Origin of the sequence: Streptomyces sp. AC512_CC834 (assembly GCF_019049325.1) — a bacterium.
Lineage (GTDB): Bacteria > Actinomycetota > Actinomycetes > Streptomycetales > Streptomycetaceae > Streptomyces.
In genome coordinates this window covers 99469-155309 of the sequence record NZ_JAGMUO010000130.1, presented here as the reverse complement: position 1 = coordinate 155309, position 55841 = coordinate 99469, and the positions used below count along the sequence as shown (strand labels likewise).

The 55841-nt window shown below is 71.9% G+C and carries 49 protein-coding genes and 4 pseudogenes (1 of these 53 running past the window's edge); 22 read left to right on the top strand and 31 right to left on the bottom strand.

Translation table 11 applies throughout. The features are described from left to right. The first annotated feature begins 80 nt into the window (after positions 1-80). Positions 81-1415, top strand: a complete 1335-nt coding sequence (locus tag KUM40_RS40385; RefSeq protein WP_217171374.1) for an ABC transporter substrate-binding protein — start codon at positions 81-83, stop codon at positions 1413-1415. 36 nt (positions 1416-1451) lie between these two features. Here the strand turns inward: KUM40_RS40385 and KUM40_RS40380 are convergent, their stop codons facing one another. Together KUM40_RS40380 and KUM40_RS40375 are read right to left on the bottom strand one after the other, a co-directional pair. Next, positions 1452-3275, bottom strand: a complete 1824-nt coding sequence (locus KUM40_RS40380) for a hypothetical protein (protein ID WP_217171373.1) — start codon at positions 3273-3275, stop codon at positions 1452-1454. A 201-nt stretch (positions 3276-3476) separates the two neighbouring features. Continuing rightward, positions 3477-4862: a transcriptional regulator gene (locus tag KUM40_RS40375; RefSeq protein ID WP_217171372.1), complete on the bottom strand. Its 1386-nt coding sequence runs from the start codon at positions 4860-4862 to the stop codon at positions 3477-3479. Between the two features lie 347 nt (positions 4863-5209). On the opposite strand from KUM40_RS40375, the gene KUM40_RS40370 reads away from it, so the two are divergent. The 3 genes from KUM40_RS40370 (at position 5210) to KUM40_RS40360 (ending at position 8427) form a co-directional block, all read left to right on the top strand. Beyond that, positions 5210-5863, top strand: coding sequence for a bifunctional DNA primase/polymerase (locus tag KUM40_RS40370; RefSeq protein ID WP_217171371.1), 654 nt, complete (start codon positions 5210-5212; stop codon positions 5861-5863). A gap of 156 nt (positions 5864-6019) precedes the next feature. Then, positions 6020-6796 carry an ABC transporter ATP-binding protein gene (locus tag KUM40_RS40365; RefSeq protein WP_217171370.1) on the top strand — a complete coding sequence of 259 codons (777 nt, stop codon included), beginning with the start codon at positions 6020-6022 and terminating at the stop codon, positions 6794-6796. Further along, the gene (locus KUM40_RS40360) at positions 6793-8427 is read left to right on the top strand and encodes a transporter (protein WP_217171369.1); all 1635 of its coding nucleotides are present in this window, start codon (positions 6793-6795) and stop codon (positions 8425-8427) included. Before KUM40_RS40365 ends, KUM40_RS40360 begins: the two co-directional genes overlap by 4 nt. A 327-nt stretch (positions 8428-8754) precedes the next feature. On the opposite strand, the gene KUM40_RS40355 is transcribed toward KUM40_RS40360, so the two are convergent. Further along, on the bottom strand, positions 8755-9657 hold the full coding sequence (locus KUM40_RS40355) for an alpha/beta fold hydrolase (RefSeq protein WP_217171368.1): 903 nt from the start codon (positions 9655-9657) through the stop codon (positions 8755-8757). 664 nt (positions 9658-10321) lie between these two features. Then, positions 10322-11014: a metal-dependent transcriptional regulator gene (locus KUM40_RS40350; protein WP_217171367.1), complete on the bottom strand. Its 693-nt coding sequence runs from the start codon at positions 11012-11014 to the stop codon at positions 10322-10324. Positions 11015-11214: 200 nt separating this feature from the next. On the opposite strand from KUM40_RS40350, the gene KUM40_RS40345 reads away from it, so the two are divergent. After that, on the top strand, positions 11215-11970 hold the full coding sequence (locus KUM40_RS40345; RefSeq protein WP_217171366.1) for an SIS domain-containing protein: 756 nt from the start codon (positions 11215-11217) through the stop codon (positions 11968-11970). Positions 11971-12079: 109 nt separating this feature from the next. Here KUM40_RS40345 and KUM40_RS40340 read toward each other — a convergent pair whose 3' ends face one another. Beyond that, entirely contained in the window at positions 12080-13483 is a 1404-nt protein-coding gene (locus tag KUM40_RS40340; protein ID WP_308401345.1) for a PAS domain-containing protein, read from the bottom strand. 145 nt (positions 13484-13628) lie between these two features. Next, positions 13629-14501: a GNAT family N-acetyltransferase gene (locus KUM40_RS40335; protein WP_217171364.1), complete on the bottom strand. Its 873-nt coding sequence runs from the start codon at positions 14499-14501 to the stop codon at positions 13629-13631. 106 nt (positions 14502-14607) lie between these two features. Here KUM40_RS40335 and KUM40_RS40330 point away from each other — a divergent pair, with 106 nt between their 5' ends. Beyond that, positions 14608-15381: a glycosyltransferase family 2 protein gene (locus KUM40_RS40330; protein WP_217171363.1), complete on the top strand. Its 774-nt coding sequence runs from the start codon at positions 14608-14610 to the stop codon at positions 15379-15381. Positions 15382-15390: 9 nt separating this feature from the next. Here KUM40_RS40330 and KUM40_RS40325 read toward each other — a convergent pair whose 3' ends face one another. From KUM40_RS40325 to KUM40_RS40315, 3 genes and pseudogenes are all read right to left on the bottom strand, one after another. Then, the gene (locus KUM40_RS40325; RefSeq protein ID WP_217171362.1) at positions 15391-16437 is read right to left on the bottom strand and encodes a hypothetical protein; all 1047 of its coding nucleotides are present in this window, start codon (positions 16435-16437) and stop codon (positions 15391-15393) included. A gap of 120 nt (positions 16438-16557) precedes the next feature. After that, positions 16558-16911: pseudogene (locus KUM40_RS40320) on the bottom strand (transposase); the annotation flags it as partial. A gap of 25 nt (positions 16912-16936) precedes the next feature. Beyond that, positions 16937-17386, bottom strand: coding sequence for an ATP-binding protein (locus KUM40_RS40315; protein WP_217171361.1), 450 nt, complete (start codon positions 17384-17386; stop codon positions 16937-16939). 224 nt (positions 17387-17610) lie between these two features. Here KUM40_RS40315 and KUM40_RS40310 point away from each other — a divergent pair, with 224 nt between their 5' ends. From KUM40_RS40310 to KUM40_RS40290, 5 genes and pseudogenes are all read left to right on the top strand, one after another. Further along, on the top strand, positions 17611-18462 hold the full coding sequence (locus tag KUM40_RS40310) for a helix-turn-helix transcriptional regulator (RefSeq protein WP_217171360.1): 852 nt from the start codon (positions 17611-17613) through the stop codon (positions 18460-18462). A gap of 11 nt (positions 18463-18473) precedes the next feature. Continuing rightward, the gene (locus KUM40_RS40305) at positions 18474-18683 is read left to right on the top strand and encodes a DUF397 domain-containing protein (RefSeq protein ID WP_217171359.1); all 210 of its coding nucleotides are present in this window, start codon (positions 18474-18476) and stop codon (positions 18681-18683) included. A gap of 159 nt (positions 18684-18842) precedes the next feature. Beyond that, a pseudogene (locus KUM40_RS40300) lies at positions 18843-19557 on the top strand (transposase); the annotation flags it as partial. A 211-nt stretch (positions 19558-19768) separates the two neighbouring features. Continuing rightward, positions 19769-20317 (top strand): DUF1062 domain-containing protein, encoded by a 549-nt coding sequence (locus KUM40_RS40295; RefSeq protein ID WP_217171358.1) that lies wholly within the window; start codon positions 19769-19771, stop codon positions 20315-20317. Between the two features lie 110 nt (positions 20318-20427). Next, positions 20428-20699: pseudogene (locus KUM40_RS40290) on the top strand (DUF664 domain-containing protein); the annotation flags it as partial. Positions 20700-20726: 27 nt separating this feature from the next. Here the strand turns inward: KUM40_RS40290 and KUM40_RS40285 are convergent. The 3 genes and pseudogenes from KUM40_RS40285 to KUM40_RS40275 form a co-directional block, all read right to left on the bottom strand. Next, positions 20727-21008: pseudogene (locus KUM40_RS40285) on the bottom strand (transposase); the annotation flags it as partial. An 89-nt stretch (positions 21009-21097) separates the two neighbouring features. Continuing rightward, complete coding sequence (locus KUM40_RS40280) at positions 21098-22306, bottom strand: MATE family efflux transporter (protein ID WP_254396404.1); 1209 nt, start codon at positions 22304-22306, stop codon at positions 21098-21100. A 380-nt stretch (positions 22307-22686) separates the two neighbouring features. Next, complete coding sequence (locus KUM40_RS40275) at positions 22687-23787, bottom strand: citrate synthase 2 (RefSeq protein WP_217171357.1); 1101 nt, start codon at positions 23785-23787, stop codon at positions 22687-22689. Positions 23788-24045: 258 nt separating this feature from the next. Here KUM40_RS40275 and pdxH point away from each other — a divergent pair, with 258 nt between their 5' ends. Continuing rightward, positions 24046-24744, top strand: coding sequence for a pyridoxamine 5'-phosphate oxidase (gene pdxH, locus KUM40_RS40270; RefSeq protein ID WP_217171438.1), 699 nt, complete (start codon positions 24046-24048; stop codon positions 24742-24744). Positions 24745-24795: 51 nt separating this feature from the next. Here pdxH and KUM40_RS40265 read toward each other — a convergent pair whose 3' ends face one another. The 12 genes from KUM40_RS40265 to KUM40_RS40210 all read right to left on the bottom strand — a co-directional run bounded on the left by KUM40_RS40265 (position 24796) and on the right by KUM40_RS40210 (position 39289). Further along, a complete protein-coding gene (locus KUM40_RS40265; RefSeq protein ID WP_217171356.1) occupies positions 24796-25449 on the bottom strand; it encodes a TetR/AcrR family transcriptional regulator in 654 nt (217 codons plus the stop codon). After that, positions 25437-26180: an enoyl-CoA hydratase family protein gene (locus tag KUM40_RS40260; protein ID WP_217171355.1), complete on the bottom strand. Its 744-nt coding sequence runs from the start codon at positions 26178-26180 to the stop codon at positions 25437-25439. Before KUM40_RS40260 ends, KUM40_RS40265 begins: the two co-directional genes overlap by 13 nt. Next, complete coding sequence (locus KUM40_RS40255; protein ID WP_217171354.1) at positions 26177-27745, bottom strand: 4-coumarate--CoA ligase family protein; 1569 nt, start codon at positions 27743-27745, stop codon at positions 26177-26179. Before KUM40_RS40255 ends, KUM40_RS40260 begins: the two co-directional genes overlap by 4 nt. A 27-nt stretch (positions 27746-27772) precedes the next feature. Next, positions 27773-28930, bottom strand: a complete 1158-nt coding sequence (locus KUM40_RS40250) for an acyl-CoA dehydrogenase family protein (RefSeq protein WP_217171353.1) — start codon at positions 28928-28930, stop codon at positions 27773-27775. 58 nt (positions 28931-28988) lie between these two features. Then, positions 28989-30839, bottom strand: coding sequence for a biotin carboxylase N-terminal domain-containing protein (locus tag KUM40_RS40245; protein WP_217171352.1), 1851 nt, complete (start codon positions 30837-30839; stop codon positions 28989-28991). A gap of 13 nt (positions 30840-30852) precedes the next feature. Continuing rightward, the gene (locus KUM40_RS40240; RefSeq protein ID WP_217171351.1) at positions 30853-32451 is read right to left on the bottom strand and encodes an acyl-CoA carboxylase subunit beta; all 1599 of its coding nucleotides are present in this window, start codon (positions 32449-32451) and stop codon (positions 30853-30855) included. 123 nt (positions 32452-32574) lie between these two features. Then, positions 32575-34245, bottom strand: coding sequence for an acyclic terpene utilization AtuA family protein (locus tag KUM40_RS40235; protein WP_217171350.1), 1671 nt, complete (start codon positions 34243-34245; stop codon positions 32575-32577). Next, positions 34242-35144 (bottom strand): TIGR03084 family metal-binding protein, encoded by a 903-nt coding sequence (locus KUM40_RS40230; protein WP_217171349.1) that lies wholly within the window; start codon positions 35142-35144, stop codon positions 34242-34244. Before KUM40_RS40230 ends, KUM40_RS40235 begins: the two co-directional genes overlap by 4 nt. A gap of 173 nt (positions 35145-35317) precedes the next feature. Next, positions 35318-37075: a serine/threonine-protein kinase gene (locus tag KUM40_RS40225; protein WP_217171348.1), complete on the bottom strand. Its 1758-nt coding sequence runs from the start codon at positions 37073-37075 to the stop codon at positions 35318-35320. A gap of 101 nt (positions 37076-37176) precedes the next feature. Then, positions 37177-37725 carry a hypothetical protein gene (locus tag KUM40_RS40220; protein WP_254396403.1) on the bottom strand — a complete coding sequence of 183 codons (549 nt, stop codon included), beginning with the start codon at positions 37723-37725 and terminating at the stop codon, positions 37177-37179. Further along, positions 37722-38216 (bottom strand): MarR family winged helix-turn-helix transcriptional regulator, encoded by a 495-nt coding sequence (locus KUM40_RS40215; RefSeq protein ID WP_217171347.1) that lies wholly within the window; start codon positions 38214-38216, stop codon positions 37722-37724. Before KUM40_RS40215 ends, KUM40_RS40220 begins: the two co-directional genes overlap by 4 nt. Before the next feature lie 89 nt (positions 38217-38305). Continuing rightward, positions 38306-39289, bottom strand: a complete 984-nt coding sequence (locus KUM40_RS40210) for a DMT family transporter (RefSeq protein WP_217171346.1) — start codon at positions 39287-39289, stop codon at positions 38306-38308. A 199-nt stretch (positions 39290-39488) separates the two neighbouring features. On the opposite strand from KUM40_RS40210, the gene KUM40_RS40205 reads away from it, so the two are divergent. Further along, the gene (locus KUM40_RS40205; RefSeq protein WP_217171345.1) at positions 39489-39941 is read left to right on the top strand and encodes an NUDIX hydrolase; all 453 of its coding nucleotides are present in this window, start codon (positions 39489-39491) and stop codon (positions 39939-39941) included. Between the two features lie 36 nt (positions 39942-39977). On the opposite strand, the gene KUM40_RS40200 is transcribed toward KUM40_RS40205, so the two are convergent. Then, the gene (locus KUM40_RS40200) at positions 39978-40535 is read right to left on the bottom strand and encodes a DinB family protein (RefSeq protein ID WP_217171344.1); all 558 of its coding nucleotides are present in this window, start codon (positions 40533-40535) and stop codon (positions 39978-39980) included. A gap of 215 nt (positions 40536-40750) precedes the next feature. On the opposite strand from KUM40_RS40200, the gene KUM40_RS40195 reads away from it, so the two are divergent. Beyond that, positions 40751-41392, top strand: coding sequence for a dihydrofolate reductase family protein (locus KUM40_RS40195; protein WP_217171343.1), 642 nt, complete (start codon positions 40751-40753; stop codon positions 41390-41392). A 117-nt stretch (positions 41393-41509) separates the two neighbouring features. Here the strand turns inward: KUM40_RS40195 and KUM40_RS40190 are convergent, their stop codons facing one another. From KUM40_RS40190 to KUM40_RS40180, 3 genes are all read right to left on the bottom strand, one after another. Further along, positions 41510-43027, bottom strand: coding sequence for an FG-GAP-like repeat-containing protein (locus tag KUM40_RS40190; RefSeq protein WP_217171342.1), 1518 nt, complete (start codon positions 43025-43027; stop codon positions 41510-41512). Between the two features lie 102 nt (positions 43028-43129). After that, entirely contained in the window at positions 43130-43945 is an 816-nt protein-coding gene (locus KUM40_RS40185; protein WP_217171341.1) for a class I SAM-dependent methyltransferase, read from the bottom strand. A gap of 67 nt (positions 43946-44012) precedes the next feature. Beyond that, on the bottom strand, positions 44013-44258 hold the full coding sequence (locus KUM40_RS40180) for a GntR family transcriptional regulator (protein ID WP_217171340.1): 246 nt from the start codon (positions 44256-44258) through the stop codon (positions 44013-44015). Positions 44259-44403: 145 nt separating this feature from the next. On the opposite strand from KUM40_RS40180, the gene KUM40_RS40175 reads away from it, so the two are divergent. The 4 genes from KUM40_RS40175 (at position 44404) to KUM40_RS40160 (ending at position 47015) form a co-directional block, all read left to right on the top strand. After that, the gene (locus KUM40_RS40175) at positions 44404-44655 is read left to right on the top strand and encodes a hypothetical protein (RefSeq protein WP_217171339.1); all 252 of its coding nucleotides are present in this window, start codon (positions 44404-44406) and stop codon (positions 44653-44655) included. Further along, a complete protein-coding gene (locus tag KUM40_RS40170; RefSeq protein WP_217171338.1) occupies positions 44652-44945 on the top strand; it encodes a hypothetical protein in 294 nt (97 codons plus the stop codon). The genes KUM40_RS40175 and KUM40_RS40170 overlap by 4 nt, the downstream gene beginning before the upstream one ends. 10 nt (positions 44946-44955) lie before the next feature. Continuing rightward, entirely contained in the window at positions 44956-45723 is a 768-nt protein-coding gene (locus KUM40_RS40165; protein WP_217171337.1) for a hypothetical protein, read from the top strand. 131 nt (positions 45724-45854) lie between these two features. Continuing rightward, positions 45855-47015 (top strand): alpha/beta hydrolase, encoded by a 1161-nt coding sequence (locus tag KUM40_RS40160; protein WP_217171336.1) that lies wholly within the window; start codon positions 45855-45857, stop codon positions 47013-47015. A 21-nt stretch (positions 47016-47036) separates the two neighbouring features. Here the strand turns inward: KUM40_RS40160 and KUM40_RS40155 are convergent, their stop codons facing one another. Then, on the bottom strand, positions 47037-49904 hold the full coding sequence (locus KUM40_RS40155) for an FAD-binding and (Fe-S)-binding domain-containing protein (RefSeq protein ID WP_217171335.1): 2868 nt from the start codon (positions 49902-49904) through the stop codon (positions 47037-47039). Between the two features lie 111 nt (positions 49905-50015). On the opposite strand from KUM40_RS40155, the gene serC reads away from it, so the two are divergent. After that, a complete protein-coding gene (gene serC, locus KUM40_RS40150; protein WP_217171334.1) occupies positions 50016-51134 on the top strand; it encodes a phosphoserine transaminase in 1119 nt (372 codons plus the stop codon). Between the two features lie 75 nt (positions 51135-51209). Here serC and KUM40_RS42305 read toward each other — a convergent pair whose 3' ends face one another. Further along, on the bottom strand, positions 51210-51341 hold the full coding sequence (locus KUM40_RS42305) for a hypothetical protein (protein WP_302180955.1): 132 nt from the start codon (positions 51339-51341) through the stop codon (positions 51210-51212). A gap of 197 nt (positions 51342-51538) precedes the next feature. Further along, positions 51539-52438: a hypothetical protein gene (locus tag KUM40_RS40140; RefSeq protein ID WP_217171332.1), complete on the bottom strand. Its 900-nt coding sequence runs from the start codon at positions 52436-52438 to the stop codon at positions 51539-51541. A gap of 265 nt (positions 52439-52703) precedes the next feature. Between KUM40_RS40140 and KUM40_RS40135 the strand changes: the two genes are divergently transcribed. The 3 genes in view from KUM40_RS40135 to KUM40_RS40125 are tightly spaced (each overlapping or abutting the next) and all read left to right on the top strand, a layout consistent with a single transcriptional unit that may run on beyond the window. Beyond that, entirely contained in the window at positions 52704-53510 is an 807-nt protein-coding gene (locus tag KUM40_RS40135; RefSeq protein WP_217171331.1) for a hypothetical protein, read from the top strand. Then, complete coding sequence (locus tag KUM40_RS40130; protein ID WP_217171330.1) at positions 53507-55780, top strand: hypothetical protein; 2274 nt, start codon at positions 53507-53509, stop codon at positions 55778-55780. The genes KUM40_RS40135 and KUM40_RS40130 overlap by 4 nt, the downstream gene beginning before the upstream one ends. Then, positions 55777-55841, top strand: partial view of an ABC transporter substrate-binding protein gene (locus KUM40_RS40125; protein WP_217171329.1) — the beginning only. It continues 1582 nt past the right edge of the window; 65 of the gene's 1647 nt are visible here — the first part of the coding sequence; it begins with the start codon at positions 55777-55779; its stop codon lies off the right edge, out of view. Before KUM40_RS40130 ends, KUM40_RS40125 begins: the two co-directional genes overlap by 4 nt.

The window sequence follows — 55841 nt, the reverse complement described above, 5'->3', positions numbered from 1 at the left end:
CCCGCAATTCACCTCCGCGTCACCGCGTGTTGACCGCGGGTCACTCCCAGGTTGGCCGCGTGACGGAATCGTGCGGGTACATGACCGGCAGGCGACCCATCCGCAGCGCTCTCCCAGGCGGCCTCCGCGGCCGTTCCCGGGCCACTCGGGCCACCGGGGCCACCCGCACCGGCGTCCTGTCCGCGGGCGCGCTGGTGGCGTGCGCGTCGTTCGCCGCCGGCTGCGGGGTCGTCCCCGGTGCCACGGGGGGCTCCGGGGACGATCCGATCACCGTCATGACCTGGGCGCCGCAGGACACCGGCGCGACCAACAAACCCGGCATGCCCGCCCTCGCCCAGGCCTACGCCCGCTGGATCAACGCCAAGGGCGGCCTCGGCGGTCGCGAGCTCAACGTCCTGACCTGCAACGACCACAACGACAGCGTGGCCGCCGCGAAGTGCGCCCGCCGTGCCGTCAAGGAGGACGCGGTCGCCGTGGTCGGCTCCTACAGCCAGTACGCCGCCTCCTTCTTCCCCGTGCTGGAGGGCGCCGGCATCCCGTACATCGGCGGCTACGGCATCACCAACACGGAGTTCACCAGCCCGCTGTCCTACCCGGTCAACGGGGGCCAGCCCGCGCTCCTCGCGGGCCTCGGCAGCACGCTCGCGGAATCCTGCGGTCCGGTCACGCTGGTCCGCCCCGACACGATCGCGGGAGACCAGTTGCCGGTGCTGCTGGACTCGGGGCTGACCTCGGGCGGGCACGAGCGGGCCCACGACCAGCGGGCGGCGGAGGACGCCACCGAGTACGACGGCCAGTCCGAGCAGGCGCTGGCGCGGACGAGCGCCGACCCGGACAGGCCGGGGTGCGTGGTGCCCGTCCTCGGGGACCGCACCGGCACCTTCATGGACTCCTTCCGGCGGGCCCGCGAGGACCATCCCGGCGTACGGACCGCGACCGTGCTCGGCAGCGTCGACCAGACGACGATCAACGCGAGCGGCGGGGCGTCCGGCCCCTACGAGGGGGCGTACGTCACCGGCTGGTACCCGTCGGCCGACGACCCGGCCTGGGCCGGGATGAAGCAGTTGATCAAGGAGCAGGCGTTCGGCGACAACAACGTCGACGCGGCGGACGCCGGGGTGCAGACGACCTGGATCGCGTACACCGTCCTCAAGGCGGTCGTCGAGTCGCTCGGCGACGGCGAGGTGAGCGCCGGCACCGTCAGGCGGGCCCTCGACGACGGGCTGAAGATCGGCACGGGCGGGCTCACGCCGACCCTTCAGTGGACGTTCGCCGACAAGCTGGCCTCGGTGGGCTTCCCGCGCCTGGTCAACGCCGACGTCACCCTCCAGGTCGTCCGGCAGGGCCGCCTGGTCTCGGCCCGCGAAGGCGCCGTGGACACCACCCGCACCCTGCAGAACGCGGACGTCGCCTGAGCGGACCTCCTCCAACGGACCACCCGCCCGGGGCGGTCACAACTGGGTCGGCTGCCGTTCGGTCAGGCCGTACTGCTTGGCGATGACGTTCCAGTATTTCGCGGCCTTGGCCTTCTCCTTGCTGGCCGTGCCGCTCGCCCGGTTACCGGCCTGCGTCTGGCCGGTGGTGCGGGCCTTGCCCTTCTTGCAGCCCTTCTTGCCGGCCGCCTGGTCGGCCCAGGCCGCGTAGTGGTTGTCGGCCGACGCCGAGGCCTGCCACGCCTTGGTGAGGGCGGTGGTCAGCTCGGTGTGCTGGGGCAGCTTGTCCACGGACAGCTTGGAGAGGCTGTCGACCAGCCCGCTGCGCTGCTTGGCGGCCTCGCGCAGGTCCTTGGCCGCCTGGGGCAGCTTGTCGCAGGTCTTCACGTGGCCGACGGCGTTGATCACCGTGGTCCGGCCGGTGCCGCTCTCGGCGAGCAGCTTGTCCAGCTCGACGGCCTGCTGCCGGACCGGATCGACGGACGCCGAGGCCGAGGCGGAGGCGGACTCGGAGGCGGGGGCCGTGGCGGACACCGTCTGGTTGTCGCCCTTGTCCTCGTCGTCTCCCCCGCCGGCCATCATCGCGCCGGCGCCGACCCCGACGACGGCGATGCCCACGCCCACGGCCGCGATGAGCGGCAGGCGCGAGCCGGTACCACCGCCGCGGCCGCCCCGGCCACCGCCGTCGTTCCCGCGCCGTCTGCCGCCACCGCCACCGCCACCGCCACCGCCACCGTCGCCCGGGCCCTGCGGGGCGTACATGGGCTGGTCGGCGGGGTACTGCGGCTGTGACGCGTCGAAGCGGGGCATCTGCTGGGTGGCCGAGGCCGGACTGTCGGCGCCGGGCGCGCCGCGGAAGAGGTTGTCGAACTCGGCGGGCGGCTGACGCCCCTCGTCACCACCGGGAGCGGCACCGTACGGGGCGCCGACGGGGCCGGGGCCGCCGGGCACGGGCGCGATGAACTGCGTGGCCTCGGCGTCGGGGTTGTGCACGGGTGCGGGTGCGGCGGGGGCGGGCTGGTGCCCGGCCGCGGGCTGCGCGGGGTACCGCGGCGCCTGGCCGAGGAACTGCGTCGACTCGGCGGGCGGCTGCGCGGGGCTCTCCGGCGGCAGCGCCCCGGGGCCCACGGGCGGTATGTACTGGGTCGCGCCCTCGTCCGCGGGCACCCCGACCGGCGGCAGGAACTGGGTGGCGCCCTCGTCGGCCGGCGGCAGCGGCGCGGCCGCCCGGCCCTGCTGCTGGAACTGCTGTGGCTGCTGGTGCGGCTGCTGTGGCTGTGGCTGTGGCTGTGGCTGTGGCTGTTGTGGCTGCTGCCCGTACGGCGGCTGGGCGCCATAGGACCCGCCGCCGTAGGACTGGTCGCCGTAGGACTGGTCGCCGTGGGACTGGTTGCCGTAGGACCCGCCGCCGTAGGACTGGCCGCCGGCGGGTGCACCGTACGACGGGGCCTGCGCGCCCTCGGGCGGCAGCGGGCCGGGGCCGGCCTGGGGCGGCAGGGCGGCGGGGCCCGGCGCCGGGTCACCCTGCGCGGGCGGCCAGGCGTGCGACGCGGGCGGCGGGGTGGACGGCTGGGCGGTCTCCGGAGCCCCCCACGGCTGGGCGTCGGGCGGGGCGGGCCAGCCCTGGCCGGGGGTCGGGCTCTGCTGCTGCTCGGGGCCCCAGGGCCGGTCCCAGGCCTGGCCGCCTGGCGGTGCCGAGGCGGGCACGGGGCCACCGGTCTGGGGGCCGACGGGAGTGCCGGCCAGGCCGGGCAGCAAAGGCTCGCCACCGTCCGAGGGCAGCACGATGCCTTCGTGCGCTTGCCGCGCCGAGGGCTCCTCGCCCTGTCCACTCTGCGTCACCGGGACTCCTACGAATGGGGGACCTTCGGAATCGTCGGCTCACGCTACCGGGTCCCCCGAGCCCACTGCCACGCCGCATGGGGCGTCAGCTCTTTCCCTGTGACGGCAGTAACAAAACCGGGCCGCGGCACGCTGTTGATGTTCCTTTCCGCTCACCACACCGAAACTTCACGCGTGTTCACGCATCCGCGACCCGTCCGTTCACGCGGCGGCCTGCAGATCGAGCCGGGCGCCGAACTCTCTGACCACGGCTTCTTCCCGGTACGGCTCGAGCCGGGCCTGGAAGTCGTCGAGGTATTCGGCGCCCCGGTTCGAGCGCAGCGTCTCCAGGAGTTCCACGGCCTTCGTCGCCGTGTTGCAGGCCTGTTCGATCTCGCGCTGCTGCACCTGGGCCGTGGCCAAGAGCACATGTCCGATGGCCCGTCGGCGCGCCCTCGACCCGGGATGGCCGTCCAGGGACTGCCGCGCGTACCGCGCCGCCGCGTCGGCCTGGCCGAGGTCCCGGTGGCAGTGCGCCAACTCGTCGGCGAGATAGGCCTCGTCGAAGTGGGCGATCCACACCGGGTCGTCCCCGGCGGCCGGATCGGCCGCCTCCATCGCGCCGACCGCCCGTCCGGCCGCCTCGTGCGCCGCCCGTACGTCGCCGAGGAGCGCGTGGCCGCGGGCCTCGGCCGCGTGGAACATCGCCTCCGCGCGCGGCGTCACCCGCCCGCGTGCGCCCTCCTGCGCCGCCCGCGCCAACTGGGCGATCTCGCGCGGGTTTCCGAGCTGCGCGGCCAGGTGGCTCATGGACGCGGCGAGGACGTAGCCGCCGTAGCCGCGGTCACCGGCGGCCTGCGCGAGGCGCAGGGACTGGATGTAGTACCGCTGGGCGAGGCCCGGTTGGCCGGTGTCCACCGCCATGTATCCGGCCAGTTCGGTCAGCCGGGCGACCGTGGCGAACAACTCCCGTCCGACCGCCTCCCGGTAGGAGCCGGCCAGCAGTCCGGAGACGACGCTGTTCAGATAGTGCACGAGGACCGGGCGCACGTGCCCGCTGCCGTACTGGTGGTCCAGGTCCACCAGTGCCTGTGTCATCGCCTTCACGGCCGCCACGTCGGACTGGCCCACCCGCGACCCCGCCGAGCGCGACACCTGTGGGTCGGGGGCGGAAATCAGCCAGTCCCGGCTCGGCTCGACGAGCGCGGAGGCGGCGACCGAGGAACCGGACAGGAAGTCCCGGCGCCCCACGTCGCTGCGCCACAACTCGCAGACCTGCTCGATGGCCCCCAGTACCGTCGGCGAGAACTGGAGGCCGACGCCCGACGCGAGGTTCTTGCCGTTGGCCATGCCGATCTCGTCGATCGTGACCGTGCGGCCGAGCTTGCGTCCGAGCGCCTCGGCGATGATCGCCGGTGCCCGGCCCCGCGGTTGCTGACCGCGCAGCCAGCGGGCCACGGAGGTCTTGTCGTACCGCAGGTCGAGACCGTGCTCGACCCCGCACACGTTGACCCGGCGGGCGAGGCCCGCGTTCGAGCAGCCCGCTTCCTGAATGAGCGCCTGCAGTCGTTCGTTCGGCTGCCGCGCGACGAGAGGCCTTGCGGCCATGGCGTAACCCCCATGCGGTCTCATGCGGTCTCGATGCTGTCCCGGCGGAAGAGAAGATCCGGCCGTGAAGATCAATGCCCCGTCGATGTGCCGACAATGCGAGACTTGCGAAGCTTGCGAGGATTGCCGGGGCGACGGCAGGCGCGGCAGGCGTCGGTGGGTGGTTCAGCCCGTCGGCCCGTCAGCCCGTCGGCCCGTCGGCCCCAGACGTGGCTACCCAGCTCCCGCGGTGAATCCTCCTGCGCGCCCCCACGTATGCACCCATGCGCCCCGAATGCGGTGTCGATGCACCTCCCCCGCGCACACAACCCCCGTAACCCCCGGTGAGCCCGGGAGTTGAGTTCCTCGTGGAAGAGACCATCCCGGGCACCGAAGCCGCTCAGATCCCGCAGCAGCGCGGCACATCGCTGCTGGAGACCGCCGTACGCTACGCAGAGGAGCGTCACTGGGACGTGTTTCCCGGCACCTGGCTGGTAGCCGCCGACGGGGTGCAGCACTGCTCCTGCGCGGACCCGGAGTGCGCCGACCCGGGCGCGCACCCGGCGCGCGAGGACTGGGCGACGCAGGCGACGGGCAGCGCGACCGTCGCCCGGCGGATGTGGCAGAAGCAGCCGACGGCGTCGATCCTGCTGCCCACGGGGCGGACGTTCGACGCGATCGACGTGCCCGAGACCGCGGGGTTCCTGGCGCTGGCCCGGATGCAGCGGATGGAGCTGACGCTGGGTCCTGTGACGCTGACACCGGACCGGCGGATGCGGTTCTTCGTTCTTCCCGGGGCCACGGTGAAGGTGCCCGATCTGGTGCGGCGGTTGGGGTGGTCGCCGTCGGTCCTTGACCTCGCCGCGCTGGGGGAGGGCGCGTATGTGGCCGCGCCGCCCACGCGGTACGGGACTCGGGGGGCCGTGCAGTGGGCCTGCCGGCCGACCGCGGTGAATCGGTGGCTGCCGGACGTGGAGGAGTTGATCTCGCCGTTGACGTACGCGTGCGGCAGGGATCGTTAAGGGCGCCTGTTCGTCTGCCGGGTTGCTGTGTTCCGGCGGCTGCCGACCGTATGCGGTTGATCGCGTCCACGCGGCGGAGCCGCATATCGACGCAGCCCCGCGCCCCTTTCGGGGCGCTCCTCCCCCGTAGGGTGCGAAGTCGACGGAGGGAGAGACGTGGTGAGTATCAGCGCTGTGCGTGTGCAGGGGCTCTGGAAGCGGTTCGGGCAGCAGGTTGCCGTGGGCGGGATCGATCTGGAGTTGCCCGCGGGCAAGTTCATCGGGCTCGTCGGGCCGAACGGGGCCGGGAAGACCACCACGCTCTCCATGGTGACCGGGCTGCTGCGGCCCGATCAGGGGTCGGTGGAGGTCGTCGGGCACGACGTGTGGCGTGATCCGGTCGAGGTGAAGGCCAGGATCGGGGTGCTGCCCGAGGGACTGCGGCTGTTCGAGCGGTTGTCGGGGCGGGAACTGCTCGGCTACACGGGCCGGTTGCGCGGGCTGCCCGGCGCCGAGGTCGACAAGCGGGCCTCGCAGCTTCTGGACGTGCTGGACCTGTCCGGCGCCCAGCACAAGCTGGTCGTCGACTACTCGACCGGCATGCGCAAGAAGATCGGGCTGGCGGCGGCGCTGCTGCACAACCCGGAAGTGCTGTTCCTGGACGAGCCGTTCGAGGGCGTCGACCCGGTCTCCGCGCAGACCATCCGGGGCGTCCTGGAGCGCTACACCGCCTCCGGTGCCACCGTCGTCTTCTCCTCCCACGTGATGGAGCTGGTGGAGTCGCTGTGCGACTGGGTGGCGGTGATGGCAGCCGGCCGCATCCGGGCCACCGGCACGCTCACCGAGGTGCGCGGCGAGGCGGCCTCGTTGCAGGAGGCGTTCCTCGAACTCGTCGGCGCCGGGGCCCGGGACGCCGGGTCCGACCTGGACTGGCTGGGCGGCGGGTCCCGATGAGCGCACAGTCCGCTCCCCTCACGCCGGGCACGCCTGTTTCATCCCCTTCGTCCCTCACGTCCGTCTTCGTGCGGCTGAAGCTGTCCCTGCTGCGCAACGGGCTGCGGCAGTCCGGCGGGCGGCGGGCCGCCTACATCGCCTCGGCCGTCGTCGTGCTGCTCTTCGCCGCGCTCCAACTGATCGGCCTGATCGCGCTGCGCGGGTACGCGCACGTGGACTCGCTGGTCGTGCTGCTCACGGCGGTGCTCGCCCTCGGCTGGGCGGTGATGCCGCTGTTCTTCCCCGGCGGCGACGAGACGCTCGACCCCACCCGGCTGGTGATGCTGCCGCTGCGGCCGGGCCCGCTGGTCCGGGCCCTGCTCACGTCCTCGCTGGTGGGCATCGGGCCGCTGTTCACGCTGTGCATGTTCGCCGGTTCCGTGGTCGCGGTCGCGCACGGCGGGGCGGCGTACGCCGTCGGTGTCGTGGGCGCCGCCCTCGCGCTGCTGGTGTGCGTGACCCTGGCGCGGGCCGTCGCCGCCGCCAACGTACGGCTGCTGACCAGCCGCAAGGGGCGCGATCTGGCGGTGCTGAGCGGACTGGTCATCGCGGTCGGCGCGCAGCTCGTCAACTTCGGCGCGCAGCGGCTGGGCTCGTCGGGGCTCGGGGAGCTCGATCCGGTGGCCGACGTGGTCCGCTGGATTCCGCCCGCCTCCGCGATCGGCGCGATGGACGCGGCGAGCGAGGGGTCGTACGGCGTGGCGCTGGTCCTGCTGGCGCTGACCGCGGCGGCGCTGGTGCTGCTGCTGTGGGTGTGGGCGCGTCATCTGACGCGGCTGATGACCACGCCCGACGGCTCCACGATCCAGAGTGACACCCGGCCGGTGCGTGAGCGCGGCTCGGCCGGGGCCGCCCGGTGGCTGCCGGCGGGCCGCACCGGCACCACCATGGAACGCACGCTGCGCTATGTGTGGCGCGACCCGAAGACCAAGGCGGCGTGGGTGACCTCGCTGGCCATCGGGCTGATCGTGCCGGTGTTCAACGCCTGGCAGGGCACCGGCTCGGTCTACTTCGCCTGCTTCGCCGCGGGGATGCTCGGCATCCAGATGTACAACCAGTTCGGGCAGGACACGTCCGCGTTCTGGATGGTCGCGATGACGATCTCGTCGACCCGGGACGCCTACGTCGAGCTGCGCGCCCGGGCGCTGGCACTGCTGCTGGTCACGCTGCCGTACGCCACCCTCGTCACCGTCCTGACCACCGCGATGCTCGACGACTGGCGGACCCTGCCCGAGGCGCTCGGCCTGTCCTTCGCGCTGCTCGGCGCGATGCTGGCGACCGGCGCGTGGACCTCGGCACGCTTCCCGTACTCCATCCCGCAGGACGGGTACAAGAACGTCGCCCCCGGTCAGGTCGGGCTGGCCTGGATCTCGATCTTCGGCGGCATGATCGGCGCGGCCCTGCTGTGCGCGCCGGTGATCGCGCTGACGATCTGGCTGAACGTGAGCGAGGGCGCCGACGATCTCGGCTGGCTGCTGCTGCCGGTCGGCGCGGTGTACGGCGCGGCGCTGACACTGGCCGGCCTGCGACTGGCGGCGCCCCGCACGGCGGGACGGCTGCCGGAGATCCTGTCGGCGGTCAGCAAGGGGTGACGCCCGGCCTCCCGGGGCGGACGGCACGGGCCGCGGGCGCGGGCGACACGGGGACGAGCGACACGGGCACGAGCGACACGGGGTCCCGGGCGCGGGCAGCGGGCGGCACGGGCCCCCGGGGCACGGGCGGGGCAGCGTAGGCGCGGGCGGCACAGCGCTCAGCAAGCAGTGCCGGGCAGCCTCCCAAGGCGTCAGGCGCGGGACCGGGCACGAGCGTCGCTCAGGCCGGACACGAGCGGCGCGGGACCGGGCACAGGCGGCGGTCGGCCGGGCGCGGTCGGCGGATCAGCCTGGCACAGCCGGCGGTCGGCCGGGCACAGGCGGCGGTCAGAGGTCTCTGAGGGTGTTCAGGAACGGCTCGATGGCCGCCCGCCAGGCCTCCGGCTGGTCGTAGTGGACGAGGTGACCGGCGTCGGCGACCTCCGCGTACTGGCCGCGGGGCAGGACGCGGACCATCTCCTGGGCCTCGGCACGGCCCAGCTCGCCGTCGAGGCCGCGGACGACCAGGGTGGGGCAGCGCACCTGCGCCAGCTCCTCCCAGTGGGCGTCGTAGACCCAGGTCTCGCGGGACCTGAGCATCTGCTCCGGTTCGAAGACGGGCCGCCAGCCGTCCGGGGACTCGGCCATCACCTCGGCGTAGAACTCGCCGCGGGCCGGGTTCGGCCGCTCCACCCACGGGTCGTCCTCGCCGAACCACTTGCGGACGTCGGCGAGCGTGGCGAAGGGGGCCGGCCAGGCGCGGAACCACTCGGTCCAGGTGTGCTGCGAGGCGCTGCCGAGGGCGGAGGCCCGCATGTCGCAGATGATCAGACCGCGGACCAGGTCGGGGCGTTTGGCGGCGAGCTGCCAGGCGGTCAGCGCGCCCATGGCGTGCCCGATCAGTACGGCGGGGCCGAGGCCGAGCTGTTCCAGGGCGGCCTCGACGTCCTCGACGTAGGCCTCCCGGGTGTAGGAGGCCCGCGGGGGCTTGTCGCTGCGACCGTGGCCGCGCTGGTCGAGGGCGACGGCCCGGTGGCGGGCGGAGAGCCAGCGGGCCGTGGGGGCCCAGTGCGAGGCGCGGCCCATCAGGCCGTGCAGTAACAGCACGCCCGGCGGGTCCCCGGCCCCGGTCGCGGGGGGTGTGCCCGCCGGGGGTGTGCCGTGCGTCCGGTCGGTCTTGGGAGGGTCGCCGAACTCCCAGGCCGCGAGGCGTACGCCGCCCGCGCCGGTCACGTCGATGCGCCGCGCCATAGGTCCTGGCACCCCCAAGCTCCGCTCGGACCCGCCCGCCCCTTGCGGGCCGGCCGGTCCTGTGAACCGTTTCCTGCCTGCCGTACCTGCCGTACTTGCGGTACCTGCCGTACTTGCCGTACTGGCTGTACTTGCCGTACTGGCTGTACTTGCCGTTCCCGCCGTCCCGCCATGGTGTCCACAGCCGTTCGACGTCCGCAGAGTATCGAATGCCTATTCGAAAATGCGGTCCCGGTGAGCAACACCCCTCATTCGAGTGACACCACTCAGGGATTGATCGCCGCCGCCCAGGGGAGATCTTCAACGGGAGGCGGACCGCTCGGGGAAAACGGTCCGAGGGGATTGACCTTGAGAGCTCGGGGCTCCAGGTCAGCACAGGGGAGGACAGGCCCCGGCGCCACACGGCGCCGGGGCCCTCTCCGTCTTTTCCGTCTTTCCGGCACGTCCCTCCCCCTCTCCGGCCGGGCGACATCGCTGTCAGGCCACGGCCAAGAGCCCCTTACGTCATATGCCTCACGCCACAGCCTCGCACGCGAAGCGTCCGGGCGCTGCCCTTCGGCGCAGTGGGCCACGAATCGACGGGTTCCGCGAGCCGGCGCGCGGATCCGCTCCGCACGGCGTGCGGTTGACGCCCCGGCGGTCCTCCCGCCGGTCCTCCCCGCGCTCAGCGCTTGGCGACGAACACGTGGGAGGCGGTGTCCGCCTCCAGCTCCGCGGCCTCACCGCCGCTGCCCACCAGCACGCCACCCGCCGACTCGGTCACGCTCACCACCGAGCCGGGCTGCACCCCGGCCCGGCGCAGCGTGTACATCAACTGCGCGTCCGTCTGGATCGGCTCGCCGATCCGGCGCACGACGACCGTCTTGCCCTCGAGGCCCGGGTCGAGGTCGGCGAGGGACACCATGCCCTCGTCCAGGAAGGGGTCGGCGCTGTCCGTCTCGCCCAGCTCCTCCAGACCCGGGATCGGGTTCCCGTACGGCGACTCGGTCGGGTGCCGGAGCAGCTCGAGCACGCGGCGCTCGACCGCCTCGCTCATCACGTGCTCCCAGCGACACGCCTCGGCGTGCACCTGCTCCCACTCCAGGCCGATCACGTCGACCAGCAGGCACTCCGCGAGCCGGTGCTTGCGCATCACGCGCGTCGCCAGCCGCCTGCCCTCCTCGGTCAGCTCCAGATGGCGGTCCGCCGCCACGGACACCAGTCCGTCGCGCTCCATCCGCGCCACCGTCTGGCTGACCGTCGGGCCGCTCTGGTCGAGCCGCTCGGCGATCCGGGCGCGCATCGGGACCACACCTTCCTCCTCCAGCTCGAGGATGGTGCGGAGATACATCTCCGTGGTGTCGATCAGTCCGGACATTCGTGCCCCTTGATGAGATTGCCGGAGGCTACGGCCCACCGGCGCGTGCGCTGGCCCTGCACCCAATTCTGACGCATACCACTGACAACCGTGCCTTGCCGCGAAAAGCCGGGCCCGCGGCCCCCGCAACGCCGTATTGACACCGCCCTGGTCCAGACCGCACCGTGATCCGCGACGCAGCCACACCGAAGGGGTCCCGCATGAGCGACCGCAAGCCGGCCGGCCAGTTCCTCGACGCGGCGATCGACCTCCTGCGACGCGTCCGCGACGAGGAGGCGAACAGTATCGAGGCGGCCGGCACGCTGCTCGCCGACACCGTGCAGAACGGCGGCCGGCTCTTCGCCTTCGGCGCCGGTCACTCCTCCCTCGCCGCCCAGGACGTCGTCTACCGCGCCGGCGGACTCGCCCTGATGAACCTGCTCACCGTGCCCGGTGTCGTCGGCGTCGACGTGATGCCGGCCACGCTCGGTTCCGCCCTGGAGCGCGTCGACGGCCTCGCGAGCGCCGTACTGGACTCCTCGCCGCTGCGCGAGGGCGACGCCCTGGTGATCATCTCCCTGTCCGGGCGCAACGCCCTGCCCGTGGAGATGGCCATGAACGCCCGTGCGCTCGGCGTCCGGGTCATCGGCGTGACGTCGGTGGCGTACGCGTCCGAGACGACGTCCCGGCACACCTCCGGCACCTTCCTCAAGGACCACTGCGACATCGTGCTGGACTCCAAGATCGCCGTCGGCGACGCGGAACTCACCCTCGACACGGTCCCGGCGCCCTTCGCGCCCGCCTCCACGGTCGTCACCAGCGCCCTCGTGCAGGCCGTGACGGCCACGGCGGCCGGCGCCCTCGCCGACCGCGGCATCGAACCCCCGCTGCTGCGCTCGGGCAACGTGGACGGCGGCCACGAATGGAACGGACGCGTGCTGGAGCAGTACCGGGACCGCATCTTCTACCGGCGCTGAGCGGACACCGGGCCCGCACCCGTCCACGGCGGCAGCGACACCCGGCCACGCACACAAACCGCGCCACCACCCAGGCACACCCCACCCCCGCCCTGCCCCCGCGCCCCCGCTACCGCTTGTCCACCGCGCCGGCCAGATCCAGTGCCGTCGCGATCCGGACCGCGACGTCCTCGGCGTACATCGCGTCGGACCGCTCGAACGCGCTCCGCCCCGCGCCCCGCAGAAACGTCACCACACCCAGCGTCCGGCCCCGGCTGCGCAGCACCGCGCACAGGCCGTGCACCGTGTCCGCCGGCCACTGCCGGGCCGCGGCCCACTCGCGCACCCGCTCGGCCGGCACCGACCGGACGCCCGCGCTCGCCCGCACCGAACCCACCCGCTCCACACACTGCACCGCCGGATGCCCCTCGCCGTAACGCACCGGCATCCCGGCCGTCCCGGACGGCACGCTCGGCCCCGGCGCGCCGGACGGCGTGGCCGCGACCCGCACCAGCCGGACCGGCTCCGCCACGTCGGTGTCCACCGCGGCCCCGCCCACCACCCGGTCGATCAGCGCGTGGTCGGCGAACCCGGCCAGCGCGAAGTCCAGGTGGACGATCGCCGCCTCCGCCGGGTCCTCGCACTCGGCGGCTGCCCGCGCCGCCCGGTGCAGTTGGTTGGCCCGGAAGCGCAGCAGCGCCGCCTCCTGCTCGCCCTGCTTCGACTCCGTGACGTCCTGGAACAGCCAGCCGACACCCAACGGCACCGGCTCCTCCGCGAGCGGGGACGCCAGCCGCACGAAGCCACTGCGCCAGCACCGGCGCCGCTCCCCCTCCGGCGTGCGCAGGCTCACCCACACCTCGGCGGGCGCGGGCGGCGCGCCCTCGGCCAGGACGTGCGTCAGCGCGTTCTCCAGCTCCTCGACGCCCTGGGCGAGGAGATCACCGAGCGGCCGCCCCAGCACCGACGTACGCCCGGCGCCCAGCGCCCGCGCCGCGTGCGCGTTGACCACGGCGGGCCGCAGATCGACGTCCACCAGCACGACACCCCAGCTCGCGTCCTCCAGCAGGGCCTCGCTCAGCGCGATGGACCGCTCGAGGTCGATCTGCGCGTGCACCTCGCTGAACGCGCAGTACACGCCCGCCGGCTTCCCGTCGGGACCGCGCACCGCCGCAGACTGGGTACGCACCAGCACCCGGCCGCCGTCCTTGGTCAGCAGCGCGAACTCGTGCACCTGACGGCCCGGCGCCCGCATCGCGGACAGCAGCCGGTCCTCCACCTCCCCGGCGTCCGCGCTGCGCACGGCCCACCCGGCGAAGCCCTGCCGTCCCACGGCCTCGGCCGCGCTCCAGCCAAGGATCCGCTCCGCCTCGCGGTTCCAATGGGTCACGACCCCGTCCGCGTCGAAGGCGCACAGGGCGGCGTCCATCCCGTCGAGGAGCGCGGCCAACAGGTCCGCACCGTCCCGCTCGGGCTGCTCCGGCTCGTCCGGCCCCAGCTCGTCGGTGGTCCCACTACGCCGGGAAGCACTCACCTGGACCCCCTGCAGGCTGCGTCCGCCGTACGGTACGTCGGTTCGCTCACTGGCCTTCATTCAACTCGAACGTGATGCAGCACACACCGAGTTCCCGCAAGATTGCAGAAATCGTTGTACTGCGGAAACTCGGCATACGCCCCCGTCATGACGGAGGCACGGCGAGCCTCAGATCGACCCACTCGTCGCGCTCGCCGTCGAGCACGTACCGCTCCCTCTCCACGAACCCACGCCCCGTCGCGAACCGCAACCCGTCGGCGTTCGCGGCCAGCACCACCGTCTCCACCACCCCGGCCCCGAGCCCACGCGCGTGCGCCAGCCCCGCCCCGTAGAGCGCCGTACCGATCCCGCGCCCCCGGAACGCCGGCAGCACCCGCGCGATCACGGTCGCCACCCGCTCCTCGCCCTGGGGCGGCCGCACGGTGGAGCAGCCGACGAGCACGTCCCCGAGGTAGGCGTTCTCGAGCCGGTAGCGCCCACCGCGCTCCCGCACCTCGTCGAGGGTCATCGCGGCGGGCGGCACGATCAGGTTGTGCACGTGCCGCCACTCCTCCGCCCGGGCGTCCCCGTCCACCGTCTCGATCCGCAGCGGTGAGTCGGCACCGACCGTGACCGTCCCCCGGCGCGCGTACACCTCGATCTCGATCCGCATCCGCTCGTCCGCGAGCCCGCACACCATCATCGTCGCGGCCGGCCGCACCTGCCCGAACGCTCCCCGCAGCACGGGCCAACACGGCTCGAAGTCCTCCCGCGCGGGCAGCAGGTACCGCACCCGCACCACATCGGCGAACGTGCACCCCGCCTCGGCCAGCGCGGCCCCGACGTTGCGCAGACACTGCTCGGCCTGCTCCACCACGTCCTCGGAGATGGTCATCGCCGCGTAGTCGAACCCGGTCGTCCCCGACACGTGCACCCAGTCCCCGTCGACGACGGCCCGCGCGTACCCGATCCGCTCCTCGAACGTCGACCCGCTGACTATCGCCCGCCTGACCGGCGGTTCCCCCAACCGTTTCGTCATGCGTGGAACCGTAGGTGACCAGTGCAGAGACGATCAACGCAATAGCTCCTGCTCGATCGCGGTGCTTGAATGGACCGTCGTTCCTGGTCCGGCAAGGAGAAGCGCTGTGCCCCTGGTTTCTGTCGTGATGCCCGTGTACAACTCGGCAGCCACCCTCGGCGCAGCCGTCCGATCGGTGCTCACGCAGACCCACGGCGACCTGGAGCTGCTGGTCACCGACGACCAGTCCTCGGATGGCTCCATGGACCTGCTCCGCGAGTTCGCCGGGCAGGACGAGCGCGTCCTGCCGGAGTCGGCGCCCGAACGGGGCGGCGCAGGCCGGGCCCGCAACCTCGCGATCGAGCGGGCCCGCGGGAATTACATCGCCTTTCTCGACAGCGACGACATGTGGCTGCCGGAGAAGACCGAGAAGCAGCTCGCCTTCGCTGCGGAGGCCACCGCGCCTTTGACGTTCACCTCGTACTTCAAGATGGACGCCGAATACGACGGCGGGAGCACCGACTGGGTCCCGAACGGGCGGGTGGTCCGTGCGCGGGACCACGTGGACTACCGCGCGATGCTGGTCCAAGACCACATCGGTGCTCTCACCGCCATGTACGACCGCAATGTCCTGGGCACGAGGCTGATGCCGGAGATGCGCAAGCGCCAGGACTACGCCCTCTGGCTGTCGATCATGCGGGACGGCGCCGACGCCCGGGGCCTGGCTGAGCCGCTCGCGGTGTACCGGGCCCACCAGGCGGGATCGCTGTCCTCCAACAAGCTCTCGCTCGTGCAGTACAACTGGGCCCTGTACCGCGAACACGAGCATCTGTCGGTCCCGCGGGCGACGCGGGCGCTGGCCGGCGCTGTGCGGCAGTCGTTGCGCAATTCCCGCATCTAGGGCACGAGCTCACTGGAGCAGTTCGAAGTGGGGGTGGTGCGGAGAAGACGGGCAGACGTGGAGCTGCAGGTTGTTGCCGCCGGTGATATCGATCAAGGTGAAGTTGCCGTCCCGGGCGCCCAGGGGCGGCGGGCCCGGGGTCGGCCGGTTCTCCTCGGCGATCCAGGTCCCGCTGCCGCCGTCCCATTCCCCGGAGGCGATGGTGAGGAGCGGGACCGCCTCGGTGCCGCACTCCGGGCAGGCGCGGTCGACGGGGTCGGTGGGGCTCCAGCAGGTCCAGCCGCCGGTCTTCCAGCCGGGGGCGGTGCATAGGTTGTTCAGGTAGAGCTCGCCCGGATCGTCCGCGTACGCCTTGTACTGCGCGGGGTCGATCGTCTCCCAGCGGCTCATGTCCTCCAGCTGGTCCCAAAGCTCCTCGCTCAGCTCCGAGGGGTTGGGGAACTCGGTGACCTGCTCCGGTGAAAACAGGCACGGCTCCGGGAGGTACCAGCCGTCCTGGACGATCGGCGGCTCGGGTGGTGCGTCGAGGACGTCGGTGACGGTGGCGGAGGACCGCCAGAAGAGGGCGGTCTTCGGGTGGGCCATCTCGTGGTCGAAGGGGCACCACAGGACTTGGAGCAGGTCCGCGTCGGGCGGGCAGGGGAAGGGAATATCGCGGGCGTACAACTGGGCGACGGGCACGAGAGGGATCGGGCCGTCGAACCATGGGCGGCCCGCCCTGATCAGATCCAAGATCTCCTGTTCCTCGGGGGTCCGCTCGGGTGCCTCGGGGTCGAGGTGAAGGCGCTCGGCCGCTGCGGCGAGGACACGGCGCTGGAGCCGGATGTCGTCCGGGGAGTTGATCGTGAGCGCCGCACGCCTGTCGTGCGGTTCTTCGCAGTGCGGCCACGGCTCGTCGGCGGGCCACAGGAGCGGCCCGCCGACGGAGCTGTCGTGCACGGTCGGCGCCCCCGGCCGCGGGTGCAGCCGGGTCGCCGTCCGTGCCAGCGGGGCCAGTTGAGGGAAGAGCGCGGTGACGTCGAACGGCCGCGGCGGGGTGGTGAATATGGCGTTCACAGCGGTGATGCTGCCAGCAGCCGCTGACAATGGGTGTACCGATCCCCGTCAGCTGACACCAACAGGTTCCCTGAGTCAGCAGCAAGATCCCAGCAATATGGAGTCCGGCCAGGTAGAGGTGTTGCGCTGCTTGTAGGTCTCCCGGTCGAACGCCGGCGGTCTCCCACCCCGGCTGCCCCGCCGCAGCCGATGGCCACGTTGATCTGCCGGCAGGGGGATCACCGCACGGATGCCGCGCTTGCTCAAGTGGTCGCGGATCGCGCGGGAGGAAAACGCCGTGTCCGCCATGACCACGTCCGGCCTGGTCCGGGGCCGTCCGCGGCGACGCGGTACACGCAGGTCGGCCATGACGTCCATGAAGGCGGGTGCGTAGCCCCCTTGGCCGCCGGTCAGGACGAACGCAAGGGGACGGCACCGGCCGTCGGCAGCAAGATGGATCTTCGTGGTGAGTCCCCCGCGTGACCGGCCGTTGGCAGCAGCATGGATCTCCCGGACGCGCTCAGGGACACCGCACCTCGAACCAGAGCAGCTTTCCGGTGCCCCTCCCGAGCAGGTCGTCGCCCAGCGACCAGCCGCCCCAGGAGTCGGCGCACGCCTGTACGAGGTGCAGTCCGCGCCCGCCGCCCGCGTCCGGCGGGGCGGGGACCGTGCGGTGGCCGTCCGGCGGTTCCGCGAAGGGCGCGGGGATGTACGGGTGGCTGTCCCACACCCCGACCCGCAGCCGCCCGTCACTCAGCGCGGTGATCCGCAGCGAGCACGGTCCCCGAGTGTGCCGGTAGGCATTGGTGACCAGCTCCGACGTCAACAGCTCGACGGTGTCCAGCACTTCGTGCCTGCCGTGCCCACCGAGAGCGGCCCGTACGGTCATGCGTGCGACGCGTGCGGCTCTGGGGTCGTGCGGCAGGCGCAGCGCGTACACCCAGGTGTCGGGCAGGGATACGGTGCCCATGAAGGGGCCTCCAGGAGAGAAGGGGATCGACTTGCCCAACGGCCACACCGAGCGGTGGCAGTGCCTGAGGGGGTGCGCTTCCGGCTTACGGGGCGCGGCGTTGGGCGACTGAACACAACCTAGCCAGCTACATGTAAGTTCTTCCATAAAATCCATGAATACCTACCAATTGTCATCCATGTGGGTGACACCACACGCCCGCATCGAGGAGATGTCGATCCGTCATGCCTCCAGCTCCCACCGCGACTCTGCGCCAGCAACGCCTCGGTGCCGAGCTGCGGAAGCTCCGCGAACACGCCGGACTGACATCGACCGCAGCCGCCGCACTCCTCGGCGGCCCGCAAGCGCGCATCAGTAACATTGAGGCAGGCCGGTACGCCGTGAGCGCCGACCGCGTACGCACGCTTGCGCGCAACTACAGCTGTGCCGACGACTCATACGTCGACGCCCTGGCCGGCATGACCGGGGCCCGCAAAAGAGGCTGGTGGGAGGAGTACCGCGACAACCTCCCGTCCGGCCTCCTCGACCTCGCCGAACTCGAGCACCACGCCACCGCGATGCGCGTCGCCGTCACCGTCCATATGCCAGGCCTGCTCCAGACGCCGGAGCACGCACGCGCCACCATGCGTGAAGCGGTCCCGCCGCTGCGCCCCTACGAGATCGAGCACCGCGTCTCCTACCGGATCAAGCGCCAGACCGTCCTGTTCGAGGGCACCCCCACCCCGTACACAGCCATCGTCCATGAGGCGGCCCTACGCATGGGCTTCGGCGGCCCTGCCATCGCCCAAGCCCAGCTCCACCATCTGCTGGCGATGAGCGAAGAGCCCACTGTCACCGTGCTGGTCGTGCCCTTCGGCCAGACCGGCTTTCCAGCCTCCGGCCAGCCGATCACCTACGCGACCGGGCCGGTGCCTCAACTCGACACGGCTGTCCTGGACACTGACCACGGTTGTGAATTCCACGACGCCGAAGCGCAGTTGAACCGCTATCGCTCCGTACTGGACCGTATGGAGTCTCGCGCGCTTCCCAAGCCCGAGTCCCAAGACTTCATCCGCCGCATCGCCACATCCCTGTGAGGAGCCTTCCCATGCCCGAACCCACGTGGCAGAAGTCCACGTACAGCGCCGAGGCGGCCAACTGCGTCGAAATAGCCCGCACTTCCGACGCGATCCTGGTTCGCGACTCCAAGAATCCGACCAGCCCTCGACTCACCCTCCTCCCCGCCACGTGGGCGTACTTCGCCTCGCACACGGCGAGTGGCCCCTCTCCCACCCGAGACCCTCTCCAAGAAGAGTGAACACTCGGCCCCCATCTGCCACTTACCCGCTCAATTGAGCGACATAAGGACAGTTACGACCGAAGTGCTCACACTTTTGGAACGGTGCGTCAAGACGCCGAAGGCAGCCGCAGACCGTAACCCCGGGCCAGGGCCTGTCCGGCTGATCTCGTGACCGTCGTGACTTCGGGTCGTTGGCATGGGCATGCGGCGGGGAGATTGACGGCTGTGGAGTGGGCCCGGCTGAAGCCGCATCTGTCGAAGTCCGGGTAGCGCGACGGCCGGTGGGCCAGTCACCGCAGGGTCATCGACGGCATCTTGTGCCGACTGCACACCGGGGTGCCGTGGCAGGATGCTGGTCGGCGGACGGCACGTGGGACAAGGTCTTCGCGGCCGTCCTGGCCGACGCCGACGCGGAAGGCCGCATCGACTGGTACATGGTGAGCGTGGATTCGACCTCCTGTCGGGCCACCAGTACGCCGCCGGGCCCGTAAGACGGCGCCGCGGGTGCTGCGGAAAGACGTACGCTCCGGCAGCACCGCCCCGACGAGGGACTCGGACGCTCCCGGGGCGGACATCCGCGTACCCGACCCGACCTCCTCGGCGGTGACGAGGCGTACTCCTACCGCCGCAACCGCCGCTACCTGCGACAGCGCCAGATCAGGCACACCATCCCCGAACCGAAAATCCAGCGGGCCAACCGCCGGCGGAGGTGCAGCGAAGGCGGTCGGCCCGCCGGCTTCGACAAGGCGAACTGCAAGCGGAGCAGCGAAGTTGAGCGGACGATCAGCGCCCACAAGAACTCCGGGGCGTCGCGACGAGGGTCGACAAGCGCGCCTACGCCTTCCACGGCACCGTTGCCGTTGCCTCGACCCGACTCAGGCTCCGCCCGCGATCCGCCGGGCGGAAGCTGGCGGTGAGGCGCTCGAAAACCGCTGGAACAGCGCTGCTGTGTGCCATTACCGTGCTGCCGAACCAAGTCGTCTAGGCAAGGACGTGCCGTTGTACACCCTGTGAGACCTCCCGAGTGCTGATCTGTCGCGCGTCGCGCATGTGAGACGCGCTCCTTTCTGCTGCGGTCTTCTCACTGAAACCGGTGTACTTCTGTGCTCAACAACTGGGTTGTCATACCCACCTGCCTGCCTCTCGTCCTCCGCCGTTGCCACACGTGCGCCTCCAAACGCTTCCGGGCAAGCGGCAAGTTTCGCGTGAACGCAAACCACAAGCTCCTCGACGCCTGGCTCCTCGTGCTCTGCACCACTTGCGGGGACACGGCAAAGCTCACGGTCCTGGAGCGGATGAACGTACGCTCCGTACAGCCTGGGCTGCTGGACCGCCTGCATGCCAACGACCCTGCTCTGGCAGTCGAGTTGCTGCAGGACCCGGTCGTGCAGCGCCGTAATCGCATCGTCCTCGACTGGGAAAACGCCTGGCGCCTCGACATCGGCGGATCAGATCACCTGGACCGCGAGGTGATCGACGTCTCGGTCCGCTTCGCGGCGCGGATCCCTGTCCGGCCGGTGCGACTGATCGCTAAAGGGTGCGGTCTTTCGCGTGCCGAGGTCGAGAGACTGATCACGGAGGGCAAACTAGTTTCGGCAGTCCGGCTGAGCGACAAGCTGTCCGGCGACTTCACCTTCACTCTCAAGTGCTGAGCCCCTCGGAAGAGTCGGCTTGTGAGCCGTGGGATGGGAGAGGGCGGGACGTATGTTCGTCGCTGGCGAAGACACGCGTGAGGTGCGGCTGCTGCTGCCAGGGTGCGCTCATGAATACGACACCAGACGGACGGCCAATCCCTCCCGCGCATGCCGACGAGCGGACATGCTGGGAGCATGGCTGGGCTTTCACCGTGCGACTCTCGCCCTGAAGTGTTCGGGCCTCAAAGATGACCAATTACGGCTTGCCGCGGCGTCACCCTCGTCGATGACGCTGCTGGGACTCGTTCAGCACATGGCTGAGGTGGAGCGCAACTGGTTCCAGCGCGTGTTCACAGGTCAGAACATGCCGCCCGTTGGTGCGCCCGCGCGGTCAGAAGATGAACAGGAACCTCTGGCCGACTCCAGGTCACGTGGCAGCTTGAAAGAGCGGTGCGAAGGCGCGTTGTTCGTCGAAATGCTGCCACGTCTGAAGACCGTGGTGGAGTTGGCCGAGGAAGCGGTTGAGCAGGCGGCGCTCGGCGGCGGCGTGGCAGCCGACGAAGGGTTTTCTGCCGGCAGCGCGGGTGATCGGAGCGGAGCCGGTGTAGGACTTCAACGCACTGGCGTCGGCAAAGCGGCTGCGGTCGTTGCCGATCTCGGCGAGCACCCGGGCGCCGAGCAGGGTGCCCAGGCCGGCGGAGCCTAGTAGGTGTTTGAACTGCCGAAGTCCCAGGTGATCTTTGCCGGAGGTCATCAACTGCCGTCGGAGACAGAGGGCTGCATGGGCTGCTACTGCTCTCAAATGGTGGTTGGCGCATATTCGCGGGTGCCGTTGAACGCGCTGGGTCGGTAGAAGTAGTAGGCCTTACTCGCTGCCTGGAGAAGATTGGCCAAGGCGAGAGCCATCCATAGGGCAGCAAGCCCTCCAGACGTGGCTACCGGAGCGGTGACGGCTGCCAGCGCTCCGTAGCAGACAGAGATCGACACGAAACTGGGCACGGTGCGTTTGAGGCCGATGAGGCCGAAGCCGACGACTGCCTGCAGCGCGTCGGTGACGACCACAGCCAGCACCAGCGGCAGGAGGTCCGTGATCTGTTGCCGCACATCGACATATTGGGTGAAGAGAGGAACGACCCAGGAACTGAGGACGATCATCGACGCCGCGATGAACCCCACGACGCTCAGTGCGAGCCACGTTCCCGCCCGAACGCTCCGCCGGATACCTGCGCTGTCCTGCGTCGTTGCGTAGTCGGAGATCAGAGGGATGGTGGCCTGGCCGACCGCGACCGCAGCCGTGAAGATGAGGTTGACCAGGGAGATACCGATGCTGTGCACCGCAGTGCTGTCCGTCCCGATTCTGGCCACCGCGAAGGTCAGGACGCCCAGGACAGCGAACTTGACGAGCACCGTGCCGGCCAGCGGAATCCCCACGGTGCCCAAGGACCAGACCTGCTTCACATTGGGCCGCCCCGGATACAACGAGTGGCCGTTGAGCACGGTAGAGCGGCGGATGGCTGCCTGGTTGGCGCAAGCGCTGATCACGCTGGAGGTGAGCATGGCGATGCCTGCTCCGGTCAGGCCATGACTCGGCAGCGGTCCGGGGCCACCTACGAGGAGGACGGACAGCGCGGCCCTCATCACCGACTTCGAGTGGCCGAGCGCCACCAGAACGGACGTGGCTGACGAGCTGACCGCGATGGCGAGCACGCTGCCGGCCAGCAGGAGGGGGAAGACCCCCAACTGGTGGAGAGTCGTACGGGGGACGCCGACCACCTGGCCGATCAGGGGAACGGACGCGACCGCCGCCGCCGCGATGGTGCCGACGGTAATCGCGAGCCACGTTCCACTGCGCACTACGGACAGAAGACGGTAAGGATCTTCCTTGCTGGGTGTGATGAACGGCATCACGCCGCGGAGCGCGCCCGCCACTGTCGCGGTAGCGGGACTGAACACGGCCATGGCGATGGCGAAGGCCGCGAGGGCGGCGATGGCATGGTTGCCGAGCAATGCGGGCTGATCACGGCTTCGATCATCACACTGCGGAAGCTGACAGGTCAGCGGAAGTGGTGAACCCTGGCCTGCAAGCTCAGCGGGCGGGGCAGCTCTCGAAAAAGAGGTTGATCGGAGCGCGACGCGTTCCTAGTGTGGGCCCCACACCGAAGGGAGGTGATCCGGCGAATGTATGACATCCGGACGCGTGAGGTGGCTGCGGGCTAGCGGCCCGGCACCACACGGAGTGCGGTGCCGGACCAGCGCGTGACAGATGCGTGCAGCCGGCCCAATCCCAAGCAGTCACCCGACCCGCGAGTCGCCGGTACGTCCGGCCGGCTCCTCCACTGGAGGAACCAGACTCGCGGGTCGCCTGCGTTTTCGGGGACTGCCGGCCGTCAGCCCGCGATGTCGGCGTAGCCCTCGATCTCGCGCGGGTCGCGGGAGCCGGGGCCCACGTAGTGGGCGGAGGGGCGGACCAGGCGGCCGGTGCGCTTCTGTTCGAGGATGTGGGCGGACCAGCCGGCGGTGCGGGCGCAGGTGAACATCGAGGTGAACATGGGGGCCGGTACCTCGGCGAAGTCCAGCATGATGGCCGCCCAGAACTCGACGTTGGTGGCCAGGATCCGGTCGGGGCGGCGGGCGTGGAGTTCGGCGAGGGCGGCCTTCTCCAGGGCTTCGGCGACCTCGTAGCGCGGGGCGCCCAGTTCGCGGGCGGTGCGGCGCAGGACGCGGGCGCGCGGGTCCTCGGCACGGTAGACGCGGTGGCCGAAGCCCATGAGGCGTTCGCCCGCGTCGAGGGTCTTCTTGACGTACGCCTCGGCGTCGCCGGTGCGTTCGATCTCCTCGATCATGTGCAGGACGCGGGAGGGGGCGCCGCCGTGCAGCGGTCCCGACATGGCGCCCACGGCTCCGGAGAGGGCGGCCGACACGTCGGCGCCGGTGGAGGCGATGACGCGGGCGGTGAAGGTGGAGGCGTTCATGCCGTGCTCGGCGGCGGAGGTCCAGTAGGCGTCGACCGCGGCGACGTGCTTGGGGTCGGGCTCGCCGCGCCAGCGGATCATGAAGCGTTCGACGATCGTCCCGGCCTTGTCGATCTCGCGCTGCGGGACCATGGGCAGGCCCTGGCCGCGGGCGGACTGGGCGACGTAGGACAGCGCCATGACGGCGGCGCGGGCGAGGTCGGCGCGGGCCTGCTCGGCGTCGATGTCCAGGAGGGGTTTGAGGCCCCAGGCCGGTGCGAGCATGGCGAGGGCGGACTGGACGTCGACCCGGATGTCGCCGGAGTGGACGGGGATCGGGAAGGGTTCGGCGGGCGGCAGGCCGGGGTTGAACGCCCCGTCGACGAGCAGGCCCCAGACATTGCCGAAGGAGACGTGCCCGACCAGGTCCTCGATGTCGACGCCGCGGTAGCGAAGGGCGCCGCCCTCCTTGTCGGGTTCGGCGATCTCCGTCTCGAACGCGACGACTCCCTCTAGCCCGGGTACGAAGTCGGACATCAGGCGGCTCCTCGTGATCGTGTGTATGGCGACGTGGGCGGAGGCGGTGCGGCGCCTCCATGGATCCACGGTCGTGTCCTCGACTCGCGGTCCTGCCGGTCTTCCCTGTGATGCCCCGTACGACCGTCGGTCATCCGGCCGGAGCGGGAGCAAGCACGATATCCCTGAGTGACAGCTTTGGGGAGTGTTCACGGCACTCAGTGCCAGGGCGTGACGCAGGACACCGCCGCGCGGGAGCCCCGGAGCGGATACGGCAGGATGGGCGGCGTGACCGACCGCGAAGCCGATTCCGCCGCCGTCCCCGCCACGCCCTTCGATCTGGCCTCGATGCGCAAGCAGTACCGGGCCGAGGGGCTGTCCGAGACCGAGCTGGCCGCGACGCCCGTCGAGCAGTTCGCGCGCTGGTTCAAGCAGGCCGCGACGGACGGCGGGCTGTTCGAGCCGAACGCCATGGTCGTCTCCACGGCGGACGCCCAGGGGCGGCCCAGCTCCCGCACGGTGCTGCTGAAGCACTTCGACGCACAGGGGTTCGTCTTCTACACGAACTACGACTCCCGCAAGGCGCGCGAACTGGGCGAGAACCCGCACGTCTCGCTGCTGTTCCCCTGGCATCCGATGGCCCGGCAGGTCGTGGTGACGGGCGTCGCGTGGCGCACCGGGCGGGACGAGACCGCCGCGTACTTCCGGACCCGGCCGCACGGTTCCCAGCTTGGCGCCTGGGCCAGTGCGCAGTCCACGGTGGTGGCCGGACGGCGCGCCCTGGACGCCGCGTACGCCGAGCTGGTGGCGCGCTATCCGGAGGGCGAGCAGGTGCCGGTGCCGCCGCACTGGGGCGGGTTCCGGGTGGTGCCTCAGGCGGTGGAGTTCTGGCAGGGCCGGGAGAACCGGCTGCACGACCGGCTGCGCTACGAGGCGGAGGCGGACGGGGGCTGGCGGGTGGAGCGGCTCAGTCCGTGAGCCCTGGGCCGCGAGCCCTGGGCCGACGGCGACTTGTGAGGCCCCGTGGCGTCAGTCCGGCTCGCCGTCCAGTGCCTCCGTCAGCAGCCGGGCCCACTGGTCGACGACCCGTTCCCGCCGCGCACCGTCGTCGGTGAGGAGGTTGGCCAGGCCCAGGCCGCGGGCCAGATCCAGGAAGCCCTGGACGGTTTCGCGGGCGCCGGGGCGGCTCTCGTCGGCGCCCAGGAGGTCGACGGCCGTGCGGTGGCTCTCGCGGCCGACGCGGGCCTCCAGCTCGGTGACCCGGCCGCGCAGTTGCTCCTCGTTGGAGGCGGCCACCCACAGGTGCAGGGCGGCGCGGAAGAGGGGCCCGGTGTAGAGGTCGACGAGGGCGGCGACCACGGCCCGGCGGTCGCCGGCGCCCGCGCCCGCGCCTTCGGGGAACAGGGCGCGCAGCGCCACGGAGCGTTCCTCCGCCACGTACTCCACGGCCGCCGTGAAGAGGTCCTCGCGGGTCGGGAAGTGGTGCTGGGCGGCGCCGCGGGAGACGCCCGCGTGTTCGGCGACGACGGAGACCGTGGAGCCGGCCCAGCCCCGTTCGGCGAGGCAGGCCACGGCGGCTTCCAGGAGCCGCTGCCGGGTGGCCCGGCTGCGGTCCTGCTTGGGCACGCGCTCCGCGCGGTCCGCGCGGTCCGCCGCGTTCACGGCGCCGCTCACACCACCCATTCCGGATCCCGTCGTTCGAGGAAGGCCGTCATCCCCTCGCGGGCCTGCGGGGAGGCGAACAGCCGGGCCGAGAGCGCGGTCAGGTCGGCCGCGTCCCGGTCGAAGGCCTCCAGCACCCTAGCCGTGAGCAGCCGTTTCGTCTCCGCCAGGCCCTGCGGTGAGGCACGGCGCACACCGTCGAGGACGGGTGCGAGTACGGCGTCCACGTCGTCGCCCGCCGCCGTGACCAGGCCGATCCGGGCGGCCTCGGCGGCGTCGAAGCGCTCGCCGGTGAGGTAGTAGCGGGCGAGGGCGCGGGGGTCGGTGCGCGGCAGCAGGGTGAGGGAGATGACGGCGGGGGCCACGCCGATGCGGACCTCTGTGAAGGCGAAGGTGGACGGGTGGGACGCCGCAGCGATGTCGCAGGCCGCGAGGAGGCCGAGGCCGCCCGCGCGGACGTGTCCTGCGACGCGGGCGACGACCGGTTTCGGCACCTCGGCGATCTGCCGGAACAGCGCGACCAGCGCGTCCGGGTCGGGCGGGTCGCGCAGGTCGGCGCCGGCGCTGAAGGTGTTGCCGGTGTGGGTGAGGACGACGGCGCGGACGCCCGGGTCCTCGCCCGCCTCGGTGAGGGCGTCGGCCAGGTCGTGGACGAGGGCGGCGGACAGGGCGTTGCGGTTGTGCGGGGAGTCGAGGGTGAGGGTCTCGACGCCCCGCGCGCGCGTGCGCTCGATGCGGACGGTCGGGGTCACTGCCGCTCCCTGAGCTGCCGGCGCAGGATCTTGCCGGACGCGGCCCTCGGTACGCCGTCGGTGAAGGTGACCCGGCGGACGCGTTTGTAGGGGGCGACGCGTTCGGCGACGTACATCATGATCTCGCCCTCGGAGAGGTCGGCGGCGGCCTGCTGGCGCACCACGAAGGCGTGCGGTACTTCGTTGCCGTCGTCGTTGTAGGCGCCGATGACGGCCGCGTCGGCGATGCCGGGGTGGGTGAGCAGGAGGGCCTCCAGTTCGGCGGGGGCCACCTGGAAGCCCTTGTACTTGATCAGCTCCTTGACGCGGTCGACGACGAACAGCCAGCCGTCGCCGTCCACGTGCCCGACGTCCCCGGTGTGCAGCCACCCGTCCTCGTCGATCATGGCGGCGGTGGCGTCGGGGCGGCCCAGGTAGCCCTTCATGATCTGGGGTCCGCGGATGAGGATCTCGCCGGATTCGCCGGCGCGGAGGTCCTCGCCCGGGTCGGTGAGGGAGACGACGCGCATCTCGGTGCCGGCGATGAGCTTGCCGACGGTGCCGGGCGGCGCGTCGGCCATGGCGTCCAGGGGGACGACGTGGGTGCCCGGGGAGAGTTCGGTCATGCCGTAGGCCTGGCCGACGGGCGGCAGGCCGAGCCGCCGGGAGCAGGCGGCGGCGAGCCGTGCGTCCAGCGGGGCGGCGGCGCTGACGATGTACTTCAGCGAGGAGAGGTCGTAGTCCGCGACCAGGGGGTGTTTGGCGAGGGCCAGGACGATGGGCGGGGCCACGTACAGGCTGGTGATGCGGTGGTTCTGGATGGCGGCGAGGAACTGCTCCAGGTCGAAGCGGGGCAGCACGACGACGGTGGCGCCGAGCCTCAGCGGGGCGTTCATCAGCGCGGTGAGGCCGTAGATGTGGAAGAACGGCAGTACGGCGAGGACGCGGTCGCCCGGCGTGGACGGCATCAGCGGTTCGAGCTGGGCGAGGTTGGTGGCGATCTGCCGGTGGGTGAGCATGACGCCCTTGGGCGTGCCGGTGGTGCCGGAGGAGTACGGCAGCGCGGCGACGTCCTCGGCCGGGTCGAGGGCGACGTCGGGTTCGGGTGCGGTCGAGGCCAGCATGTCGATGAGCGAGCGGTGGCCGGGCGCGCTGTCGCACACCAGGATCTCCTGGACGCCGCCCGCGAGTTCGGCGGCGCGGCGGGCGGTGTCGAGCAGCGGTGAGACGGTGACGATCCAGCGGGCCCGGCAGTCGCCGAGCTGCTTGGCGAACTCCTCCGCCGTGGCGAGCGGGTGCACGGTGGTGACCGAGGCACCCGCGCGGGTGGCGGCGTAGAAGGCCAGCGGGAAGGCGACGGTGTTGGGGCTGTGCAGGGCGAGGACGTCGCCCTTGCGGACGCCGGCCTCGGCGAGGGCGGCGGCGACGCGCCGGTGGAACCGGTCCACCTGCTCGTAGGTGAGGGTGGTGCCGTCGGTGCCGTCGATCAGCGCCGGGGCGCCCCCGAAGGCGGCGGCCCCGCCGAGCACCGCGTCGTGGATGGGCAGGTCGACGGGCGGGACGTCAGCGTACTCACTGCGGAACACGGTTCCTCCAGTACGGACCGGTGTGGGCTAGTACGACTTCGGCAGGCCCAGGGTCTGGTGGGAGACGTAGTTGAGAATCATCTCCCTGCTCACGGGGGCGATACGAGCCACGCGCGACGCCGTTATCAGCGGGGCGAGCCCGAACTCGCGGGTGAGGCCGTTGCCGCCGAGGGTGTGCACGGCCTGGTCGACGGCTTTCACACAGGCCTCCCCGGCCGCGTACTTGGCCATGTTGGCGGCCTCGCCCGCGCCCGTGTCGTCGCCCGTGTCGTAGAGGTGGGCGGCCTTCTGCATCATCAGGCGGGCGAGTTCGAGGTCGATGTGCGCCTGGGCGAGGGGGTGGGCGATGGCCTGGTGGGCGCCGATGGGGGTCTTCCAGACGGTGCGCTCGCGGGCGTATTCGACGGCCTTGGCGAGCGCGTGGCGGCCCATGCCGATGGCGAACGCGGCGGTCATGATGCGTTCGGGGTTGAGACCGGCGAAGAGCTGGAGGAGCCCCGCGTCCTCGTCGCCGACGAGGGCGTCGGCGGGCAGGCGCACGTCGTCGAGGGTCAGCTCGAACTGCTTCTCGACGGCGTTGAGTTCCATGTCGATGGGGCGGCGCCGGAAGCCCTCGGTGTCGCGCGGGACGATGAACAGGCAGGGTTTGAGGCTGCCGGGGCGGCCCGCTTCGGTGGGCACGGCTTCTGTGCGGCCCACGATGAGGGTGGCGTCGGCGATGTCGACCCCGGAGACGAAGACCTTGCGTCCGGTGAGGATCCAGTCGGTGCCGTCGCGGCGGGCGGTGGTGGTGATGCGGTGGCTGTTGGAACCGGCGTCGGGTTCGGTGATGCCGAAGGCCATCAGGCGGCTGCCGTCGGCAAGGGACGGCAGCCAGTCCTGCTTCTGCGCCTCGGTACCGAAACGGGCGATGACGGTGCCGCAGATCGCCGGGGAGACGATCATCATCAGCAGGGGGTTGCCGGCGGCGCCCATCTCTTCGAGGACGAGAGAGAGTTCGGCGATGCCGGCGCCGCCTCCGCCGTATGCCTCCGGCAGGTTGACGCCGATGTAGCCGAGCTTGGCTGCCTCCTGCCAGAGGCGGGTGTTGTCTTCGGCGTTGAGGGTGTCGGGGTGGGCCTTGGCGAAGGCCGCGACTGCTGCGCGGAGGGACTTGTGCTCTTCGGATTCGAGGAGGGGGGTCATCTCTGTGCTCCTTGGGGTGCGGGCTTCGTCGTGGCTTGTCGCGCAGTTCCCCGCGCCCCTACTCGGCACCCCCCTCTACTACGGCCAGGAGGGTGCCTACCTCCACTTGCCGTCCAAGGCTCACCGGAAGCTCCGTCAACTTCCCTGTCACCGGGGCCGTGATCCTGTGTTCCATCTTCATGGCCTCCAGCCAGAGCAGGGGCTGGCCCGCCTGGACGGTGGTGCCCTCCGTCAGGCCCTCCGCGACGCGGACGACCGTGCCCGGCATGGGGGCGAGGAGGGAGCCCGGGGCGTGCTGGGCGGTGGGGTCGGGGAAGCGGGGCAGGGCGGTGAGGGCGGTCGCGTTCACGTGGATCCGGTCGCCGTAGCGGGCGACGTCGAAGCGGCGCCGGACGCCGTCCGTTTCGAGGACGACCTGCCCGGCGTCCGCGTGGACGACGCGTACGCCCTTGACGGTGAGACCGGTGCGGGTGTGCTGGTAGCGGACCTCGTGCTCCTCGCCCGCCACGGCGTAGCGCTTGACCTGCGGTTGCGCGGGCAGGTTGCGCCAGCCGCCGAAGCGGCCCCGCTTGACGCTCGCGTCGGCGAGGGCGGCGGCCAGCGGGGCGAGGGGATCGGGGGCGGGCTCGGTCAGCTCGGCCAGGTGACGGTCGTAGAAGCCCGTGTCCATGCGGCCGGACGTGAACTCCTCGTGGCGCAGGGAGCGGACGAGCAGGTCCCGGTTGGTGACCGGGCCGTGGATCGCCGCCCGTTCCAGGGCCCCGGCGAGGCGGCGGAGGGCCTCCGCGCGCGTGGGTGCGTGGGCGACGGCCTTGGCGAGCATCGGGTCGTAGTGGACGCCGATCTCGTCGCCGTCGGTGTAGCCGGTGTCCAGACGGATGCCCTCGGGCACGGCGAGGCGGTGCAGGCGGCCGGTCTGCGGGGCCCAGTCGTGCGCCGGGTCCTCGGCGTACAGGCGGGCCTCGACGGCGTGGCCACGCGCGCGTGGGGGGTCGTTTTCGAGGGCGTGGCCCTCGGCGATCCGGAGTTGGAGGGCGACGAGGTCGAGTCCGAAGACGGCTTCCGTGACGGGGTGTTCGACCTGGAGTCGGGTGTTCATCTCCAGGAAGTGCGCCCTGCCGTCCGCGACGAGGAACTCGACGGTCCCGGCGCCGACGTAGTCGACGGCGCGGGCGGCGCGTACGGCCAGCGTGTGGAGTTCGGCCGTCAGTTCCTCGGTCAGGCCCGGTGCGGGGGCCTCCTCGATCACCTTCTGGTGGCGGCGCTGGAGGGAGCAGTCGCGGGTGCCGAGTGCCCAGACGGTGCCGTGGGTGTCGGCAAGGATCTGCACCTCGACGTGACGGCCGCCCTCCACATAGGGCTCGACGAAGACCTCGCCGTCGCCGAAGGCGCTCGCGGCCTCCGCGCGGGCTGCGGTCAGTTCGGCGTCGAGGTCGGCGAGTCGCCGTACGACGCGCATGCCGCGTCCGCCGCCGCCCGCCGCCGCCTTCACCAGCACCGGCAGGTCGGCCCCGGTGACGTCGGTGAGGGGCGCGATGCCCATCAGTTCCTTGGCGCGGGTCTTGGACGCCATCGCCTCGATGGCCTCCGGCGGCGGTCCGATCCACACCAGCCCCGCGTCCCGTACGGCGCGCGCGAAGCCGGCGTTCTCGGAGAGGAAGCCGTAGCCGGGGTGGACGGCGTCGGCGCCTGCGGCGATCGCGGCCTTCACGATCAGGTCGCCCCGCAGGTAGGTGTCGGCGGAGGCCGCGCCCGGAAGTCGTACCGCCGCGTCGGCCACGCGCGCGTGGAGCGCGTTTTCGTCGGCGTCCGAGTGCACGGCGACGGTGCGGACGCCCCACTCCCGGCAGGTGCGGAAGACGCGGCAGGCGATCTCGCCCCGGTTGGCGACGAGTACGGAAGTGATCACTGATCTCTCACCCTCACATGCGGAAGACGCCGAAGCCGCCGCGCGCGCCCTCGTAGGGGGCGGTGTGGACGGCCGACAGGCACAGGCCGAGGACGGTGCGGGTGTCGCGCGGGTCGATGACGCCGTCGTCGTAGAGCCGCCCGGACAGGAACATGGGCAGCGACTCGGACTCGATCTGCTGCTCCACCATGGCGCGCAGCGCCGCGTCGCCCTCGTCGTCGTACGGCTGGCCCTTCGCGGCGGCCGACTGGCGGGCGACGATGGACAGCACGCCGGCGAGCTGCTGCGGGCCCATGACGGCGGACTTGGCGCTGGGCCAGGCGAAGAGGAAGCGGGGGTCGTAGGCGCGGCCGCACATGCCGTAGTGACCGGCGCCGTAGGAGGCGCCGAGGAGGACGGACAGGTGGGGCACGCGGCTGTTGCTGACCGCGTTGATCATCATCGCGCCGTGCTTGATGATGCCGCCCTGCTCGTACTCCTTGCCGACCATGTAACCGGTGGTGTTGTGCAGGAAGAGGAGCGGGATGTCGCGCTGGTTGGCGAGCTGGATGAACTGGGCGGCCTTCTGCGACTCCTCGCTGAACAGCACCCCTTGGGCGTTGGCGAGGATGCCGACCGGGTAGCCGTGCAGGGCGGCCCAACCGGTGGTGAGGCTGGTCCCGTACAGCGGCTTGAACTCGTCGAAGTCGGAGGCGTCGACGATCCGGGCGATCACCTCGCGCGGGTCGAAGGGTGCCTTGAGGTCGCCGGAGACGATGCCGAGCAGGTCGTCGGGGTCGTACTTGGGCGGCTCGGCGAGCGGCGGATCGGCGTACGCCTTGCGGTGGTTGAGGCGGGCGACGACGCGGCGAGCCTGGCGCAGGGCGTCCGGCTCGTCGGCGGCGAAGTGGTCGGCGAGGCCGGAGGTGCGGGCGTGCATCTCGGCGCCGCCCAGCGACTCGTCGTCGCTCTCCTCGCCGGTGGCCATCTTGACCAGCGGTGGCCCGCCGAGGAACACCTTGGCGCGCTCCTTGACCATGATCACGTGGTCGGACATGCCGGGGATGTAGGCGCCCCCGGCGGTCGAGTTGCCGAAGACGACGGCGACGGTGGGGATTCCGGCCGCCGACAGCCGGGTCAGGTCCCGGAAGATCGCGCCGCCCGGGATGAAGATCTCCTTCTGGGACGGCAGGTCGGCGCCACCGGACTCGACGAGGCTGATGCAGGGCAGCCGGTTGGCGAGCGCGATGTCGTTGGCGCGCAGGGCCTTCTTCAGCGACCAGGGGTTGCTGGCGCCGCCGCGCACGGTCGGGTCGTTGGCGGTGATCAGGCACTCGACGCCCTCGACGACCCCGATGCCGGTGACGAGCGAGGCGCCCACGGTGTACTCGCTCCCCCAGGCGGCGAGCGGCGACAGCTCCAGGAAGGGCGTGTCCGGGTCGAGGAGCAGCTCGATGCGCTCGCGGGCGAGGAGCTTGCCGCGCTTTCGGTGCCGGGCGACGTACTTCTCGCCGCCGCCCGCGAGGGCCTTGGCGTGTTCGGCGTCCAGGTCGGCGAGTCCGGCGAGCATGGTCTCGCGGTTGGCGCGGTGGTCGGGGGCGGTGGGGTCGAGAGCGGAGGCGAGGACGGTCACAGCGGGACCTCCGGGGTGTACGGCGGGACGGTCACAGCAGGGCCCCCGAGGTGTACGGCAGGACGGTCACAGCAGAGCCCCCGAGGTGTACGGCAGGACGGTCTGGGATGTACGGCAGGACGGTCACAGCAGGACCTCCGGGATGTCCAGGTGCCGGGCGCGCAGCCACTCGGCAAGAGCCTTGGCCTGCGGGTCGAAGCGGGCCTGCGCGGCGACGCCCTCGCCGAGGATGCCCTCGACGACGAAGTTGAGGGCGCGCAGGTGGGGGAGCGCGTGCCGGGTGACGGGCAGGTCGCGGGCCTCGGGGATCAGCTCCCGGAAGCGGTCGGCGGTCAGCTCGTGCGCGAGCCAGCGCCAGGCGTCGTCGGTCCGTGCCCAGACGCCGACGTTGGCGTTCCCGCCCTTGTCGCCGCTGCGGGCACCGGCGACGAGGCCGAGCGGGGCGCGGCGGACGGGGCCTGGTGGGAGCGGTGCCGGGAGGGGTGGTTCCGGTACGTCGTCCAGTACGGCGGCGTCCTGGGCCGGTGCCACCGTCACCCGCCGCCCGTCGTGGAGGACGGCCACATGGTCGACGGTGTCCCGGGGGACGTGGAGGGCGTCGAACACCCCATAGGGCGCGCCCTTTCCGGGTGGCGCGAGCACATGGAACCCGGGGTAGCTCGCGAGGGCCAGCTCGACGGCCGCGGCGCTCAGCGACCGCCCGACGACCTGCTGGTCGGCGTCCCGGACGACGAGCCGCAGCAGGGCGCTGGCCGTCTCCTCGGTCGGCGCGTCGGGCCGGTCGGTGCGGACCAGTTCCCAGCGGACGTCGGCGGCCTTGCCGAGCGCGGGTCCGAGCTGCTCCCGCACCAGCGCGGCCTTGGCGTCGATGTCGAGGCCGGTGAGCACGAAGACGACCTCGCCCCGGAAGCCGCCGAGGCGGTTGAGCCCGACCTTGAGCGTGGGCGGCGGAGCCTCGCCCCGCACCCCCTCGATCCGTACCCGGTCGGGCCCGTCCTGCGTGAGCCGTACGGTGTCCAGCCGGGCGGTGACGTCCGGCCCCGCGTACCGGGCGCCGCCCGTCTCGTACAGCAGTTGGGCGGTCACCGTACCGACGTCGACGAAGCCGCCGGTGCCGTCGTGCTTGGTGACGACCGAGGTGCCGTCGGCGTGCAGTTCGGCGAGCGGGAAGCCGGGGCGCCGCACGTCGCCGTCCTGGAAGAAGGCGTAGTTGCCGCCGGTTGCCTGCGCCCCGCACTCCAGCAGGTGCCCGGCGACGACGGCGCCCGCGAGCCGGTCGTACTCGGTCGGCGCCCAGCCGAAGTGCGCGGCGGCGGGCCCGGTGACCAGGGCGGCGTCGGTGACGCGGCCCGTGACGACCACGTCGGCGCCGGCCCGCAGACACTCGGCGATGCCGAAGCCGCCGAGGTAGGCGTGCGCGGCCAGCGCCCCCGGGTGGGCGGCGGTGAGATCGTCGCCCTCGACGTGCGCGACGCGTACGGGGATGCCGAGGCGGTCGGCGAGCGTGCGTACAGCGTCGGCGAGTCCGGCGGGGTTGAGGCCGCCCGCGTTGGCGACGATCCTGACGCCCCGCTCGTGGGCGAGGCCGAGGCACTCCTCCAGTTGCCGCAGGAAGGTGCGGGCGTATCCGGCGTTCGGGTCCTTGAGCCGGTCGCGGCCCAGGATGAGCATGGTCAGCTCGGCGAGGTAGTCGCCGGTGAGGACGTCCAGCGGGCCGCCGGTGAGCATCTCGCGCATGGCGGAGAAGCGGTCGCCGTAGAAGCCGGAGGCGTTGCCGATACGGAGCACACTCACCGGGACTCCCCCTTCGCCGGGCGCCCGGCCCCCGGCGGGCGACCTGCTCCCGGCGGACGCCCGGCTCCCGGCGGACGCCCGGCTCCCGGCGGGCGTCCGGCCCCCGGCGGGCGTCCGGCTCCCGGCGGTCCGGCGAAGGCCTGGGCGATGTCCAGCCAGCGGTCGGCGTCCTGGCCCTCGGAGGTGAGGGCCAGGTCGGCGCGGTGGGCGCGCTGGGTGGCGAGGAGGCAGAAGTCGAGCGCCGGGCCGGTGACGCGTTGGGCGGCGTCCTCGGGGCCGTACGTCCACAGGTCGCCGCTCGGGCCGGTGAGTTCGACGCGGAACTGCTCGGCGGGCGGGGTGAGTCCGTGGGCGGCGTAGGCGAAGTCGCGGGCGCGGACGCCGATGCGGGCGACGTGCCGCAGGCGGGCGGTGGGCGGGCGGGACACGCCGAGGGTCGCCGCGACGTCCAGGCCGTGCGCCCAGGTCTCCATCAGGCGGGCGGTGGCCATGGATGCGGTGGCCATGGGCGGGCCGTACCAGGGGAAGCGCGCACCGGGTGCGGCGGTGCGCAGCGCCTCGTCGAGGGCGGCGCGGTCCTCCCGCCAGGCTGCCAGCAGCGCGGCGGGCGCCTGCCGGGCACCCTCCTCGGCGCCGTCGTCGACGTACCGGTCGGGCGCGGCGAGGGCCTGCTCGATCAGCCCCTTGAATCCGTCCCCGTCCCCGTCTCCGTCCCCGTCGCTGACGGCGACCAGGGTGGCCCGGTCGGTCCAGTTCAGGTGCGCGATCTGGTGGGCGATCGTCCAGCCGGGCGCCGGGGTGGCGAGGCGCCACTCCCCGGGGCTCAACCCGGCGACCAGCGCGTCGAGTTCCTCGCTCTCCTCGCGCAGGTCGTCGATGACGGGCGTCGGGTCGGACACGGGGCGCTCCCCTCGGGCACGGCGGCGTGCGGCGGCATGCGGCGCGGTGTGGTGAGGAGCATGGCAGGGCGATGATTAACAATCAAGCATGCTTGCATGATTTTGAGCGAAGGATGAAGGGTGAAAGGGGCCCGCTCGACGGACTTCCCGGGACCCTTACCGCACCCGGCCTCTCACCCCGCCGGCCAGACCGTCAGATCCACGCTGAGGAAGCCGACCTCCGGAAGGGCGGTCGACTTGGTCTGGATGACCATCAGCGCGATGTCGCCGTTGCGGTGCTTGACGCAGATCTCGCTTCCTGCCCCCTTGTCGGCCAGCAGGAGCTCGCGGGAGGCCCCCGGGTCGGAGGTCAGCCGGCGGCACGTCCCGTACGTGGCGCCGGGACCGAGGATGTTGCCGACCATCACGCTGGTGTCACTCGTCAGCCTGCAACTGCTGTTCTCGCAGCCGAAGAGGATGTCTCCCTCACGGTCCTTGCTCTCCTTGCCGCTGTGCAGGATCAGCGAGTTGTCGCCCCTCAGCATCTGGGTGTAGTAGAAGTGACCCGCCGGAGTCGTGGTCCCTGCCGTGGGGCCGTCGGCCTCCGTGTCCGACGGCCCGGTCGACGACGCGGCCTCCTCGGCCGCCGCGGACCCTTCCGCCGCCGGACGGGGCGTACCTGACGCGGACTCGGACGCCGCCGCGGACGCGATCGCGTCCCGGGCCCGGTCGAAGCCCCGTCCCGCCGCGTCCAGGAGCGCCGACCCCGCCACGATCACCAGGCCGCACGCGACGACGACGGCGGCTGAGATCAGGACGGCGCGTCTCCTGCGGCGCTTGCGCTCCTCCGGCCCGGCCGGCCGCTGCGGCACGATGGGCCCTCGCGGCCCGACGGCGCCCTGCCAGGGCGCGTGGACGGCCGACCAGGGTGCCGGGACGGTCGCCTGCGGTACGGCGGGCGGCTGCGGGGCGGTCCACGGCGCCGTGTGTACCGCGGTGGGGCCCGGGGCCGCAACCGGGGCCGCGGCGGTCGCCGGTCCGGTTGCCGCGACCGGCGACGGAACCGTCACCGGCGGTCCGGCGATCTCCCGCCACACGGCGGGACCGGTGTCCTCTCCCGTGCCCCGGCCCAGCTCGCGGCGGCACCACTCGACGATCTCCACCGGGGTGGCCCGTTCCTCGGGGCCGGAGGCCAGGCATCGGCGGAGCAGGTCGCGCAGGTGTTCGGGCAGCCCGGACAGGTCGGGCTCCGAGTGGACGATCCGGTACAGCACGGTGGCTGCCGGACCATCTCCGTACAGCGGCCTGCCCAGCGCCGCGAACGCGGCCGTCTGCCCCAGCGAGAAGACGTCGGTCGCCGCCGTGATGTCACCCGCGGACGCCTGCTCGGGCGCCATGTACTGGGGCGTGCCGATGGTGGTGCCCGTGGCGGTGTGCGCGGTGCTGTCGGCGGCGAGCGAGATGCCGAAGTCGATGACCCGCGGTCCGTCGGGGGCCAGCAGTACGTTGGCCGGCTTGAGGTCCCGGTGCACGATCCCCGCGCCGTGGATGGCCTGCAACGCCTCGGCGACCCCGGCCATCAGCCACAGCACCGCGGGCACCGGCAGCGGCCCGCTCCGGGCGACGGCGCCCGAAAGGGAGGGTCCGGGCACGTACAGCGTGGCCAGCCAGGGCGGGGTGCCGTCCGGGTCGGCGTCGATCAGTTCGGCGGTGTAGGCGCCCTTCACCTTCCGGGCCGCCTTGACCTCCCGGGCGAAACGCCGCCGGAAGGTCGGATCGTCGGCCAGTTCCGACCGTACGACCTTGATGGCCACGGCCCGGCCGCCCCGGGTGTGCGACAGGTAGACCCGTCCCATGCCACCCGCCCCGAGCCGGGCCGCGAGACGGTAACCGGCCACGGTGCGCGGATCGTCGTCCTGCAAAGGCTGGAAGACCTCGGCCGTGTGATTCATCGGTTCCCTCCCCATGATCCCGATGAGCTGACCAGGTACGCAGCCTATGTGTTGCGGCCGTCGCCGGGCGTCGGGGGGCACGCTCCCACGGGACCTTGCGGTCACCCCTCCGTCAGTGCGGCGAGCTCGGCGTCGGCCCGCTCGGTGACGAGAGCGAGGACGCGGCCGGCGGCGGCCAGGTCGTCCGCGGGTATCCCGCCCCAGATGCGGGCGCTGACGGGCGCGACCGCCGCACCGACGGCGGCGGTCAGTTCGCGCCCGGCGTCCGTCACGAGCAACCGCGTGCCGTCCGCGACGAGCAGCCCCTTGGCCAGCAGTTCGTCGAGAACGGCCCGGATGTCGGCCGGATCGGCCTTGAGGGAACCGCGGACCTGGGCGACGAGGCCGTCCGGCGTCTGCGGGTTCTCGGCGGTGACGGCGGCGCGCAGGGCAACCTGCTGCTGGAAGGTGACACCGTGCCGGGTCAGGATCTGCTCCAGCACTCCGCGGGCGGCGTAGTGGGCCAGGCCAAGGACACGGGAGTCCGCGGCCGGTGCGTCGGTGATCGCTGTGCCGGCGGTCGCTGTGCCGGCGGTCGCTGTGCCGGCGGTCGGTGCGGTGGTGGGCGCTGTGCCGGCGGTCGGCGCGACGGTGGGCGGCGTGGCGGTCATGGCGTTGTCCTCCGGGTGCTCTCGTCGTTCGGTACGGGTGGAGCGAGAGGTGCGTCGAGCAGGGTCGTCAGCTCGTCGGTGAAGGCACGCGTCCGTGCGGCGTCGAGACCGCCGAGCGGCTCCAACAACCGCTGAAGCAGCTCCTGGACCACCGTGACGGCCTCCCGCGTGACGGTCTCGCCCCGTTCGGTAAGGGCAAGCTGCACGGCCCGCGGGTCGCGGGGATCACGGGTGCGCTCGATCAGCCCCGCCGCCTCCAGCGCCCGCGCCAGCTTCGAGACGTACAGCGCCTCCAGCCCCGTGTGGTCGGCGAGCCGGCGCTGACTGGGCCGCTCACCGGCGCGCTGCATGCCGTACAGCGAGGCGACCACCGAGTACTGGGCGTGCGTGAGGCCCAGGGGAGCCACCGCGCGATCGACCGCGACCCGCCATTTGTTGGCGAGCCGCCACACGAGGAAACCGGGCGTTGCGTGCCGTGAACCCTTACTCATGAGAAATACAGTACATGGCTACTATGTACATGGCTACTAAATAAGAAGCGGCAACCGGGACTCGCGCCGAACCCGCCGGCGGGCGATGCCTAGGACGGCTCGGGAAGCGCCTTGGCCCGCCGCCGCCCCACCTGGGTCCGTACCGCGCCCATGCTCGCCGCGATGACCAGGGCGATGGCGGCGGACTGGGTGGCGGACAGGGCCTGGTCGAGGATGAGGAAACCGGCCGCCGCGGCGATGGCGGGCTCCAGGCTCATGAGGACGGCGAAGGTCGGCGCGGGCAGGCGGCGCAGGGCGAGGAGTTCGAGGGTGTAGGGCAGGACGGAGGAGAGCAGGGCGACCCCGGCCCCCAGCGCGAGCGTCACCGGGTCGATCAGCTTCGACCCCGACTCGGCGATGCCCAGCGGCAGGAACAGCAGCGCCCCGACGGCCATCGCGAGGGCCAGCCCGTCGGCCTGGGGGAAGCGGCGTCCGGTGCGGGCGCTGAAGAGGATGTACGCCGCCCACATCACGCCGGCCGCCAGTGCGAAGGCGGCACCGGCCGGGTCGAGGTCGTCGAAGCCGCCCCCTCCGAGCAGGAAGACGCCGGACAGCGCGAGCGCGGCCCAGACCAGGTTGACGGCGCGGCGGGAGGCGAAGACGGACAGGGCGAGCGGGCCGAGCACCTCCAGGGTGACGGCGGGGCCGAGCGGGATGCGGTCGACGGCCTGGTAGAAGAGGCCGTTCATGCCGGCCATGGCGATACCGAAGACGACGACCGTGCCCCAGTCGGCCCGGGAGTGGCCGCGCAGCCGGGGCCGGCAGACCAGGAGCATGACGACGGCGGCCACGGCCAGCCGCAGCGTCACGACGCCGAGCGCCCCGGCCCGCGGCATCAGGCTCACCGCCAGCGCGGCGCCGAACTGCACGGAGAGCCCACCGGCCAGCACGAGACCGACCGGACCGAGGGAACCGAACCGGCCATCCGGAGCACCGTCCGGCACGGACGCGTGGCCGAGGGTGGCGGCGGCGCCGGTGGCGGGCGCGACGGCCGGGGACGAGGTGCCGGGGGTGGCGGCGCTGGGGGTACTCACGGGGGCTCCGGGACGGTGGGCGGGCGGACGGGCGTCGTTCATCACGCTGCACGGCATGGTCCAGAGTAATGGACCATGACAGGCATGTAACTCTTTTACGCAACTGTCGCGGCCGGGGCACACGGCTGTCAACGCACGTCCGCCAGGCGAGCGGGACCACCCCTCCGAGGCCGCGGACCGACCGGGTACCGTCCGCTCTGTGAGACGACTCCTGACCCGCCTCTGGCGCCTGCTGCGCCCCGTACAGAGCCGCGTGATGTGGCTGGTGAACGCCAAGTTCGTGGTCGGCGTGACCGGCGTCGTACGAGACGACGAGGGTCGGGTTCTGATGCTGAAGCACCGGATGTGGCCGCCGGGGCGCCAGTGGGGTCTGCCGAGCGGCTTCGCGCACAAGGGCGAGGACTTCCGGGAGACCGTGGTGCGCGAGGTCAGGGAGGAGACGGGCCTCGACGTGGAGGTGGGCCGCCTGGTCATGCTGAACAGCGGCCTGCGCACCCGCCTCGAGGTGGCGTACGAGGCCCGGCTGCTGGGCGGTGAGCTGCGCCTCGACCCGTTCGAGATCCTGGAGGCCCGCTGGTGCCGCCCGGACGACCTCCCCGAGGACGCCCAGCCGGTGTGCCTTCCGCTGGTGCGTGGCGAGACGGCCCCCTGACCCTCGACGCGTACGGCCGACCGGCCCCGCCCCCGGTCAGCCCATGCTCTTGGCGCCGTCCAGGGACTCGCGAATGATGTCGGCGTGGCCGGCGTGCTGAGCGGTCTCGGCGATGATGTGCATCAGCACCCGGCGGGCCGACCACTGCGCGTCGGCCTCGAACCACGGGGCCTTCGGCAAGGGGTGCGTGGCCCCCAGGTCGGGCAGAGTGGCGACCAGCTCGTCGGTCCGGCGGGACACCTCGGCGTAGTCGGCCAGTACCCCGGCCAGCGTCTCACCGGGCAGCATCCGGAACTCGTCGGCCCGCTGGGCCCAGTCGGCCTCGGTCATGGCCGTGAAGTCGCCCATCGCGGACGGGCCGTTCAGGATGAAGTTCCCCCAGTTCCGCTCGCCCGAGGTCATGTGCTTGATCAGGCCGCCCAGACAGAGCTCGCTCGCGGTGGTCCGGAGTCCGGCCTGCTCGTCGGTGAGGTCACGGGTGGTGAAGCGCAGGAAGTGCCGGTGCTTGGCCAGCATCTCCAGCAGATCGGCGCGCTCACCGCTGACGGCCGGGGCCTCGGTCACGTTGGGGGTGGTCAGCTCGTCGAGGGTCATGGTCTCCGCCTTCCGGTGTTCCTGTTCCTTCGGTCGAGGACCACGCTACGAGCCATTGAGGTCAGGTTGTGTCCTAGATCGTCGACCTTCCGGAAACGGCCGGAAAGGGACGGCTGAAGTGGCCTCAGAACTGCACGATGCGGCGATGAGTTTCCCCGGCCGGGCCGGTCTACGGTTCGTCAAGTGATCAGAGAGCGCGAAGCAGAAGGAGCGACATGAGCCAGTTGCTGCGAGTCCAGAACTTCACCGTCTCGAGCGATGGGTTCGGCGCCGGCGAGGACCAGAGCCTTGAGAGGCCCTTCGGCCACGCCGATCCCGGGAAACTGCTCGCCTGGGCCTTCACCACCGACCACCCGCCCGTCGGCCGCGGGGGAGGCAGCCGCGGGCTGGACGACTACTTCACACGGGACTACGCCCGCAACATCGGCGCCGAGATCATGGGCCGCAACAAGTTCGGGCCGCAGCGCGGGCCCTGGCAGGACCACGAGTGGCAGGGGTGGTGGGGCGACGAGCCCCCGTTCCACACGCCGGTGTTCGTCATGACGCACCACGAGCGCCCGTCGTTCACGCTCTCCGACACCACGTTCCACTTCGTCGACGGCGACCCGGCCGCGGTGCTCGCCCGGGCGAAGGAGGCGGCGCAGGGCCGGGACGTCCGGCTCGGCGGTGGGGCCACGGTCATCCGACAGTTCCTCGACGCCGACCTCGTCGACACCCTGCATGTGGCGGTCGCGCCCACGGAACTCGGCTCCGGGGCCCGGCTGTGGGAGTCCCCCGACGAACTGCTCGACCGGTTCCACCAGGACGTCGTGCCCAGCCCGAGCGGCGTGACGCACCACCTGTTCTGGCGGAAGTGAGCCCGGAGCAGTCGGCCCCGCCCGGCCACCACCGACGCGCGGCACGGGACTGGCGGCACGGACTAGTGGCACGGACTAGTGGCACGGGACCAGTGGCACGGGACCAGTGGCACGGGACTAGTGGGCGACCTCGCCACCGCCCATCAGCAGGCCCAGCCCCTCGGTGTCGTCGAAGGTGTCTCCGGACAGCCGGGTGACACCGGTGTCGGACAGCCCGTCCGCGGTGCCGCGCAGCAGATATGCGACGCCGTCGACCGTGTCGCTGCCCGGCGCGGTCACCACGAGGTCGGCGTGGCCGTCGCCGTCCAGGTCGGTGAGGCCCACGGCGCTGCCGAAGTCGGCGTCCCCGCCAGGCGCTGCGCCGAGGTCGTCCCCGTCGAACAGCCGGGCGCCCGCACCGCTGAGCCCGTCCGGGCCGCCCGCCAGGAACAGCACCTGCTCGGGCCCCGGCTTCCCGTACACGTCCCACCGGGGAGCCCCGGCCACCACGTCCGCGTACCCGTCGCCGTTGACGTCCCCGGTGTCCAGGGTGACGAAGGCGGCGTCCTCGTCCTGGGGTTCGTCGCCGGGCACGCCGGGAGTGTCGCGGTCGATCGTCGTCGTACGTTCTCCCGGCCCGGCCTCCGACCCGTACGCCACCGTCACGGAGCTGCGGCTCGCGTCGCCGCCCCGGGGGCTGAGGACCAGGTCGTCGACGCCGTCGCCGTCCACGTCGCCGATCGCCCCCTCGCCCGCGTCGGGGATCCGGGTGCCCTCGGGCTGCGTGAAGCCGTCCCGGCCGCCGCGCAGGTAGCTCACCGGCTGGGTGGCTTCGCGCCAGGGCACTTCGGGTCCCGTGTCGGCGTCGTGGAAGCTCACCAGGTCGTCGCTGCCGTCGCCGTCGAGGTCCCCGGCGACGAGGTCGCTGTAGTTCGCGGTGTCGACGTCCGGCGCGGGGCGGCGTGGGGCGGGGACGCGGTCCGTCGCGGCCGGGGTGCCGTCCCGCCCGAAGGGCCCCTTGAGCAGCCCCTTGTCGGAGCCGAGCCCGAAGACCAGGTCGGAGTGTCCGTCCCCGTCGAAGTCACCGGCGGCGAGCTGCTCGTCCAGGATCGGGTCGTTGTCCCAGGAGACGTGGCTGACGTCCGTCCCCGGCACCCGGACGGCACGCGACAGCCCGCTCTCGGACCCCCACATGATGATCACGCTCGGCTTCCAGTCGAAGACGGAGGCGGCAAGGTCGGTGTACCCGTCCCCGTCGAGGTCGCGGGCCACGACGTCGGTGCCGAAGAACGCCTCGTCCCGGTTCTTTCCCGGTATCCCGGCGTCGTCCTGCGTCAGGTACTGGCAACGGGCGATCCTGGTCCCGTCCCCCGCCCCGTACGCGACCTCGATGCTCCCCCCGCCGTACCCGCCCGGCACGTCTCCCATCGAGCCGAGCGCCAGGTCCGGATGCCCGTCCCCGTCGAAGTCGGCGACGCCGTCCGGCGCGGTTCGGTCCGGCGCGGGCCCGTCCGGCGTGGAGGAGGTGCCCGCGGTGCCGTGAGCGCCGCCACTCCCGCAGCCGTACGGCACGGCGATGTCGGCGGGCCCGTCGTCGGCGACCACCAGACCCGCGGCGACCACCAAGGCGACGAGCGCCGCACCGCCCCCGACCACCCACGGCCGCCTACCGCCCCGCCACCGCGACGCCTGCCCCTGATCACCCGAACCGTCCATACGAACGATCACGCACCCGTCGCGGCACGCGGTTCCGACGCCTCAAACGGGCCGACGCGCCACGGCCAGGAGGTGCGAACTCGCCGCCAGCAACTCGGGGTAGGGCTCGGCCATACGAGCCGCACTGAGCACCGACTCAAACAGGCTCGACTCACGGAACGACTGACCGGTGTTCCGCTCCGCTGCCGCCAGCAGGGACCAGGCAGGCCCCTCGATCCCGAAGACGGAGGCGTCCGGGAACCCCGCCGCCGCGACCTCCTCGCGCAACTGCTCCCCGGTGTGGAAGTACGCCGTGGTGAACGCCTGCTTCCCGTCGTGGATCTGGGTCGCAAGGATGGTCCCGATGCTCTCCCGCATCGACTCCTTGTGCAGGTGCGCGTAGGCGGCGTGCTCGAACAGCGACGCGTACCGGTTGATCCCGGCGACCGCAAGAAATCCGCCCGGCCGGAGCACCCGCCGTGCCTCTGCCAGCGCACGGTCCCGGTCCGCCCGCTGCCGCAGGTGGTACATCGGACCCAACACGAGTACGACGTCGTAGGCGCCGTCATCGGCCGTGAGGCGTCGAGCGTCGCCCAGCTCGGCGGTCGCACCGGTGGCCGCCGCCTGTTCCACGTGGCGGGTAATGGGATCGACCACATGCACGTCGTACCCGTCCTCCACCAGCCACCGCGCATGTGCGCCAGGGCCGCCACCGACGTCGAGCACCCGGGCCGGTGGCGAGGGGAGGTGGCGGCGCAGCAGCTCCTGTGTACGTACCATCTCCAGACGCCCGTCGGCGGTACTGATCAGCCGGTCCGCCTCGTCGACGGTCTCGCTGTAGAACCTCACGATCTCCGGCGTCACCTCAACGCTTGTCATCCGGGCATTCTGACGGCCGTCCGGTGGAGCGGTCCATGCGGCACGGAGACTTCGCTACGCCTCGTCCTCACCGGCCGGCCGGTGGGCGGGCGACGAAGGAGCCGAGACCGACTTCGGCGCGGATCAGCCCCTCCCCTTTCAGGTGTGCCAGCGCCTTCTGCGCGGTCGACGCCGCAATGGCGAACTCGGCCGACAACTCGACCACCGACGGAACCCGGGCATCAATGGGATAGGTACCGTCCGCGATGCGCGCCTCAATGGCAGCGGCGACCTGCCGCCAGACGGGCCGGGTGCGATCGAGTTCGGGAGTCATGCGGTGGACGCTAAAACTCTGCGGTAGACCGCGCGACCGCAGTAGACTGCGGTAGACCGTGGAGACCACTCCAGCTGAAGACCCCCGCGACGGGTGGAGCCGTCCGGGGGCGTGGCCACCAGCCAAACCCAAAGGAGCTGATGACATGAACGAGCCTATCGGCCGCCTCGCCACATGGGTGAGCCTGCTGCTCAACCCCCGAGGCACCCACCGCCGCACCCGCCCACGCCCGGCAACCCGTACCGCACCACCCCCTCAGTCCACCACCGGCGTGATCCCCCTCCCCTCCCACCGCAGCCCCTACGGCCTGCCCACCGTCCTCGACGGCGCCGAGACCGTGGCCGTCCGCCCGTACCTTCTCGCGGGCGCGCTGTACGAGCTGGAGGCGGCGGCATGACGACACCCCGCGCGCCCCGCCTGCTCCCCTGGTCCGGCCCCGAGGGCAAGCCCTGCTACCTGATCACCGACGACAACGGCGGCCCCGTCTCACGGCTGGCCGACACCACCGAGGTCACCCAGCTCGGCATGGGAGCGGATCTCCTCGCCCACGCCCACGACCTCCTCCCCCGCGCCCCGCACGGCGAACTCCGCTACCTCGCCGAGCGCCTCACCGAAGCCCTCGCGGACGCGCTACGGGTGGCCGAGAGCCGGGGCCGGAGGCTGAGCGACCTTCGCCAAGTCGACTGACCAGACCCTGATGGGGCCCACCCAGCAGACGCATATGATCGCGTCACAAATCGACGAAGGGGCGCGGGAGATGACGGGCGTGAGTGGCAGACGAAGATCCCTGGCAGCGGTGTTGACGACAACAGCGTGCCTACTTTTCTCCGGCTGCGGAACCGAAGCCGAAACACCCGAGGCCCCTTCGTCGGCCGCTGCGTCCCACCCGAGCACGGCTCCCTCCGCGACGACCGTTGGTGGCAAACCAGTCTCAGTTCTCGACGTCGGCCGTGTGAAGGGGGCCCTGCCCGACGAAGCCGCACTACCGGGCTGGTCGCGCATCGCTGAGCCATTGGTAACCACCGACCAGTTCATGTGCCAGGGAGTGATGGCACATGACTGCGCCGGCCTTGTAGCCATGGGCCAAAGCGACTTCAATCGCGGCGACCGGACCCCTGCCGAGAGCATCCGCCTGACTTTCGCCCTGTACTCCTGCTCCAGCGAAAGCGCCGCGCACGATCTCTACGCCTCTCTGAACCTGAGTGGCGCGCAAGTCAGCCTTTCCGAATCTCTGGGAGACGAGCAAACGGCTACCCGAGATGTGCTCAAGTCGTCCGCAGATGTCCAGCCGACCCTGCTCTCCGTGAAAGCCCGAAGCGGCACGACCATGCTGTGGGTCACCGCAATGACATCTGAGCAAAAGACCACGACGGAGCGGACCCAAGCGGCACTGAGACTGCTTCGTGATCGGGTCCAGCAGGCCAAGGAGGGCATCAAACCCAACGTGGGCGCAAGGATCAGTTGAGACGTCGCCTCTCACCAAGGCATGTAATCCCCACGGGGCACCCCGTCCGCCGTGACCAGACTACAGATGGACGTCCAAGTACCGCTCAGGACTGACGCATTGAGCGCCCGTCGAGCCCTAACTTCGGCGTCATGACCGGCAGATCAAGCACATCGCGCAGAACCGTCCTGGCCACGCTGCTCGCGGGAGCCTTGTCCGTCCCCCTCCTGGGAGCCGCACCCGCGTCGTCGGCTCCCACCGCTGCGCTGGAATTGCCCACCCCCACCGGCCCTCACCCCATAGGCCGACGCACCCTGCACCTCGTAGACCGGCACCGCAGCGACCCCTGGGTGCCGACGGCGCAAGGCCGGGAGCTGATGGTGTCCGTGTACTACCCGGCACGCTCCTCCGGCGGGGCCCCGGCGGCGTACATGACCGAGGGCGAGGCGCAACACTTCCTGGACGCCGAGAGCCTCGGCGAAGTCGTACCCACCGCGACTCTCGCCGGAGTGCGCACGCACGCGCAGGCCTCCGCACCCCCTGCGCCGGGCCGCTTCCCCCTGATCCTGCTGTCCCCCGGTTTCTCGATGCCACGCGCCACGCTCACCGCGCTCGCCGTGGAGCTGACCTCCCGCGGTTACGTCGTCGCCGCCGTGGACCACGCCTACGAATCCGTCGGCACGGAGTTCCCCGGGGGCCGGATACCCCCCTGTGTGGCCTGCGACCGGGTCGGCGTCGATGTCGAGGAGGCGACCGTCGTGGAGGGTCGGGCGGCGGACCTGCCCTTCGTGCTCGACGAGCTGACCGACCGCCGGAGAACGGGGGCACTCGCTCGCATGATCGACCCGTGCCGCATCGGTGTCGCCGGGCATTCGATCGGCGGGGCGGCCGCCATGGCGACGATGACCGCCGACCGTCGCGTGCGGGCGGGGGTCAACCTCGACGGCTCCTTCTTCGTACGCGACGCGGGGGCCGGGCTGGGCCGGCGCCCGTTCATGATGCTCGGCACCGAGTTCTCGCACAGTCCCGACAGCCCGGGCACCGACTGGCCCGCCACCTGGAACCGCCTGCACGGCTGGAAACGCTGGCTGACCGTGACCGGGGCGGGGCACTTCTCCTTCACCGACATCCCCTGGCTGGCGGAGCAGCTGGGGCTGGCGGATCCGGCGGTTCCGCTCTCAGGTGAGCGGGGTTGGTACATCACCCGCGATTTCGTTCGCGCCTTCTTCGACCTCCACCTGCGGGGCATCCACCAACCGCTCCTCCAGGGCCCCACGCCCTCCCACCCCGAGGTCGAGTTCCGCCGGCCGTAGAAGACGTCACCCGCGCCGCCCTCACTCCAGCCCCTCCGCCAGTACCTCCGCCAGATGCCGCCCCCGCACCCCGCCCAGTTGCTCCAACTGCGTCCGGCACGAGAACCCGTCCGCCAGGACCACCGCACCGGCCGGTGCCTCGCGCACCGCCGGAAGGAGCTGGTCCTCCGCGCAGGCGGCCGACACCTCGTAGTGGCCGTCCTCGAAACCGAAGTTGCCCGCGAGGCCGCAGCAGCCGCCGCTCAGCTCGCCGGTCAGGCCGGCCGCCTCACGCAGGCGCCGGTCGGCCGCGTCGCCCAGGACCGCGTGCTGGTGGCAGTGGGTCTGGCCGGTGACCGGGCGGTCCACGGCGGGCGGCGTCCAGTCGGGGGCATGGCGCTCCAGAGCCTCCGCGAAGGTCAGCACACGCGCCGCGAGCCGGGCCGCCCTCGGGTCGTCGTGCAGCAGCTCCGGCAGGTCCGTGCGCAGGGCGGCGGCGCAGCTCGGCTCCAGGACGACGACCGGCGCGGACGTCTCCAGTACCGGGGTCATCAGGTCCAGCGTGCGGCGCATCACCGCGCGAGCGCGGTCCAGTTGGCCAGTCGAGACGTACGTCAGGCCGCAGCAGACCCGGCCGCCCCGGCGGGCCGTCAGCAGCGCCAGGGCCGACCGCGACGTACCGTCGCCGACCACGGCGCGTCCCCGCAGCGTCGGCGGCAGCACCACCCGCAACCCCGCCGCCTCCAGCACCCGTACGGCAGCCTGGCCCACGGAGGGCGAGAGGTGTTCCGTGAACGTGTCGGGCCAGAGGACCACCAGGTCACCGCCACCGGCCGGTCCCCGCGACCGCCCCCGCGCCCGCCCGCGCCACCACCCACTGAACGTCTCCCCCGCCAGCCGCGGCACCTCCCGCTCCCCCGCGATCCCGCCCAGCCGTTTCGCCACGGCCGCCAACGGCCCCACGGACGCCAGCGCGTTGACAACCGGCGCCATCCGCGCCCGCGACGCCCAGCGCAGCCACACCGGCAGCCAGCCCATCGCGTAGTGGGCGGCGGGGCGGCGGCGCCCCGCGTAGTGGTGGTGCAGGAACTCCGCCTTGTACGTGGCCATGTCGACCTCGACCGGGCAGTCGGAGCGGCAGCCCTTGCAGGACAGGCACAGGTCCAGGGCGTCCCGGACCTCCGTCGACCGCCAGCCGTCCGTCACCAGCTCCCCGGCGAGCATCTCGTGCAGCAGCCGGGCCCGGCCTCGCGTGGAGTGCTGCTCGTCCCCCGTCGCGCGGAAGGACGGGCACATCACCCCCGAGCCGGACACCGACGTCGTACGGCACTTGGCGACCCCCACGCAGCGGCGCACGGCCGCCGAGAAGTCGCCGCCGTCGGACGGGTACCCGAACTCCACGTCCACCGGCTCACGCGGCAGGACGGAGAAGCGGAGGTTCGCGTCGAGCGGCGCCGGACGGACCAGCATCCCCGGGTTGAGGAGGTCGTCCGGGTCCCACACCGCCTTCGCGCGCTCGAAGAGCGCCACCGTCTCCGCGCCGTACATCCTCGGCAGCAGCTCCGCCCGCGCCTGCCCGTCCCCGTGCTCCCCGGACAACGAACCCCCGTGCGCCACCACCACGTCCGCCAGCTCCTCCGAGAAGCGGCGGAAACGCGCGACCCCGGCCTCCGACAGCAGGTCGAAGTCGATCCGTACGTGGATGCAACCGTCGCCGAAGTGCCCGTACGGCGTGCCGCGCAGGTCGTGGGCCGTGAGCAGGCGCCGGAAGTCCCGCAGGTAGGCGCCGAGTCGGGCCGGCGGCACCGCGCAGTCCTCCCACCCCGGCCACGCCTCCGAGCCGTCCGGCATCCGCGTCGCCGTACCGCTCGCGTCCTCCCGGATGCGCCACAGCGTCCGCTGCCCGGCCGGGTCGGTCACCACCAGCGCGTCCACGACGTCCGCCGCCCGCACCACCGCCTCCGCACGCGCGCGTGCCTCCGCCTCCGTCTCCCCGCCCGTCTCCACGAACAGCCAGGCGCCACCCCGCGGCAACCCCTCCGTGGACGGCACCAGGTCCACCGACATGCCCTCCACCGTCAGCGGGCCGAGCGGCAGCAGCCCGGCCGCCGCCTCCGCCGCCCCGGCCTCGTCGGCGTAGCCGAGCACCGCGAGCGCACGCGCGCGGGGTGACTCGACCAGCCGGACCACCGCCTCGGTCAGCACGCCCAGCGTGCCCTCCGAGCCGCAGAAGGAACGGGCCACGTCGGCGCCCCGCTCCGGCAGCAGGGCGTCCAGCGCGTAGCCGGAGATACGGCGCGGCAGGTCGGGGAAGCCGGTGCGCAGGCGGGCCAGGTCGCCGTCCACCAGCTCACGCAAACCCTCCGGCGCCCCGGACCACTCCAGCCCGAGCCGCAGCCGCCGCCCGCGCGCGGTGAGCACCGACAGCTCGCCCACGCTGTCCGCCGTCGTGCCCCAGGCCACGGAGTGGGAGCCGCACGAGTTGTTGCCGATCATGCCGCCGAGCGTGCAGCGGCTGTGGGTGGAGGGGTCGGGGCCGAAACGCAGCCCGTGCGGCGCGGCGGCGTCCTGGAGCCGGTCCAGGACCAGACCCGGCTGGACGACGGCCGTACGGGCCTCCGGGTCGAGGGCGACCAGCCGGTTCATGTGCCGGGTGAAGTCCAGCACCACGCCCGTACCGGTCGCCTGCCCGGCGATCGACGTGCCGCCGCCGCGCGGGACGACCGGTACCGCGTGCGCCCGGCACACCTCCAGTACGGCCGCCACGTCGTCGGCGTCTCTCGGCGCCACGACCCCGAGCGGGACCCGCCGGTAGTTCGACGCGTCCATGGTCGTCAGCGCCCGGGAGGTGACGTCGAATCCGACCTCGCCGCGGACGGCCCTGCGCAGTGCTGCCTCCAGATCGGTCATGCCCTCCAGCATGGGCTCTCGTAGCTCCGTACAGGTCCGCACGGCGGAGATCTCGTCTCATCGGACGGACATGGCTTCGCCCGGTTTGGTCAAGGCGATACCCTCCGGCACGTGGCTGAGATCCAGATTCCTGCTGACATCAAGCCCGCGGACGGTCGATTCGGCGCGGGCCCCTCCAAGGTGCGGGTGGAGGCGCTGGACGCCCTGGCCGCCACCGGTACGTCCCTGCTCGGCACCTCTCACCGCCAGGCCCCGGTCAAGAACCTGGTCGGCAAGGTCCGTGAGGGCATCCGCGAGCTGTTCCGGCTCCCCGACGGCTACGAGGTGATCCTCGGCAACGGCGGCTCCACCGCGTTCTGGGACGTCGCGACCCACGGTCTGATCGAGAACAAGTCGCAGCACCTGAGCTTCGGCGAGTTCTCCTCCAAGTTCGCCAAGGCCGCGAAGCTCGCCCCGTGGCTGGCCGAGCCGACCGTCGTCTCCTCCGACCCGGGCACGCACCCCGACGCGCGTGCCGAGGCCGGCGTGGACGTGTACGGCCTCACGCACAACGAGACCTCCACCGGCGTCGCCATGCCCATCAAGCGCGTGGCCGGCGCGGACGAGAACGCCCTCGTCCTGGTCGACGCGACGTCCGGCGCCGGCGGCCTGCCGGTCGACATCGCCGAGACCGACGTGTACTACTTCGCCCCGCAGAAGTCCTTCGCCTCCGACGGCGGCCTGTGGATCGGCGTCTTCTCCCCGGCGGCGATCGAGCGCGCCGAGCGGATCCACGCGTCCGGCCGCCACGTCCCGGAGTTCTTCTCCCTCCCCACGGCGATCGACAACTCCCGCAAGAACCAGACGTACAACACCCCGGCCCTCGCCACGCTCTTCCTCCTCGGCGAGCAGCTCGACTGGATGAACGGCCAGGGCGGCCTGGACTTCACCACCGGCCGCACCAAGGACTCCTCGACCCGCCTGTACTCCTGGGCGGAGGAGGCCAAGTACGCCACCCCGTTCGTCTCCGACCCGGCCAAGCGCTCGCAGGTCATCGGCACCATCGACTTCTCCGACGACATCGACGCCGCCGCCGTCGCCAAGGTGCTGCGCGCCAACGGCATCGTCGACACCGAGCCGTACCGCAAGCTCGGCCGCAACCAGTTGCGCGTCGCGATGTTCCCGGCGATCGCCCCGGCGGACGTCGAGGCGCTGACGAAGTGCGTGGACTACGTCATCGAGAAGCTGTAGCCGCGTCTCGTCGTACAACGACGGAGGGCGCCCGGCGGATGATCCGCCGGGCGCCCTCCGCGCATCCGTACGCTCCTACTCCTCGGCGAACAGCTCCTCGGCGCGCTCCGCGCTCAGGGAGCGGTCGAGCCAGGTGCCCAGCACGTCGAGATCGGTGCAGGCGGTGACCCGGTCCCGGACGGAGTCGAGGGTCTCGACACCCCGCACCTCGAGAACGCGCAGAATAGTCTCGGCCCTGCCCTCGGCCTTGGCTTCGGCCCTGCCCTTTGCTCGGCCTTCAAGCCAGGACTCTTCAACGATCGAGTTGCTGCCAGGAAAGTTTGGAGTGTAAGCGGCCATCAGATTCCTCCAACAGTCACGGCCCGCGCCTCAGCCCAGACCGGCCTCGCCGATCGCCGTACGTCCTACCCCTCAACGAACAACTCCTCGGCACACACCACGCTCAGAGAGCGGTCGAACCAGGTGCCCAGCACGTCGAGATCAGTGCAAGAGGCGACCCGCTCCCGGACCAAGTCAGGGATCTCAACATCCCGCATCTCAAGAATGCGCAGAATGTCCTCGGCCCTGCCCTTGGCGCGGCCTTCGAGCCAGTACTCCTCGACGATCGAGTTGCTGCCCGGGAAGTTCGGGGTGTAAGTGGCCATCAGCTTCCTCCAGTACTCACGACCCGGGCCTTCACCCAGTCCGATTTCGACGATCTCCGCCCAGTCCACCCGGTCCACGTCCCCGGACCCTGACTTCCCTGCGTCGTCCGCCACTCCTGACGCCAGCGCGTCCAGTATCGCAGTCAGTCCCGGGTCCGTGGCGTAGGCAAGTGCGGAGAAGACGGCGACTCCGAGGTCCCGGGCCGCCTCGTCCGGCTCCGTGATCACGGGGAGGATTCCAGGCCCCAGGACCAGCGGGAAGACGATCATGCTGGTGTGGAAGCCACGCCCGACCCGGATCGGCTCGGAGGCCCAGGCTGCGGTCGCCTTGTCCTTGCACACCACCAGAAGAAACGGCGGCAACCGGTACTTGGCGTACATGTGGGCCAAGTAGTACGTCCAGCTATTGTGCTTGTCCGGATCCGGCTTGCCCTGCGACTCGACGGCGAGCACGAAGCCGCCTTCCTCACCGGGCACATGAACCCGGAACACACTGTCCACTCGGCGCTCGAGTGGCCTGATCTCGGTGAGATCGGTGTCCAGAGGCTCGATCGCGGTGTGCTCCGGAAACCCGATGCCCGCCCGCGGCAACAGCCGGGCGAACAGCCCCGGATCCACCCGGAAGATCCGATGCAGCGCTTCATGCGGCGAACTGACCATGCGACGGAACGTAATCGCATGGGCACACTAAGCGCGTGGATTCGAGGCGGACTCAGCCGTACGAGTGAACATGCCAGAGGACTATGCCGCCCCCCGGAAAGCCCGCCCGCCGTCGCGGGAGACGGTGAACGGGGACCGCAGGGGCACGGCCGGGAGGGGCCGAGGGGAACGACACGAACGGGTGAACATCAGATATGACGTGTTTGACTTCACCCTTTTGGGAAGGCGAACGCACATGGCTGGTCACGGGAGTTGGGGGACAACGATGATCAGATCCGGGGCGGTGCCCACGAACGGGTTGTCACCGGTCTACGACGACACCGGTGCCGCGTCCGCGAGGTTCCTGCTGTGGCTCCGCGAGGAAACCGGGGGAACTCAAGAGCACCGCGTGGCCAGCTCCGCCTACGCCCACCACGAACGCTGCACCCTGGAGCTGGTCGAGGACGTCGTCGAACGCCTGGCCGCGCTCGGCTGGATCACCGTGCACAACGACTCCGGCGCCGTACCGCCGCTGGTCAGCCCCACCGACACGGGTCTCGACGAGGCAGGGGTCTGGGACGAGGCGTACGCCGACCGCGAGTCCCGCCGCCGCTACGCCAAGGCGGCCCTGTTCGCCTGGTGGGACCGGGTCGGCCAGTACGGCGACGGAGGGGCCGGTGCCGAGGGCTTCCTCTGGGCGCGGGAGGCCTTCTACTGCGGCCGGCAACTCGCCTTCGAGGACCTGGAGTACGCCAGGGACCACCTGGACCTGCCCGCCCCGGTGCATGTCGGCGTCACGGAACGGGGTACCGGAGTCTTCCTCTCCTTCGAACAACTGGCCAGCCTCGTACAGGCGTCCCGCCCCGATCTGTCGGAGAGCGACAGCGAGCTGCGGCAGGTGCGCGACCTCGCCGCCGCGCTGACGGACGCCTCGCGCGGCGGCGCCGAACCCGACGCGGGCACCGTGGAGCGCTTCCTGGAGCACAGCCGGGACCTCGTGCAGGCCGGTTCGAGGTCGGTGGGCTCCATGGGCCGGGACATGGCCTCCGGCATGGTGTCTGACCTCATCGGCTCCCTGCTGAGGCTCGGATGACCGCTCCCTTCGGCCCGGCGCCGGTGGCGGACAGTCAGATCCCGGAGGTGTACGCACGCCAGCCCGTGCTGCACCGGCTGGTGCCGCGGATGGTCGGCCTCGACCGCGACCACCACCGCAGACGTGCGCACCACGAGTTCGCCGACGACCTGCCGGTGGTCCTGCTCAGCGGGCGGCACGGCACCGGCAAGAGCGCCATGCTGGACGACCTCCACCAGGCCTACGCGCCCGAGACCGGCCTGTGGCCCGGCCCGCGTGTGCCGTTCGCCCGGATCAACTGCACGGAGCTGCAGGAACGGGCCAGGGTGGGACCGGAGATGTCCAACAACTCCTACGCGGTGGAGATGCTGGTGGAGCTCGTCGCCCAACTGTCCCGTCCCGTCGCCGGATTCGGCGGGTTGCGGTTCCCCCGTACCACCGCCGGACTGCTCGCCGTGGTGTCCGCCCGACGGCCGGGCCACGACGGCGAACTGCGGGTGGCCGACCGGCACTCGGCCACCCTGATGGGCGTTCCGCCGGACACGCGGCCACGCCGTACCTGGGACACACTGTTCCGCTCGGCGCTGCCCACACCCCCGGACGGCGGCTCCCCCGACCCGGCGGCGTTCCCCGAGGCGGCCGTGCGTACCTTCCTGGGCGGGCAGCGCCGCGCGCGCTCCCGGCGACTCGCCTCCCGTCGGCTGGTCGGCTGGTACGAGACCTACCGCAGCGAGGCCGACAACCGGCTGCGCGGACTGCCTCCGGGCGCCTCCGGACAGCCGCGCCCGGTGCCGGCCGCGGAGCGCGCGTCGGCCGTGGCCCGGCTGTGCCAGGAGTTCCACCAGGGCCGCGGCTTCCGGCGCGGCGTCGAACGCATGCTGACGGCCGCGTTCCTGGAGGACGTGCGCTACGGGCGCTTTTGGCGCGCGAACCGTGCCCCGCGCCCGCTGGTACTCCTCGACGACGTGCACACCGACGCCGGCCGCGACTTCCTCGAACTGCTCCTGGAGCAGCGGGCACGGTCCGGCCGGGGCGCCCGCGACCGGATAGCGGTGATCGCGACCGAACTGCACGGCGACGACGCTCCGGACACCCGGGGCGAGGGCCCCGCAGGAGAGGACGCCCCCTACCCGGAGGCGGCGCGACGCTCACTGCACGACGTCGGCACGGACTCCGGCTGGGCCCGCGAGGGCACCGCGCCCTCGGCGGGAGTACTGCTCCTGCCGCTGCCGCCGCTGGAGTGCGAGCACCTGGAGCGGATGCTCAGGCGCGACGACCGCGCCTCCTTCGACCCGTACATCGCGGGCGCCGTGCACGACCTGACCCGGGGGCATCCGATGGGCGCCCGCAGGCTGTGCGAGGCGGTCGTGGACCGGTCCCGTACCGAGGAGTGGGTGGCGGCCGAGGAACTGCTCGACCTGGCACACTCCGACAGGGCCGGAGAATCCATCGTCTGGGGGCTGCTCGACACCCTCGTCGGCAGCGAGAACCACGACGAGCTGTGCCTGTTCTCCCTGGCCTGGGACCGGGAGGCCGCCGAGCGGCTGGCCGAGCGATGGGTGCCGCGCCGCATCGAAGGGCTGCCCGCGGCCGACGGCGTTGCCGCCCAGCTCGAGCGGGAGCGCTGGTCGCGCGGACCGGGCAGCCGGCCCTTCATCACGGACCGCTTTCTGCGCGCCCTGCTGGTGCACCAGATGCGCAGCGGACGCGGCGGCCGGGGCGTGGACTGGTCCGGCGCGCACGCCCTGCTCGCCGAGCACCACCGGCAGCGGGCCGAGAGCCGCTCGGGACGGCTGGCGCGCGACGAGTGGTCGCGCTTCCTGTGGCACCGGCTGGCCGCGGGAGAGGCGCCGGAGGTCGTCGACCGGCTGCACGCGGAGTTCCTCCGCCACGACGGCGACGCGGTCGACTGGCTGCACGTCCTGCGCACCGTCGCCCATGCGCCACGCCCACCGGGAAACATCTGGTTCGAGCAGTGCCAGGAGGTCGCCCGGGGACGCCGGGATCTGCTCCAGCTCCGGGCCGACCCGGGTACGGACCTGGAGAAGCAGGCCGTCAACCGGCTGTTGCACGCCCTGTGGTACGCGGCGGACGAACTGGCCGAGGCGGACCGGCCCCTGGTCGACCGGATCGGCCAGGACCTGTCCTTCCTGTCCGCCCAGCACCTGACCGGCCGCGCGGTCCTGGCCCAGGCCGCCATCCGCTGGCCCCGCGCGGTCAAGGACGGTGAGGACTGGCCGCTGGACCACCGCTGGCAGGGCGAGGGACCGCGCACGGGAGGGACGGCATGACGGGGCTGCGGGATCGGCGGACCTGGCGCTGGCTGCCGCGGCGGCTCCGCTTCCGGGTGCT

What these genes read in the sequence shown, in the direction of transcription:
- KUM40_RS40385 (WP_217171374.1), top strand. Translation starts at nt 81, where the DNA reads ATGACCGGCAGGCGACCCATCCGCAGCGCTCTCCCAGGCGGCCTCCGC.
- KUM40_RS40375 (WP_217171372.1), bottom strand. Translation starts at nt 4,862, where the DNA reads ATGGCCGCAAGGCCTCTCGTCGCGCGGCAGCCGAACGAACGACTGCAG.
- KUM40_RS40360 (WP_217171369.1), top strand. Translation starts at nt 6,793, where the DNA reads ATGAGCGCACAGTCCGCTCCCCTCACGCCGGGCACGCCTGTTTCATCC.
- KUM40_RS40355 (WP_217171368.1), bottom strand. Translation starts at nt 9,657, where the DNA reads ATGGCGCGGCGCATCGACGTGACCGGCGCGGGCGGCGTACGCCTCGCG.
- KUM40_RS40350 (WP_217171367.1), bottom strand. Translation starts at nt 11,014, where the DNA reads ATGTCCGGACTGATCGACACCACGGAGATGTATCTCCGCACCATCCTC.
- KUM40_RS40345 (WP_217171366.1), top strand. Translation starts at nt 11,215, where the DNA reads ATGAGCGACCGCAAGCCGGCCGGCCAGTTCCTCGACGCGGCGATCGAC.
- KUM40_RS40335 (WP_217171364.1), bottom strand. Translation starts at nt 14,501, where the DNA reads ATGACGAAACGGTTGGGGGAACCGCCGGTCAGGCGGGCGATAGTCAGC.
- KUM40_RS40315 (WP_217171361.1), bottom strand. Translation starts at nt 17,386, where the DNA reads ATGGGCACCGTATCCCTGCCCGACACCTGGGTGTACGCGCTGCGCCTG.
- KUM40_RS40310 (WP_217171360.1), top strand. Translation starts at nt 17,611, where the DNA reads ATGCCTCCAGCTCCCACCGCGACTCTGCGCCAGCAACGCCTCGGTGCC.
- KUM40_RS40305 (WP_217171359.1), top strand. Translation starts at nt 18,474, where the DNA reads ATGCCCGAACCCACGTGGCAGAAGTCCACGTACAGCGCCGAGGCGGCC.
- KUM40_RS40275 (WP_217171357.1), bottom strand. Translation starts at nt 23,787, where the DNA reads ATGTCCGACTTCGTACCCGGGCTAGAGGGAGTCGTCGCGTTCGAGACG.
- pdxH (WP_217171438.1), top strand. Translation starts at nt 24,046, where the DNA reads ATGGGCGGCGTGACCGACCGCGAAGCCGATTCCGCCGCCGTCCCCGCC.
- KUM40_RS40265 (WP_217171356.1), bottom strand. Translation starts at nt 25,449, where the DNA reads ATGGGTGGTGTGAGCGGCGCCGTGAACGCGGCGGACCGCGCGGACCGC.
- KUM40_RS40250 (WP_217171353.1), bottom strand. Translation starts at nt 28,930, where the DNA reads ATGACCCCCCTCCTCGAATCCGAAGAGCACAAGTCCCTCCGCGCAGCA.
- KUM40_RS40225 (WP_217171348.1), bottom strand. Translation starts at nt 37,075, where the DNA reads ATGAATCACACGGCCGAGGTCTTCCAGCCTTTGCAGGACGACGATCCG.
- KUM40_RS40220 (WP_254396403.1), bottom strand. Translation starts at nt 37,725, where the DNA reads ATGACCGCCACGCCGCCCACCGTCGCGCCGACCGCCGGCACAGCGCCC.
- KUM40_RS40215 (WP_217171347.1), bottom strand. Translation starts at nt 38,216, where the DNA reads ATGAGTAAGGGTTCACGGCACGCAACGCCCGGTTTCCTCGTGTGGCGG.
- KUM40_RS40200 (WP_217171344.1), bottom strand. Translation starts at nt 40,535, where the DNA reads ATGACCCTCGACGAGCTGACCACCCCCAACGTGACCGAGGCCCCGGCC.
- KUM40_RS40195 (WP_217171343.1), top strand. Translation starts at nt 40,751, where the DNA reads ATGAGCCAGTTGCTGCGAGTCCAGAACTTCACCGTCTCGAGCGATGGG.
- KUM40_RS40185 (WP_217171341.1), bottom strand. Translation starts at nt 43,945, where the DNA reads ATGACAAGCGTTGAGGTGACGCCGGAGATCGTGAGGTTCTACAGCGAG.
- KUM40_RS40180 (WP_217171340.1), bottom strand. Translation starts at nt 44,258, where the DNA reads ATGACTCCCGAACTCGATCGCACCCGGCCCGTCTGGCGGCAGGTCGCC.
- KUM40_RS40175 (WP_217171339.1), top strand. Translation starts at nt 44,404, where the DNA reads ATGAACGAGCCTATCGGCCGCCTCGCCACATGGGTGAGCCTGCTGCTC.
- KUM40_RS40170 (WP_217171338.1), top strand. Translation starts at nt 44,652, where the DNA reads ATGACGACACCCCGCGCGCCCCGCCTGCTCCCCTGGTCCGGCCCCGAG.
- KUM40_RS40165 (WP_217171337.1), top strand. Translation starts at nt 44,956, where the DNA reads ATGGGGCCCACCCAGCAGACGCATATGATCGCGTCACAAATCGACGAA.
- KUM40_RS40160 (WP_217171336.1), top strand. Translation starts at nt 45,855, where the DNA reads ATGACCGGCAGATCAAGCACATCGCGCAGAACCGTCCTGGCCACGCTG.
- KUM40_RS40155 (WP_217171335.1), bottom strand. Translation starts at nt 49,904, where the DNA reads ATGACCGATCTGGAGGCAGCACTGCGCAGGGCCGTCCGCGGCGAGGTC.
- KUM40_RS40140 (WP_217171332.1), bottom strand. Translation starts at nt 52,438, where the DNA reads ATGGTCAGTTCGCCGCATGAAGCGCTGCATCGGATCTTCCGGGTGGAT.
- KUM40_RS40135 (WP_217171331.1), top strand. Translation starts at nt 52,704, where the DNA reads ATGATCAGATCCGGGGCGGTGCCCACGAACGGGTTGTCACCGGTCTAC.
- KUM40_RS40130 (WP_217171330.1), top strand. Translation starts at nt 53,507, where the DNA reads ATGACCGCTCCCTTCGGCCCGGCGCCGGTGGCGGACAGTCAGATCCCG.